The sequence below is a fragment of the Pedobacter sp. 01N310 genome (genome assembly GCF_056399805.1).
Genome location: NZ_JBFTSB010000003.1, coordinates 288358 through 346028 on the forward strand (window position 1 = coordinate 288358; position 57671 = coordinate 346028).

Annotated in this window: 39 protein-coding genes and 1 tRNA gene (2 of these 40 only partly in view); 13 read left to right on the plus strand and 27 right to left on the minus strand. The window is 40.3% G+C overall.

Going from position 1 to position 57671, the window contains the following annotated elements:
• From AC1DNH_RS09290 to AC1DNH_RS09330, 9 genes are all read right to left on the minus strand, one after another.
• On the minus strand, positions 1-648 hold the 5' end (the start) of the coding sequence (locus AC1DNH_RS09290) for a serine/threonine protein kinase (RefSeq protein ID WP_477584312.1). 741 nt of this gene lie to the left of the window's left edge; only the first 648 of its 1389 coding nucleotides appear in the window; it begins with the start codon at positions 646-648; its stop codon lies off the left edge, out of view.
• Positions 641-1441 carry an FHA domain-containing protein gene (locus AC1DNH_RS09295; protein ID WP_477611097.1) on the minus strand — a complete coding sequence of 267 codons (801 nt, stop codon included), beginning with the start codon at positions 1439-1441 and terminating at the stop codon, positions 641-643. Before AC1DNH_RS09295 ends, AC1DNH_RS09290 begins: the two co-directional genes overlap by 8 nt.
• A 126-nt stretch (positions 1442-1567) precedes the next feature.
• Positions 1568-5671: an FtsW/RodA/SpoVE family cell cycle protein gene (locus tag AC1DNH_RS09300; RefSeq protein WP_477584314.1), complete on the minus strand. Its 4104-nt coding sequence runs from the start codon at positions 5669-5671 to the stop codon at positions 1568-1570.
• Positions 5658-7103 carry a PP2C family protein-serine/threonine phosphatase gene (locus tag AC1DNH_RS09305; RefSeq protein ID WP_477610362.1) on the minus strand — a complete coding sequence of 482 codons (1446 nt, stop codon included), beginning with the start codon at positions 7101-7103 and terminating at the stop codon, positions 5658-5660. Before AC1DNH_RS09305 ends, AC1DNH_RS09300 begins: the two co-directional genes overlap by 14 nt.
• Before the next feature lie 94 nt (positions 7104-7197).
• Positions 7198-8151, minus strand: a complete 954-nt coding sequence (locus AC1DNH_RS09310) for a hypothetical protein (protein WP_477584866.1) — start codon at positions 8149-8151, stop codon at positions 7198-7200.
• 46 nt (positions 8152-8197) lie between these two features.
• The gene (locus tag AC1DNH_RS09315; protein ID WP_477625334.1) at positions 8198-9541 is read right to left on the minus strand and encodes a serine/threonine protein kinase; all 1344 of its coding nucleotides are present in this window, start codon (positions 9539-9541) and stop codon (positions 8198-8200) included.
• Between the two features lie 583 nt (positions 9542-10124).
• Positions 10125-10823 carry a LytR/AlgR family response regulator transcription factor gene (locus tag AC1DNH_RS09320; protein ID WP_477584868.1) on the minus strand — a complete coding sequence of 233 codons (699 nt, stop codon included), beginning with the start codon at positions 10821-10823 and terminating at the stop codon, positions 10125-10127.
• The gene (locus AC1DNH_RS09325) at positions 10820-11980 is read right to left on the minus strand and encodes a peroxiredoxin family protein (protein ID WP_477625335.1); all 1161 of its coding nucleotides are present in this window, start codon (positions 11978-11980) and stop codon (positions 10820-10822) included. Before AC1DNH_RS09325 ends, AC1DNH_RS09320 begins: the two co-directional genes overlap by 4 nt.
• Before the next feature lie 12 nt (positions 11981-11992).
• Positions 11993-13045 (minus strand): sensor histidine kinase, encoded by a 1053-nt coding sequence (locus AC1DNH_RS09330; RefSeq protein ID WP_477611304.1) that lies wholly within the window; start codon positions 13043-13045, stop codon positions 11993-11995.
• A gap of 768 nt (positions 13046-13813) precedes the next feature.
• On the opposite strand from AC1DNH_RS09330, the gene AC1DNH_RS09335 reads away from it, so the two are divergent.
• Positions 13814-14404 carry a GIN domain-containing protein gene (locus AC1DNH_RS09335; RefSeq protein ID WP_477611182.1) on the plus strand — a complete coding sequence of 197 codons (591 nt, stop codon included), beginning with the start codon at positions 13814-13816 and terminating at the stop codon, positions 14402-14404.
• 159 nt (positions 14405-14563) lie between these two features.
• Here AC1DNH_RS09335 and AC1DNH_RS09340 read toward each other — a convergent pair whose 3' ends face one another.
• The gene (locus AC1DNH_RS09340; protein WP_477578757.1) at positions 14564-15031 is read right to left on the minus strand and encodes an Lrp/AsnC family transcriptional regulator; all 468 of its coding nucleotides are present in this window, start codon (positions 15029-15031) and stop codon (positions 14564-14566) included.
• A gap of 199 nt (positions 15032-15230) precedes the next feature.
• Here AC1DNH_RS09340 and AC1DNH_RS09345 point away from each other — a divergent pair, with 199 nt between their 5' ends.
• The 3 genes from AC1DNH_RS09345 to AC1DNH_RS09355 are packed head-to-tail and all read left to right on the plus strand — an operon-like array spanning position 15231 to position 18424.
• Complete coding sequence (locus AC1DNH_RS09345) at positions 15231-16277, plus strand: PLP-dependent cysteine synthase family protein (protein ID WP_477578755.1); 1047 nt, start codon at positions 15231-15233, stop codon at positions 16275-16277.
• 28 nt (positions 16278-16305) lie between these two features.
• Positions 16306-16755, plus strand: coding sequence for a protein-disulfide reductase DsbD domain-containing protein (locus tag AC1DNH_RS09350; protein WP_477578753.1), 450 nt, complete (start codon positions 16306-16308; stop codon positions 16753-16755).
• Between the two features lie 13 nt (positions 16756-16768).
• Positions 16769-18424, plus strand: a complete 1656-nt coding sequence (locus AC1DNH_RS09355; RefSeq protein ID WP_477625336.1) for a protein-disulfide reductase DsbD family protein — start codon at positions 16769-16771, stop codon at positions 18422-18424.
• Between the two features lie 870 nt (positions 18425-19294).
• Here the strand turns inward: AC1DNH_RS09355 and AC1DNH_RS09360 are convergent.
• The 5 genes from AC1DNH_RS09360 to AC1DNH_RS09380 form a co-directional block, all read right to left on the minus strand.
• On the minus strand, positions 19295-19690 hold the full coding sequence (locus tag AC1DNH_RS09360) for a hypothetical protein (RefSeq protein WP_477578749.1): 396 nt from the start codon (positions 19688-19690) through the stop codon (positions 19295-19297).
• 758 nt (positions 19691-20448) lie between these two features.
• Positions 20449-20525 (minus strand) — tRNA-Ala (locus AC1DNH_RS09365).
• Between the two features lie 115 nt (positions 20526-20640).
• On the minus strand, positions 20641-20847 hold the full coding sequence (locus AC1DNH_RS09370) for a hypothetical protein (protein ID WP_477578748.1): 207 nt from the start codon (positions 20845-20847) through the stop codon (positions 20641-20643).
• 71 nt (positions 20848-20918) lie between these two features.
• Positions 20919-21563 carry a CatA-like O-acetyltransferase gene (locus AC1DNH_RS09375; protein ID WP_477578746.1) on the minus strand — a complete coding sequence of 215 codons (645 nt, stop codon included), beginning with the start codon at positions 21561-21563 and terminating at the stop codon, positions 20919-20921.
• The gene (locus AC1DNH_RS09380; protein ID WP_477578744.1) at positions 21560-22255 is read right to left on the minus strand and encodes an HAD family hydrolase; all 696 of its coding nucleotides are present in this window, start codon (positions 22253-22255) and stop codon (positions 21560-21562) included. The genes AC1DNH_RS09375 and AC1DNH_RS09380 overlap by 4 nt, the downstream gene beginning before the upstream one ends.
• Before the next feature lie 78 nt (positions 22256-22333).
• On the opposite strand from AC1DNH_RS09380, the gene AC1DNH_RS09385 reads away from it, so the two are divergent.
• The 4 genes from AC1DNH_RS09385 to AC1DNH_RS09400 all read left to right on the plus strand — a co-directional run bounded on the left by AC1DNH_RS09385 (position 22334) and on the right by AC1DNH_RS09400 (position 25484).
• Positions 22334-22975: a Crp/Fnr family transcriptional regulator gene (locus tag AC1DNH_RS09385; RefSeq protein WP_477578742.1), complete on the plus strand. Its 642-nt coding sequence runs from the start codon at positions 22334-22336 to the stop codon at positions 22973-22975.
• A gap of 321 nt (positions 22976-23296) precedes the next feature.
• Entirely contained in the window at positions 23297-23905 is a 609-nt protein-coding gene (locus AC1DNH_RS09390) for a hypothetical protein (RefSeq protein ID WP_215131634.1), read from the plus strand.
• 401 nt (positions 23906-24306) lie between these two features.
• Complete coding sequence (locus AC1DNH_RS09395) at positions 24307-24708, plus strand: hypothetical protein (protein WP_477625337.1); 402 nt, start codon at positions 24307-24309, stop codon at positions 24706-24708.
• 149 nt (positions 24709-24857) lie between these two features.
• Positions 24858-25484 (plus strand): carbonic anhydrase, encoded by a 627-nt coding sequence (locus AC1DNH_RS09400; protein WP_215131631.1) that lies wholly within the window; start codon positions 24858-24860, stop codon positions 25482-25484.
• A gap of 230 nt (positions 25485-25714) precedes the next feature.
• Here the strand turns inward: AC1DNH_RS09400 and AC1DNH_RS09405 are convergent, their stop codons facing one another.
• The 7 genes from AC1DNH_RS09405 to AC1DNH_RS09435 all read right to left on the minus strand — a co-directional run bounded on the left by AC1DNH_RS09405 (position 25715) and on the right by AC1DNH_RS09435 (position 38606).
• Complete coding sequence (locus AC1DNH_RS09405; RefSeq protein ID WP_477578737.1) at positions 25715-26479, minus strand: SDR family NAD(P)-dependent oxidoreductase; 765 nt, start codon at positions 26477-26479, stop codon at positions 25715-25717.
• Positions 26480-26563: 84 nt separating this feature from the next.
• Positions 26564-27403, minus strand: coding sequence for a 5-dehydro-4-deoxy-D-glucuronate isomerase (gene kduI / locus AC1DNH_RS09410; RefSeq protein ID WP_477578735.1), 840 nt, complete (start codon positions 27401-27403; stop codon positions 26564-26566).
• An 86-nt stretch (positions 27404-27489) separates the two neighbouring features.
• A complete protein-coding gene (locus AC1DNH_RS09415) occupies positions 27490-28713 on the minus strand; it encodes a DUF2264 domain-containing protein (protein WP_477578733.1) in 1224 nt (407 codons plus the stop codon).
• A gap of 741 nt (positions 28714-29454) precedes the next feature.
• Entirely contained in the window at positions 29455-30639 is a 1185-nt protein-coding gene (locus AC1DNH_RS09420) for a glycoside hydrolase family 88 protein (RefSeq protein ID WP_477578731.1), read from the minus strand.
• 115 nt (positions 30640-30754) lie between these two features.
• The gene (locus tag AC1DNH_RS09425) at positions 30755-32872 is read right to left on the minus strand and encodes a polysaccharide lyase family 8 super-sandwich domain-containing protein (RefSeq protein WP_477578729.1); all 2118 of its coding nucleotides are present in this window, start codon (positions 32870-32872) and stop codon (positions 30755-30757) included.
• Positions 32873-33517: 645 nt separating this feature from the next.
• A complete protein-coding gene (locus AC1DNH_RS09430) occupies positions 33518-35278 on the minus strand; it encodes a RagB/SusD family nutrient uptake outer membrane protein (protein WP_477625338.1) in 1761 nt (586 codons plus the stop codon).
• A 10-nt stretch (positions 35279-35288) separates the two neighbouring features.
• Complete coding sequence (locus AC1DNH_RS09435) at positions 35289-38606, minus strand: SusC/RagA family TonB-linked outer membrane protein (protein ID WP_477625339.1); 3318 nt, start codon at positions 38604-38606, stop codon at positions 35289-35291.
• Positions 38607-38963: 357 nt separating this feature from the next.
• On the opposite strand from AC1DNH_RS09435, the gene AC1DNH_RS09440 reads away from it, so the two are divergent.
• Entirely contained in the window at positions 38964-43010 is a 4047-nt protein-coding gene (locus AC1DNH_RS09440) for a hybrid sensor histidine kinase/response regulator transcription factor (RefSeq protein ID WP_477625340.1), read from the plus strand.
• A 674-nt stretch (positions 43011-43684) separates the two neighbouring features.
• Here the strand turns inward: AC1DNH_RS09440 and AC1DNH_RS09445 are convergent.
• Both AC1DNH_RS09445 and AC1DNH_RS09450 read right to left on the minus strand, forming a co-directional pair.
• Complete coding sequence (locus tag AC1DNH_RS09445) at positions 43685-44542, minus strand: HEPN domain-containing protein (RefSeq protein ID WP_477581976.1); 858 nt, start codon at positions 44540-44542, stop codon at positions 43685-43687.
• A complete protein-coding gene (locus AC1DNH_RS09450) occupies positions 44517-45692 on the minus strand; it encodes a hypothetical protein (RefSeq protein ID WP_477609880.1) in 1176 nt (391 codons plus the stop codon). The genes AC1DNH_RS09445 and AC1DNH_RS09450 overlap by 26 nt, the downstream gene beginning before the upstream one ends.
• 96 nt (positions 45693-45788) lie before the next feature.
• On the opposite strand from AC1DNH_RS09450, the gene AC1DNH_RS09455 reads away from it, so the two are divergent.
• The gene (locus AC1DNH_RS09455; RefSeq protein WP_477580631.1) at positions 45789-46436 is read left to right on the plus strand and encodes a LexA family transcriptional regulator; all 648 of its coding nucleotides are present in this window, start codon (positions 45789-45791) and stop codon (positions 46434-46436) included.
• Between the two features lie 669 nt (positions 46437-47105).
• Here the strand turns inward: AC1DNH_RS09455 and AC1DNH_RS09460 are convergent.
• The gene (locus AC1DNH_RS09460; RefSeq protein ID WP_477611175.1) at positions 47106-48635 is read right to left on the minus strand and encodes a RagB/SusD family nutrient uptake outer membrane protein; all 1530 of its coding nucleotides are present in this window, start codon (positions 48633-48635) and stop codon (positions 47106-47108) included.
• Positions 48636-48645: 10 nt separating this feature from the next.
• Positions 48646-51927: a SusC/RagA family TonB-linked outer membrane protein gene (locus AC1DNH_RS09465; protein ID WP_477625341.1), complete on the minus strand. Its 3282-nt coding sequence runs from the start codon at positions 51925-51927 to the stop codon at positions 48646-48648.
• A 317-nt stretch (positions 51928-52244) separates the two neighbouring features.
• Here AC1DNH_RS09465 and AC1DNH_RS09470 point away from each other — a divergent pair, with 317 nt between their 5' ends.
• The 3 genes from AC1DNH_RS09470 (at position 52245) to msrA (ending at position 56010) form a co-directional block, all read left to right on the plus strand.
• Complete coding sequence (locus AC1DNH_RS09470; RefSeq protein WP_477580637.1) at positions 52245-53492, plus strand: YdcF family protein; 1248 nt, start codon at positions 52245-52247, stop codon at positions 53490-53492.
• 3 nt (positions 53493-53495) lie between these two features.
• Positions 53496-54374: a hypothetical protein gene (locus AC1DNH_RS09475; RefSeq protein WP_477580639.1), complete on the plus strand. Its 879-nt coding sequence runs from the start codon at positions 53496-53498 to the stop codon at positions 54372-54374.
• A 1147-nt stretch (positions 54375-55521) separates the two neighbouring features.
• Positions 55522-56010: a peptide-methionine (S)-S-oxide reductase MsrA gene (msrA, locus tag AC1DNH_RS09480; RefSeq protein ID WP_057933770.1), complete on the plus strand. Its 489-nt coding sequence runs from the start codon at positions 55522-55524 to the stop codon at positions 56008-56010.
• 630 nt (positions 56011-56640) lie between these two features.
• Here msrA and AC1DNH_RS09485 read toward each other — a convergent pair.
• On the minus strand, positions 56641-57671 hold the final stretch of the coding sequence (locus tag AC1DNH_RS09485; RefSeq protein ID WP_477610307.1) for a bifunctional YncE family protein/alkaline phosphatase family protein. Its footprint extends 1411 nt past the window's final position; only the last 1031 of its 2442 coding nucleotides appear in the window; its start codon lies off the right edge, out of view — the gene reads right to left on this strand; the stop codon is at positions 56641-56643.

Sequence of the window (57671 nt, forward strand, 5' to 3'; positions counted from 1 at the left end):
AACCTGCCCGGCCAGGAGTTCATACAGGATAATACCGTAACTATAAATGTCTGTCTGTAACAGCATTTTTCCCTCATGCTGTTCGGGTGCCATAAACTCTACTGCCCCGGCATGGCGAATGCTTGTTCTGCGCTGCTCTTCACTCATAATGGCCAGGCCAAAATCCAATAGTACATAATTGGCAGTCTGCATATTGTACTTCACATTATTGCTTTTAATATCGCCATGTTTGACGCCAACCTGATGACAGTGTGCAAGTGCAGCAGCCAGTTGTTCCGCTACTTTCAAGAGTTCTTTAACGGTGAAAACTTTTTGGTGCGGAGGTAATAGCAGTTCGCTGAGTTCGGGGCCTTCGATGTATTCCATTTCTATATAAGGAAAGGATCCACTATCGGTAATCCCCGAACTGAGTATCTTCACCACATTCGGGCTTGGATGGGCGTTTACCTGCTGCAGTTTATTCACTTCATTGAGAAAATTCCTGTAGTTTTTATCGCTTTCATCTTCCACGTAAATTGGTGTGGGGATAAGTTTAATGGCAGAATAAACCGGCCCCATGCGCATCCCCTTGTAAACAGATCCCTGCCCACCGGTTTTTAATGCGCCGAGATTTTGTAGCCCTTCTGTAATTGTAAAAATTTTACTCATGATGCTGCGGCTTAAAACTAAACTCCAACACGACCGATTCGCCCAAGATAATCTGATCTCCCTCGGCCAATTCCTGCCCGATCTGGGTAGCATGGAGTTTTACTGTCTTTTCGGTAAGCGCTGAACGTAGTTTGACCTTATTGCGGGGTGGTATTCCACCTTCATCTGCGAAGATTACAAATTTGGCTATGCTCGTATCCCATTCGATATGCGCATGCTGCCGGCTGATGTACTTATTTCGTTCATCATCACTTTCCGATGGAAATGCAATGTGGTTGGTGCGGAAAAAACCTTCATCAGACTGTGCCTTTTCATCTCTGCCGATATTGTATTTCCCTCCCGAGGAAGTTATTTCGTAGATTGGCTGTAAAGTCTTGCCGCTAAGTGCTTTTAGGTAGGCTTTAGCCTGTTGCTTAACAAAATGGGTTTTGGTTTTGACCAACAGTGCTATCGGCAGATTTTGCATTTGAACCGCGTCGTCCGGAATAGCTTCGTCGAAAGCAACCGTGACTGACCAGCCTGAGGGCAGATCCAGGGAATAGTCATCACTGATGCGTTGTATTTCGTTTTTTAATTGGTCGGGATCCTCGGTAAATACGGCAGCTTCATACACATGGCGTGCTGCAGGGCTGCAGTGGATAAAAATACCCAAACCTTTGATATTTGCGCCTTCTCCACCCTCCGCTTTTTGTAACTCCTGTTTTACAAATTGCAGTAATGCGTGCCTGATTCCCTTCACATCATCGGGATGCTCCCCACTTGCGCTTTTGAAGAGGTCGAATATCATTTTCATCTGTAAGTTTTGTTAGTGCTTGCTACTGTGTTATTAAAATATCGATTAAACATCTGCTCTGTTCGCAATTGTGATGAAGCTACACAAGCTATGGATTTATGGTTTGAGTTAAAATGTTTCATTTCTTCAATTAAGTTCCGGTACAGTTGCATTGTCATCAGTTTTGGCCGAAGGCACAATGCTTTTAATATAGCCACCTTCTTTTAAGAACGGAATCACATGTTTGCCGGCCAATCGTACTGCGTCTGATGATCCTTTGGTCGCCTCAATGCGGATACAGACTACAATATGACCATTGCCAGTTGCAGTCGGCGCAAAAAATACATACCAGCCATCATTAATCTGCTGTTTCTTCCAGATCCGCTCCGGCGTACCGGTTTTACCGGCAACGGCCAGCCCAAGCGTTTGCACTTTTGGACTGCTCTGTTTGATCATGTACTCCTGCATTAACCTGGCGTATGCCGGATTGTTTACCAATTTCGTACCAGTTTTTATCGCCTGCGGCTGGTCGCTTACTTTAAGTACAAACCTGTTTGCAATCATATTTCCATTATTTGCAATCCCCGCAGCCATTCTTGCCACTGCCGCTGGGGTTGCAATAAGTGCACCCTGCCCCCAAGACATTCCGGAAATTCCCTTTGCCCTGGTCTTTCGGATATTGTTGGGATCATACTTTGGTTTGGTATTGAATTCGGTCTTGCGCCAAAGTTGTTTCCATTTTTCTTCCTGTGCCGCGTTTTCGCTGGGCTTATTGTAATAATACCCTCCGGCCCCATGCAGGAACATGCCTGTTTTTAAGTACAGCTCACCCATGTTTTCCTGCAGCTGCTCCTGGTTTGCAAGTTTGATGAAATAGACGTTGTTGGATTTCACCACCGCCCGTTCCAGATCAATCCATCCCGTTTCATCCGGCTCGATACCTTTTGTACGGATACGCTCCCAGGAGGCCACCTGGTATTTTTTTTCGGCAGCGGCCATGCCCAGTTTATTGAAGGATGCCATGGCGGTAATCAGCTTAGCGGTTGAGCCTGGCTGTGTGAAATTGGTAAAGCCAAGGTCAGCGGTCGTTGTCCACCCCGAAAGCTGGTTCTGTTCTGCATTGGTCATGGTCAGCCGTTCCCAATCATGTATGGGTGGCAGCGGATATACTGCTGAAGTAAGGACATCACCAGAACTTGCTTCCATGATCACTACAGAAACCCGGTTATCCGATAATGAAGTGTCACGGGCAATGGACTTTTGAATCTTGGTCTGCAGACCGGCATCCACGGTTAATTGTACATCGCGGTTTTTATTTTTAAAATCTTCCACCTCTTTGCTGCTGATTCCGGCAAGGAGTAACGGAGAAAGTGCGGCGTAATCTTTTTTCACGACCGTCATTTCCTTAACTCCCCGTGCCAGGAAACGGTTTTCACTGTATCTATTTGCAAGAACTGTAAAGCTCTTTAGAGGCAGTTTAAAGCCGCGGAGTTCGGCCGCGTGCTCATAATCGGCAAAATAGCCATTAACACTTCCATTAAATATGCCTGAATTTGCATCACCTGTCCAAAAAAACAATTGTTCTTCGAAAGGATAATACCGGTCTAAACGTTGATGTACCGCAGAATCGAGATTGTAATTCGGGATACCCGCACCGATGAGCTTAAAATGTTGCGCCTTCACACTGTCGACGTTGCTGGTTGCCATTAAAATTCCCTTGCGGTCGTGTATGGTTCCGGCTTTTAAACGGCTCATCAATATTGCGATCCGGGGATTGTAACTGAACATTCTCGCGCCGCTACGGTCGGCTACCAAGGCTGGCTGTACTACCCATTTCCGGTTGTTAAGTACATAGCCCGCTACATTAACGCCCAATAGCAGGATGCCCAAACAGGCGGCAATTAGGGCCGGCACCAGGTTTTTGTCCTGCGCTTTGGCGATGTACTGCATCTGTACTTCACTGCCACGGACAGCAGATACTGACATCAAAAATCCGGCGGCTAAAAAATTGAGTACGAGTGATGATCCCCCATAACTTTGAAAGGGCAGGGATACCCCAGATAGCGGTAGCGCTCCGGTAGAACCACCTGCTATGAGCAGGAACTGTACAAAGGTGGATACGCCGACCCCTGCACTTAAATAAAAGAGAAATGGTGATCCGGTCCTCCTCCCGATAATAATGGATCGATGAAGGTACAACAGGAACAGCAGGAAGATGCACAATATGCCCGTTAATCCAAATTCTTCACCTATCGAAGGTAAGATCATATCGGTATGTGCTTCAGGAATGGTTTTGGCAAAGCCCTGCCCCACGCCCTGCCCTGTCGCGCCACCTGTAGACATGGCCCACAGGCCATTGGCCACCTGGTCGCCGCCATACACTTCATTGTTCCAGGCATCCTGCCAGATGGCTTTGCGATCCCCCAGGCGTTGTACCGGACCAGGAAATACGCGGTCCAGATATGGAATCTGATCAATCGTTAAAAAGGCCGACATGATCACCAGCACCATGATGGCGGACTCACTGAGCTGCCTGCGCCCGAAAAACATCAGCGTACCGACCAAAAGCAAGGTAATCGCAGTGGATATCCATACGTTTTCAAAAATCCATGAGGCCAATACGTATAACACGATAGCGCCTGCCATGAACATAAAATCGCCCCGCGAGAATGAAAACAGTATAATAAAGGTGAAACAAACCACCATCGCCGGACCAAGGTCTCCCAATATCAGAAATAACATGAGGGTTAACAGTATCGCCAATAGGGCAAAGGAGAAAAATGACCATCTTTTTTTCCAGCTCATATATTCACTGATCAGTTTCTCGTTTACGGCAAAAAATCCTGCAAGAAAAAAAATGATCAGATACTTTACTACTTCACTGGGCTGAAATCCGAACAGGTTTACCTTTACACCACTTCCTTCTGGCCCGGTTCCGAATAAGATAGTGAGTGCCAGCAATCCAATGGCGGCCAGGGCCCAGGGCCAGCCGTTTGCGGCCGATCGGATGTTCTTAAATAAAAGCAGGCGGTAAAGCCAGGTATCGGTATTGAAACGGCGCAGTTTAATACACAGTATCAATAAAATGCCCCCGAAACCCATGAGCAGATATAAAAGGGAATCTTTAGCTAAAAAACGGTCGCGCAGCGGATCCTGCAAACTCAGCAGCATCAGGAATGATATGCCAGTAAGCATCATCACTACGGGCAATATCACCTGATCGGCAGTGCTGAATTTCCATGACAGGATCAAGTGGACAAGTAAAAATCCACCGATCAGGCTTCCGCAGATGATCATAAACCACTTGTTGAATTCGTCGGGTGTTCTGATGATCAGTGATTTTTCCTTTTTGAGGATATTGAAGTCCCTGGTAGAGAAAAGCTTTATCGTATGTGGACGCTGTTCAAATGCGAAGGCAGTATTTTCATCAAGGTTTTGTACGCCCTTGGAGGCGCCAAACTGAAAACCTGGTTTTAAAGGCAATATTTTGAATGCCTGGTTGCCGGGCAGCTTGGCAAAAGTAAATTCCCCTGCAGTACCGGTACGGGCATAGGCGGTGAGCTGGAGTAATTTCCGTTTACCGGCAATATCCAAAGTATAAACCTTTGTAATGCCATTAGCCTTTTCAGTTATATTTTTGATGGTTTCTGTCGGCTCGTCGTTGTAAATACTGTCCTGTGGCAAAATCATTTCCAACCGGACTAAAACACCAGGCGCAGCTTTTTTATTCTCTACGATTTTCCCACTGATATCATACTCGCCCATGCCGAGATTTACCTGGGAGGGGTATGGGCGGGGGTTACTTTGCTCCTGGTCGAATTTAAGCGAATCATCACCGGTATAACCAAGCAATGCCCGGGATGCCAACACCCTTGCTTTAAATGATTCCCCCCCTTTTTTATAGGCCTCATCTGCAGGTAAAAAGTACCTGCGTTTGTTCACTTCGCCAATGTTGTCGAGTTGCTCGGCATTTGGCGTTGCAGATGCAATGGTTTTTTCTATCAGATCAATGTCCCGCTGGTCTTCAAAATAGTAACCTTTTTTAAGTAGGTTACGGATATGTTCGGCAGGTTTTTCCGCATTCAGGTTAACCATGGTGCCGGCTTTTAAGCGTGGCCCAACTTCTTCAAATCTAGGCTGAATAATCGCGTATAATTGGTAGAAGAAGAGTGCGAGAACGGTTGCGGTGGCTAATATGAAGATCCGTTCCTGAGTCCGGCTCACTTTGACAGTTCCTTTATTCTGCTCCATTTTTTGAATCTGCGGTTTTAGGGGTGTTGCCTTTTAGTGTACCAATCTTCATCAGTGCTGCATTTACCGGTTTCCCGTCAGGAAAATGGATGTTATTCTGTACCGGGATTAAACAGTTGGTGAAGGTGACATTTTTGAGTAACAGTACCTGATCTGAAATGGCGATAGCGGTAGCGAAACCTTTAAACTGCAGGCTGTCCAGCTTCAATAGCCTTGATTGAGACAGCATCGCTATGGCTGCACCTTTGTATCCACTATCCGCTTGCAGCACAATGCCCTTTGCGATAACATACAAGGTATCTTTCCGCAGGCGTAAAGTATCGCTGATCAGGACCGGACTTTTAAAAATCGAGTCGGATAGTACCAGCGTGTCCCCCAGGGCATGGTCAAATGCATCTTGAAGTAACTGCTCCTGGCTGTTTCTCACTTTTCGTTTTGGTGATGGACTAAGGGTAGAGACCGTATCTGTAGTGTGCGGGTTCTGCAAATACAAAAATACGGTAGTGCCGAGAAGGATGAGGCATAAAATAACCAGCGCAGTGAACCAATAATTTCTTTTGGGCGCTGCATGAGTTTCCGGTGCTGGGCTTTCAGGCGTCCGTATCGCCTCATTATTTTCTGCTCCTGCGGCTGCATGGGGCTGTTGTGTAAAGTCTGGTCTGGTTGGTATTACCTTTTGGGGCGCTTTGTTGTTCTGCAGCAGCACAACGGTGATGTTGTCGCGCCCGCCGTTTTCATTGGCAAGCGCGATGAGATTGCCTGCTTTTTTAGCAAGTGTATCTCCTTGTAGAAGCAGGGTAGTAATATCCTGCCTGTTTACCATATCGGTCAGCCCATCACTGCATAATAAGAGGAGATCGCCCGGCAGGAAAGGAGATTGACCGGTTTCAATATAGCTCTCATCGGTAGCAATCTGATCGCTGAAACCGATCGCCTTATTAATTTCATTGCGTTTTGGATGCTGCATAGCAGCAGCCTCATCCAATCTTCCCGAATCTTCCAGAAAACCTACAAATGAATGGTCTTTAGAGATTTTAATCAGCGATCCGTCCCGTAGCAGATATAATCTGGTATCGCCAACGTGCGCATAATAAAATTGATTCTGCTCAATATCCGCAATTACCATAGTGGCCACGCAGGCCATTTCGGAAAGTTCTGCCTCTGTTTGCTTTTTGGCAATGATCATTTCATTTGTATTCCTGAATGCGCTGATCATCTGCGAGATTGGATCGGCCGGACGACCTGAGAATTGCATCGAAATCTGTTCCGTAGCAATACCCGCTGCTACTTCGCCGCCGTGATAGCCACCTACACCGTCTATTACAGCTGCCAAAATCAACTGATCGCTGGTGAGGGACTTAACAATAAAGCTGTCCTCGTTGTTGTCTCTGGATTTGCCGGTGTCTGTGAGGCCAAAAAAGTGTTTATCCATTTTTATTACGGGAATTTTTAATGTCTTTAAAATGAACGATCATCAGCGCAACGACCAGTGATAACAATAAAATTGATAGCAGCTGCGACATAAGTTAGGATTTAAATAGGTTTATACCGATTATGCCGTTGAGCAACATCCTGGAGTTCAGCGGCAAAGAAACCCATTGTGGTGAATTAATTTCGCTGCGTGGTACCAAAACCTCGTTCAAAGTAGTAAGTTCGCCGAAAGAAGCTAAATAGAAATTACCGTCTGTTTTGTTATAGCGGATGTGTAGGTGTGGTGAATTGGCCCATTCTGAGGCAATCTTGAAAATATTGGAATCTTCGCGTCCGTCATCATTTCCCGAAACGATAGTATCTTCTGTTTTAATCAGGAACTCTATTTTTTTGCCCGAAAACTGCTTGTCGGGTATGATGGCTTCCAGCCGGCCGAGAACGGCCTGGTCCTTGGACGGGGTCGTATTACCATCAACATATTCCAATTGAGCATCGTATGGGATTTCCATATAGCCTTCGCTGTAGTAAGTGAAGCCCTTTAAAATATCGTTGTTGATATCGAATGTCTGCGCAATACCGGTTTGTCGGGGAATGAATGTTACACGTAAATTTTCCGATTTCTGATTGTTGTCTGGCAGCAGTTTTCCGATAAAACCCTTATCGCCCCTTGCGTAATCCGGATGTGATACCAACCGGAATACCCATTTTGAGCCGGATGGTTCTACATTTTTCCCGGCTTGCCGGTGTTCTCTTAAAATCGCATAGAATTTTTTGACAGTTTCCTGTACGATTAAACCCAAAATCCCTTGTTTATTGTCTATAAATTCACGGTAATCTTCAGCGTTGAAGGTGATAATGAATTCATGATAAAAAACGATGCGATCGGCAAAAGATAATTCCCTGATGGACTCCTTAAATTTATCTACGATAAAGCTGTAGATGGTTTCCGGAGTGAGTTGCGGTGCTTTTTGGTCACTGCTCTTGTTTTCATCGGTTAGAAACCAATCCTGAATACCGATACGCTGCCAGAAATTTGATTTTGTTTCCATAAGTTAGGGTGCCTATGCGGCGGTTAAGGGCAATTGTTTTTAAAAATTAAAACTGTACAGGGCTAACTGAAGTATCAGGTTTAAGGTCTTCTGTGCTATCGGCAGCTTTATCTCTGGCTTTTTTGATCTCCGCGTTAATTGCACTATCCACCAGCCGCTTTGTTGCCGCTGCTTCAGCCAGCTTGCGCTGATTCGCCATTCTCCTTCTTTCCTGTGCTGTGGTATCAACTGCCGGTGGGATCGAATCTATGGTTTGGACAGCTTGCTGTGCCTGTGGCTCGCTGCGAAACTGGGAATAGCCCAGAAAAACAAGCAATCCGATAATTGAGATGATCATAAGGGCAAACGTAAAATGAGGTAACAATATACCGTTTCTTTCTGGGGCCTGCGCTGTACTTTCCAGAGCCAATACCTGTTTACGGAGGGTTTCGTTCTCCGTTTTGAGCGAATCCATAGCTGAATGGTCTATGGGTAAAACATTGCCCGATAAGCTTCCGCTAAGCACCGCTTCATGTAAGGCCATTCCCTCACTGTATCTGAGCATAGGATCTTTCTGCAGGCATTTTTCGATCAGTTTTAGAAGCCAATCCGGAACCTGCATTTCACGGGTTCTCTGTTCCTCGCTCCAGTCCGTGGGTAAGTTTGCCCTGCGCAAGTTAATCACGTCAGGCACTTCACTTTCCATATGACCAATCATTACCGCATTACGCCCTGTATCACTATTTCCAGGTAGAGGAAAGGGAACCTGACCTCCGAGTAATTCATATAAGATGATGCCATAACTGTAAACATCGGTTTGCAGAAGCATTTTGCCTTCATTTTGTTCGGGCGCCATAAACTCCACCGCACCTGCATGCCGGATGCTACTCCTACGCTGCTCCTCACTCATAATGGCAAGTCCAAAATCCAGTAACACATAATTCGCTGTGTGCAAATTGTATTTAACGTTATTACTCTTAACGTCGCCATGTTTTACCCCGAGTTTATGGCAATGCTCAAGGGCAGCAGCGAGGTGTTGTGCCACTTTTATGACTTCGCTTAGCGTAAATATCTTTTGATGTGGGGGTTGGAGCAGCTCACAAAGGTCAGGCCCTTCTATATATTCCATTTCTATAAATGGGAAGGATCCGCTTTCGGTTATGCCGAAACTGAGCATTTTTACAACATTCGGACTGGGATTCTCATTTACCTTTAGCAACTTTGCTACCTCGTTTTCAAAATTGCGGTAATTTTTATCATCGCGGTTCTCGTTGTATATTGGAGTAGGGATTAATTTCACTGCGGAGTAGATTGCACCGATGCGTTTCCCTTTATATACCGATCCTTGTCCGCCCGTTCGCAGCGCTCCTAAATTCTCCAGTCCTTCTGTAATTGTAAATACTTTACTCATATTTCTCCTAATAACAATTATAAGGATTTTTTGTTGCCTATTAATAATATAAATATGATGGAGGCTTACACAGCCTAATCCTTTTTTTGCCTGGCCAGGAGGAAATTCCTACTGTTGCCGGCAGTCCCCGATGTATAACATCGGTTGTTTGAAATAATAACTGACGTTGCTAAAATAAAGTATCCAGGTTTCATCTTATTTATGGAGCCATTATTATGCCAGAACCCAGAGTGGTAAGGCAACAAGGTCATTAGTACGATTAAAAAGTGGTGGGTCCGAACTTTCACCAACTCATCTATTGAATTATATGCGTTATTTGGTCAAAAAAAAACAACTAAACACCAAAAAGAAGCTTGCAATCAATGATTTGCAGACTTTTAGTTTTTTTCAATGATTTCTGATACTGATTCCAGTGGAGTTGAGAGGGGCATAAGTGAACCTTTTTACCTCTTTTAGAATTTTTTGATAGCTTAACTTAGAATAATTTCTGCAATTTTTGATTTAGCAACATCGCAAGGGATATGGACTTATATGTCGTAATGGTTAATTAATATCATCCTATTGATCGAGACTACAATCGTTTTCAGGGATTAAAAGTATTTAGATGCTTTAATAATTCTTCACGGTAAGATCTTGACAAAGGAATTTTAGTGCCTTTTATAACTACCTGATGGTTTTCGACCTTGATAATTTTAGGCAGTGATACCATATAGGATTTATGTATCCTCAAAAACTGATCGCTAGGCAATCTATTCTGTATTTCGCTCAGCGTCATGCGAGTGAGTGTTTTCTTGTCCTGCTCTGCGATGCATACATAATTATCCTGGCCCTGTATATAGAGTATATCCGTTAATATAATCTGCACCCAGTTATATCCGTCTTTAACAAACAGGGATTTTTCATATGTATTGTGTGGGAAGAACATCTGTTGCTTTCTGTTATGGGCTAGCTGACATGCCTGTGAAAATCTGCTAAAGTTTATCGGTTTTAGCAAATAATCGGTGGCAGCCAGATCGAAACCCTTTAAAGCATGTTCGGCATGTGCTGTGGTAAAGATTACCTGTGTCTTATATTTTGTTAGACCGGCGAACTCAAGGCCCGAAATATCTGGCATATTGATATCCAGAAAGACTAAATCTATTGGTGCTGAGTCCAAAAAATCCATAGCGTCGGTTGCACTTAAAAACATCCCGTCCAGCTGTAGGTAATGTATTTTTTGTGCATGCATACTTATGATATCAAGCGCTACGGGTTCGTCATCTATGGCGATTGCTCTGATCATTCCTTTGGCAGTATTTTATCTAGTTTGTCCTTTAATTCATCATAATTTAACCCTCTGGCTATAATAATGCCTTTTGGATCAATCAAAAAGCTTTGCGGTAGGGCATTAACGCTATATAGTTTAGCAACTTTATTATCCCAGTGTTTTAAATCGGATACCTGTGGCCAGATTAAACCATCATCTTTAATAGCTTTTATCCATGCTGCTTTTTCATCTGCAGCATCCAAAGATATACCTAAGATAGTAAAATTCCTGCTTTTAAAATCCTGATATAGCTGCCGAAGATGTGGATTCTGCTGACGGCAGGGACCGCACCATGAAGCCCAAAAATCCAGTAGTACATACTTGCCTCTGAAAGATGACAAGCTGATCGGATTTCCAGCGGTATCGTTTTGGATAAATTCCGGCGCTGTCGTTCCATTTATGAGATCTTTACGGTTCCTTAATAATTTACCGTACTCATCACCCAGCAATGTATTTCTGACCGCGGGACAGAGTTTGTTGAACATCGGATAGATGACATCAACATCGGGAAAAGCACCCGCATAATCCGATAAACTTACCAGTGCGATATAACTGTTTGGATTATTCAGGATGAATTTTTTTAGGATAGGTTTTCTGATCTCTTTCAAACTATCCAACCGCATACCCAAACGATGGGAGATAAGGGTATCACGGGTGGTTCTTAATTTAATGCTGGTTTCAATCTGCTGATCCAATATCGGTTTTAATAACCGCTGGAGTTTTTGATTGTCTGCATTGATCTTTGACCCGCTAAATTTTCCATTTTCCAATCGATCTGGGGTATTCAGTTCAATTGCTCCGGGATGAAGGTAAAGCCTTATCAGATCAACCTTAGCTGATGTCTTTGTTTTCTGAACCAGGGCAGACAGACCTATTCCGCCAGGGTCGCTAACCAGTGTTGCCGACAATGGCCTATCCGCACGCCCAATAAAGATATAGCCATGTTTGTCCTTTTGGTAATCGGCTGAATCAATTATTTTTCGTCCATCTACTTGATAGGCTAAAAATATTCTTGGGGATTTGTCGGTAGCCGTTGTTTTCACGATCAGACTGAAGGTGTTATCCGACAGGTTTTGGGCATTGGCTGCAAAGAATGACAACATTGCCGCAAAAAAAAATATGTGCTTTTTCATTGATTTTCTATACTATTTATTGAGTAGGAGCTCGAGAGAAATTCTGTAAATCGCCCCGTCAGTTGAATTTTCGAATTTATATCTTTCGGGATAAAGGAGGTTAAGGCGCTTAAGGGTGCTTTTAATTCCTGTATTGTTCCCCTTTATTTCATGATGGTCCTTGATTATTTTATTGTCGGCCTTTAGGCTTAACAATCCATTGTTAACATTTAAGCTGATATTCACGGCACTGGGTTCGTTCATGCTGATGCCGTATTTAAACGCATTTTCAATAAAGGTGAGTAACAGTAGGGGGGCGATTTTCCAATCCTTTTCTGTTACACTGATCTGCAGGTCGATTACAATATTCTCTTTTTCGGGCAGCCGTACTTTTTGCAGGGCCAGATAATTGTTTATAAACTGTATTTCTTCTTCGAGCGGAACAAAATCTGTATGCATCCCGGCTATAGTATACCTTAAAAGATCCGATATCTGGTCTATGCCATCAGCAGTTACGGAAGCTCCTTCTTTTAAGGCAGTACCATACAGATAGTTAAGGCTATTAAATAAAAAGTGTGGATTTAACTGTGATTTTAACATGTTCAGCTCATTTTGCGTTTGTTGCAGCTGAAGTTCTTTTTTATGTTTTAACTGATAGAGGTAATCGCGGATTAATGCATATACAAATGCATAGGCAGCCATCAAAAGTGTAGGCTTTACAACTGATAGGCTGCCTGACATCCTCGGCGTGTTCTGGTTGTGGAGCAAGAGCAGTGTAAACGGGATTATACTAATCAACAGACAACTACCTAAAAATAGGTGCCATCGTACTTTCGTAAAAAGATAGGTGTAATTGACTTCTACCAAGAAAAGGAATAGTAGCGCAATGAGTATATCATAGCTAAAATTGCGATGGCTAAAATATTCCCATACACTTACCGGACTTTTGTCTTCATGAAAAAGATAGTTTCCATTAGTTTTTACATAAAGGATATAGGGTAGTACGGTAAATAGATTGATCATCACCCATACCACGGTAGAGTGGGCTGTCCAATATAATAAAATTGAGCTGATACGCTTTTTCATAATTGTTCTTTTGCATAAAAGTAATCCAACTGATAGATATTGCTTAATTTATGTGGCGAACTACCTGAATCTGTGGTGAACAACGGGTTTTATGCCGGTTTATGGATGTTTATAAATTCATTGCTGATTTATTTGCCTAATGGGTGTAGGAAGCCGGGAGCTTTCCTGTAAGTGTTCTAATGGATTCCCTTCATCCCCGGTTAAAAAAAAGAAAATGAAAAGGGACATCGAAAATCAATAAATATTTTCCGGAATCATCAGCAAGGATAAAAGTTTATTGACGATTAAGTACCGGCAAGCTGCCAGGAAATGTTTGACCATAATGAATTGAAAATGAAGAAGAAAGGCTTATTTATTTACAAAAAAAAGGGGAATCTTAAGTGATTCCCCTCTAGGTGGAGCCGAAGGGTGTCGAACCCTTGTCCGGTTGCAAAGCCAGAAAGGCTTTTGGCAAAATCATTAAACAATACAGCTATTAAAGGATCACAATCACATCAGTCGACAAGCGCTTTTGCATCTTTTAATTCTTTTCGGAGTGTTCAAGACTTATCCTCAAAGTAAAAAAGAAATCCACTTCATCTCTCAGGAAAGAAAACCTGGAAAATTCACAGCGACCACCATCTTTTTGTCTCTGAATTCCTGGCGTTGGTCGATTAGCTTCCCAGGCTGGTATAATGCTGCGATTTGCGCTGAAACGTTTCCTGTGCTTGCACGTCTTAATATCAGAACAATCAATAAAAACATTATAAAAATTAAAACTCAAAGCATATGAAAACTTTATTAAAAACATTATTCGCGTCATCTTTAGCATTAGTATTATCTACTTCAGCAGTGTTATCAGCTAACGCATCTGAAACCATCAAACCTGTTCACGCTTCAAAAGCATTGAGCTTCAAACGCATCAAAGTAAAAGGAAATGTAGAACTGACCATTATACAGGGAAAACGTACCGGCATCAGCTATGCAGATGAAAACACTGGTAAAGTTAAGGTTGTGCAGAGCGGAGATGGTTTAGAGATTACCTCTTTGGATAACAGCACCGCAAAACTTACCATTTACGTAAATGATATCTATCGCATCCATGCAATGGACAACGCTAAAGTAAAAACACAGGGTAAAATCAATACGCAATATTTGCAGGTTTTCTTAAGCGGAAATGCATCACTAGACTTAAACTCACAAACTGACGGATTGTATACTGTGATCGAAGATCATGCTGATTTAACCTTAAGTGGTTCAACCGGCGACCATATGCTCGTAATGGGCAAAGGACAAAAGCTGACCATGGATAAATTCGTTGCAGCTAATACAAAAACCAGCATAAATACTGAAAATGCACTAGCTTCCCTTAGCAAGTAAAAAAAGAATTATATTTTGGTTCAGGCGGTCTGTTTACGGACCGCCTTTTTTGTTTGATCGATACAGGTCTGTTCTGGATCAATCTGGAAAAAAGAAAAATGCAGAATGAAAAGTACTTCACCTGCTTTCAGCACAACGTTTTTTTTCTCCTCAATTACATCAGATAGGGTATGCCGTTTCGCTTTTAGGTTCTGAGAGTACAAAATAACTTTGAACGGTTGTGATATTGGGCAGTGTAGCGAGTTTGTTCCGCAGAAATTCGTGGTAATCATCCATATCCCTGGTAGCAATACGGAGAATAAAATCGTGCGCACCGGTCATCTGCAAACATTCCATTACCTCGCCAAACTTAGAAACTTCGGTTTCGAATTCGATCAGGGTTTTAGCCGTATGTTCTTTCAACAATACATGCGAAAAAGCGATCAGGTTTCTGTCGATCTTTTTCCGGTCGAGAATGGCCACAATCCTTTTAATATAGCCTTGTTCCTTTAATCGTCTTATCCGTTCATGGATAGTGGCTATAGACTTGTGCAGCTTCAAGGATACTTCTTTATTGGTTAAAGAGGCATCGTGTTGCAACAATTTTAGTATTTCTACATCAACCTGATCTAAATCTCCGTGGGTCATAAACGTTAATAAATTGAAAAAAAATATAATGAAAGTTAAAAAATCAAGCCAAAACTGAAATAAAGACTAAATAATAATCAAAAAAGCAGAAATTTTCTGTAAAAAACAACATGTATTGACGTAAAAAATTATAATACTGAATTTTACCGAAATAAAAATCAATCAAAACAGCTATTGCTATCTGATGTAATCAACAGTTATGACCACAATAACAGCAAATAAAATGACTTCTGCCATGGAGGGAAAATTCGAACATTTATCGCTTCTGGTTGGTAACACACCAATGCTTGAGCTCACCTATACCTACCAGGGGAGTGTGGGCAAAATTTATGTTAAATGCGAGCATTACAACTTAACTGGCAGCATTAAAGACCGGATGGCACTTTACACGCTAAAAAAAGCATACGCCGAAGGTAAGATCAAAGCTGGTGATCGGATTATTGAAGCCACCAGCGGCAATACCGGGATTGCATTTGCGGCCATAGGTAAAGCTTTGGGCCATCCGGTTACCATCATTATGCCAAATTGGTTGAGCAAAGAGCGCATGGATATTATTAAAAGTTTAGGTGCAGAGATTATTCTGGTGAGCAAAGAAGAAGGCGGTTTTATCGGCAGCATTAAACTTGCAGAACAGATGGCCGCAAGCGATCCAAATATTTTCTTGCCTCAGCAGTTCGAGAATATCGCCAATCCGGAAGCACATGAACATACCACAGGTAAAGAAATCTGGGGGCAGTTGCGTTTAAAAAATCTTTCACCTGACGCTTTTGTAGCCGGAGTAGGAACCGGGGGAACTATTATGGGGGTAGGAAATTTCTTAAGAAAGCAAAATCCGGGTATTAAAATACATCCATTGGAGCCTGCAGAATCGCCGACCTTAACTACTGGTTATAAAGTGGGCAGTCATAGGATACAGGGTATTTCTGATGAATTTATCCCCGAAATCGTTAAACTGAACGAGCTGGATGAAGTGCTACAGGTAAACGATGGCGATGCCATACTCATGGCGCAAAAACTGGCCGAAAAACTTGGTTTAGCGGTAGGCATATCATCGGGCGCAAATGTAATCGGCGCCATAAAACAACAGCAAAAAATGGGTACAGAAAGCTGCGTAGTGACCATCTTTTCTGATAGCAACAAGAAATATTTAAGTACCGATTTAATGAAGGTAGAACCTGTTAAAACCGGATACATTAGCCCTGAAGTAGACTTTATCGACTACCAGGCCTTTAGCAGATTACATTAATTAGAACAATCAACAAATAAACCACAACATGAAAAAAATCACCATTTTATGCTGTGCCATATGCCTGATCAGCCTCAGCGCATACAGCCAGATTTTAAAACCTGTAACCTGGAGTTACGCAGCAAAAAAAACCGGGCCGAATACGGCTACTGTTTTCATTAAGGCCACCGTAGATCAGGGCTGGCACCTTTATTCGCAATTTGTTAAAGATGGCGGTCCGGTTAAAACAACCTTTAGTTTTCCATCATCAGGTGCTTATACCCTGGTTGGAAAAACCATCGAACCAAAAGCCATAACCAAATTCGAATCTACTTTTAAAATGGATGTAAGCTACTTCGAAAAATCAGTAGTATTTCAACAAAAAGTGAAGCTAAAAGGCAAAACCGCAACCATTAAAGGCAATGTAGAGTTTATGGTATGCGACGATAGGCAATGTTTACCACCAGAACAGGTAGATTTTAGCATTCCTGTAAAATAAGCGCAAAGAGCATATGATATCCTTAAAAAAAATCTGTCTCGGTTTGCTGTTCTGTTGCGCAATATCCTCAAATGGATATGCACAGGACAGCACAAATACCGAAGAACTGACTTTTACAGAGATTAAGCCAGAAGCAGCTGACAGCACAATTAAAGCAACTGATACTGTTGCTAAAATAGCTACTCCTGTTCCTGCTGCTACTCAAAAAAGCATTGCCCAACCAAAAGAAGAACACAAAACATTGTGGGGAATTTTTATTGCAGGTTTTGTTGGCGGTTTAGCAGCTTTGCTGATGCCTTGTATTTTCCCCATGCTGCCCCTTACGGTAAGTTTTTTTACTAAAGGATCAGAAAAAGGAAGGGCCTTTCGGCGCGCGGCACTCTATGGCTTTTTCATTATCCTCATTTATGTGGTGCTTGGGCTTTTGGTAACGGTAATTTTTGGTGCCGATGCCCTGAACAGCCTGTCTACTAATGGTATCTTTAACTTTTTCTTCTTCTTATTGCTGGTTGTTTTTGCAGCTTCGTTTTTAGGGGCATTCGAAATTACCCTGCCCTCTTCCTGGGTAAATAAAATGGATGCCAATTCAGACAAGGGCGGAATTGCGGGATTGTTTTTCATGGCCGGAACATTGGCCCTGGTATCTTTCTCCTGCACAGGCCCGATAATCGGTACACTACTGGTACAGGCAGCAACAACAGGGGCTTTACTAGGGCCCGCAATAGGCATGTTCGGTTTTTCCCTCGCCCTGGCCATTCCTTTTGCACTGTTTGCACTCTTTCCATCGGCAATGAACAAACTGCCGAAATCCGGCGGTTGGTTAAACAGTGTTAAAGTAGTATTGGGCTTTCTTGAACTTGCATTCGCATTAAAGTTTTTGAGCAATGTAGATCTAACCTACCACTGGGAGTGGTTTGACAGGGAAATATTCTTAAGCCTGTGGATTGTTATTTTCGGGATGATGGGCATCTATCTTTTGGGTAAACTGAAGTTTTCGCATGATAGTCCGCTGGCCTTCATCTCCGTACCAAGGCTTTTTTTGGCAATAATAGTTCTTGCCTTTACCGTTTACTTAATCCCTGGCATGTGGGGCGCACCGTTACGCAGTGTATCGGCTTTTCTTCCACCACAGGAAACACAAGATTTTGACCTGTACACTGCTGGATTACTGGCAGGAAAACAAACTTCAGCAAATGATGGTCCACATAAATATGCGGATAAGTTCCATGCACCGTTAAAGCTGAATGCTTATTTCGATTATAACGAAGGTTTAGCTGTAGCCAAAAAACAGAACAAACCTGTACTGATTGATTTTACCGGCCATGCCTGCGTAAACTGTAGAAAAATGGAAGCCAATGTTTGGCCTGACAAGGATGTGTACAAAATGATCAATGATGATTATGTACTGATCCAGTTATATGTAGATGATAAATCGGAACTGGCACCAGCTGATGTAGTAATTACACCAGAGGGAAGAAAACTCAATACCATTGGTAAAAAATGGAGTGATCTGCAAGCCAGGAAATTCCAGTCTAACTCACAGCCTTTTTATGTACTGCTCGATCCCAAAACAGAGACACTACTGGCACAACCACAGGGTGCAGATTATGAAGTAACAAACTATAAAAAATTCTTGACAAGCGGATTAAATGCTTTTCATAATAAATAAAAACATACTGGTCATTGTAGAAGTGTGGCCAGCAGTTAGTGATAGTTAAGACGACGATCTGGGCATTGCCGGATGGCATGCCCATTTTCACCACCAGATGTGTTAAGACACACCTAAGCCCACCTTAATACCTAACCATGAAACTTAAAATTTTTGTTGCCGCTATATTACTTTTACATCCTTTTTTCCTGTCTTCATTCTTAATCCCATCTTAAAACCTAGCTCTAGAAAGCCGCGAGCTCCTGCTTATACAATGCAAAAGGCGCATGTAACTAGCGAACCGATTAAACACATGCTACACCAGCGGGGGGATTATTTGAATAGGCCGTAGCAAAACGCTACGACCAGATGTATTCGGAAACTATCCTCTTAAGTAAAGTGTCAAAAAGAAGAAAACTAAGGGAAATACAACCACACATAATGTTATAAAAATACTTTTTCTTCTCTCCTTTTCAGATTCATTTTCAAATTCATTCATGATCGAATCATGTAGTCTTTCTTTTTGCATCAAATATTTGTTCTGAATGCCATTATAATAATCTGAAATCCTTTTTTCAACATGAATCTGATCCCAGACAGCCAATCGCTCTAATCCTATGCACGCTTGGAATTCTACTCTTTTACTTTAAGACCGGTAAATCAATAATATTAACAATATTTAACAAGTAATTGTGTTTTCTATTTACAACTTTTATATTTTATTTTCAAGTTTAAAATAATTGGAGCAAATCGCTAGAAAAGATCTTAATAAAAAAGCCACACATTTCTGTATGACTTTATCCAGTGCACTACCTTTCATTCATGCATTTGCCTCCACGAACAGGCGACCTTCTTTCTTTTAACGAACTGGGAGTTACAATAAGTAAATCTTTAATTATAAGAATAAGTTCCAGAAGGAATAGTAAAAGATCCATTCGTGTTCCCAAAATACATAATGGTAACATCGGAAAATGTAACTGAATGCTGACCTAAAGCTATCATTCCATCATACATACAAGCGTAACCTGGATCACCATTTACTGAAACCTGCATACTCGAACCGATTGAACCAGTATATATGCTGGTGTAAACCCGCATATACAACATTTCAAAATTCGAAGAAATGTATGTAAAAGAACCAACATAAATTACCCCATCCGTGTCTTTCAGCAATGGTGCTGGAGTATATTTCTCAACGTTTGTTTTTTCATTTCTTATGTTTGCAAACGTGGTAGAAGTTGCGAACAAGCCCAAAAATAATAAGGCAAAAAAAGTAATTTTTTTCATAAGTTTAATTTTTTTTAATTTCTAAAACTAAGTTAATAGCAAATAATATGAATGGCAATACTCATAAATGTGTATTGCAAATACACTAATTTATTTAATTCATATATCTGATCATAATTGGGGATTATTCCAAAAGTGGCCACTCGGCTCATTTTAAGCGGTTTTTAAGTCTTGTTTGACGTAGTCTGGATCAATGATTGTTTTCAGGCCCAAGGCGGCTTCAGTGGAGCGCTAAAGCGCTTAAAAAGGTTTTTTTTTTAGAAAGGGTGTTGCTGGAGTTTTTTATTTGTCGGTTTTTGGATGTAATCTTGCCCTAGAACAGCTTTATTGGCTGGATAATCATATCCGGGATGCAGTGGAGCGAAGTTTTGTGCGGATGGGAGGTGGAGCGTTGACAAAATTTCTTTTGCGGTGGTTCTGTAGGAATGGATATATTCGGGACTCTTCTCAAGATGTCCTGCTCAAAGCCGGGCTAATCTACGGGTGTACAGTTTGGAACGGAATCCGCTGTCTACTATTGCCGAAATCCCCACTTTAACCAGGAATATGGTAGTATCGATATATCGAACAAGCCTGTTGTGTGTTACCCTGATCTTAACATTCCAGGTATTGTCCTTATTTCTTATGATGTTCGAAAACTACCGCCTTGAAAGTTGCCATTGAAAAAACATTTGTAAAACAATTATGTGAAATTATACAATAATCATTGTTTTTTTGGAAATAAAAAAGCCGATCTAACTTAATAAATCGGCTTTTAATGGTGGAGAATATCGGATTCGAACCGATCACCTCTTCACTGCCAGCGAAGCGCTCTAGCCAAATGAGCTAATCCCCCAATTTTAACATTACTAAATAATTAAATCATCATTCGGTAATTGAAACAAGCTTCCTGCCTGAGCAGCAAAAATAGCAAATACTTTCTCGAATGCAAATCATAATTCATTTTTTAATTAATCTTTAGGTTTAAAAGCAAACAGTGCCATTAAACAGATTACAGCAAAAACCGATTGCATAGGATAATTAATGAACAGAAAAAGCACAAATGTGGCAATAAGTAAAAGCACAAAAAACATAAAGGCTTTAAAAACGGTATCCATATAACACATGGCTACAATAGCCAAAAGATAAAAAGGAATAATAACGGCAGCTATAAACATCGCCGAAAATAAATTCCTAATATTAACCGAATATTAAATATCCTTTAGGTTTAATTCCTTAAAGTTTTGAATTAAATATATTCGTTAACCTCTTTTTTGTTTAATAGGTCCTGGTAGGCATCTACAAACAGCGCAAGGTTATAACCATCCATCAAAGCATGGTTTACATGTATAGAAACCGACATTATTTTTCTTCCGTTTTCATCCCTAACCTTGCCAAAAGATATTTTAGGGCAGCTATCCTGATAAGCAAAATTGCGGGCATGTGATAAGGAACTGAAGTTTAACCAGGGCAATGCCGAATAGTGGATCACATTTTCGCCTGATGAGGAAGGGATTAAACCCGTGCTGGCCTGCACCTTTTCGATCTCCTTATCGGCTGCTGTTCTAAAATCTTCAAAATCCATGTAGAAATCCAAGTAGCCAAATCCGAATGTGCCATTTGGTCTGTTGATGGTAGCCGCAGCATTCACGTTATCGTATTTCCAAACTTCGCCATCAATAATGCGGTAACGAAAAGGTTCTACCTGATTTGCAGCAACCAGCGATTTGTGCAGATAAAGCAGGAAAAAAGAAACGTTATTTTCTTTTGCTTCTTCGTAGGTAGTAGTACAGTCTACCTCTACGGTTACGCCAAAGAAAGGTTCATCAAAGGCGCTAAAAAATTTAAAATGATCTTTTCTGATCCAGGTGTTTATATCTATTTTTTCTTTCATTCAATTAATTTTGGTAAAATCTCAGATAGGCTTTCCATCTGATAAAAATTTACATGTTCAATGGTATGATCGATACTTTCATGTACCCATGTGGTATGGAAGGGGATGTGAACGGCATGTCCGCCAATATTCAGTACTGGTAAAACATCCGATTTTAAGGAGTTGCCCAACATCAAAAACTCCTCAGGTTTACAATCCAGGTGTTTGATCAGTTTTTGATAATCTTTTTCCTGTTTATCGCTCATAATTTCAATATGGTGAAAATAGTGATCGAGTCCTGATTTGGTGAGTTTACGCTGTTGATCGAGCAGATCGCCTTTCGTCGCAACCACTAATCTGTATTTTCCGTGCAGGGCTTTAAGTACCTCCTCTACCCCATCAAGCAATTCGACTGGTTTATTGAGCATTTCCTGTCCAAGTGTGATCGCTTTACTAATCACAATAGGGTCTATTTTACCTTCAGTTATCCTCAAAACTGTTTCGATCATGCTCAAAACAAAACCTTTAATCCCGTAGCCGTAAAGTGGCAAATTGGCAATCTCAGTTTTGTAAAGTTCTGACAGAATGCTATGATGAGGCATAAAATCTTCTAAAAGACCTGCAAACTGCTCTTCCGTTTCGCGGAAATAAGGTTCGTTTACCCAAAGGGTATCATCAGCATCAAAAGCAATTACGGTAATTTGATTTTTCATTGTTATGCTTACTTTTAATGCGACAAAAGTAACGCAACTAAGACTGCTAAAAAAGGACATTTGTCCTGACTGAAAAATATGCTACGGACCAATCTTACTTTCTTATCCTTTATCGAACGTTTCTGTACCGAAAGTGAAGGAGGAACCATTACACTTAAAAACTTTAAAGCGGGTTATAGATTTATTGAACAGGGAGAAAAAATCAGCAATATCTACATTATTAAAGACGGAATAAGCAAGTGTTTCATCTCTGAGGAAAACGGCAAGGATTTTATTATCGAATTTTTAGGCAAGGGCGAAGTGGTTGGCGAATTAGAAGCTTTAAAAAAGATTGATTGTTTGTGCAACGTAGCCGCAATAAGTGATGTTACAGCCTATGTTATTCCTGACCATTTATTCTTTTCCCTGATTAATAAAAGTAGTGAATTTACTACAATCTTACTCCAGGAACTGTCTACCAGAATTATACAAACCAGTACACGGGCATCCTTCCAACAGCTATATACCTTAGAATATGCACTTTTAAAATTGCTCAAACTACAGGCCGATGAGCATATCTCCATCTCAAAAGAAGACATGGCTGCCTACCTTGGAATCTCCGTAAGAAGCTTTAACAGAAGCTTAAAGCAGGTGATAGATAAAGGTGGTTTTGATACGCCCGAATTTAAAAACATCCTACAGCTAACCAACATGAAAACGCTGCTGGAAAGATTAAAATAATCAACGTATTTGTGGTATAATTATTGCTTAAGGGCTATTAAAAAAAATTAATTGTAACGTTTCAGCGTTTTGATTCGTTTAAGTAATTGAAATTAAAAAAAACGCATCCACCGAAAATAATGCCACACAAAAAAACACATATACAAATGAAAAACTACAACCGCCAATTCACCTTAAGATTTCCAAGTTAATCGAATATTGAAGAGCCGTATCTATTTAAAATGGATCACTCTACAATATAATGATATCCTTACTGTCATTTAATAAAGCCTATGGCAATTGCCCATTTGCGATAATTGATTCAGCTAATCTTAATTAAACATGAGTGCTTATATAAACATCTACACCAATTCATTAACAGACGATCTTATCCCAACAATTTTAAAACGTTTAAATGAACATGAAAATGTTCTGGATATTAACTCCTCTTTTTCATTTAGAAACCCGAATGGAAACTTGCCAATCGTTTTTAAATGGGACAAACCCAGTTTGGAAATATTTAACGAGAATAACCTAAAACTAAATTTTGGCGTATCCCTTAAATCATTCGACCTTAAGGAGTACAAGAAAAAGCTCTTTAAAGACAAAATCATCAAGCAGAGTTTTGTACAAAAGATATTGGGATTATTTAAAAAGAAAAAAAGAAAGGTTGCAAAACCTATAAAACTGAGCGCAGAGGTTGAGGCTCAGCTTCAAAATTATAACAAAGTATTTTCTTTAAAATATCATTCTGGCGATGTTTTCGAAAATCATTTTGCAACCTTAATTGGTGCAATTATTACCGAGCTAACCAATGGCGTTTGTCATTTTACCCAAGAAAACATGTGGTATGATGCTAAAAATGTATTAAGAGAATCGTTGGTTAACTTATACACACTTGAAGAACTGCCTAACCACATTAACAAGAATGCGGTAGCTGTTGCCAGTTAAAAATATTTTTAAAGTCAATATTAATCCCAGTTAAACAATAACGGTGATTGATATTGACTTTTATTTTTCTTCATATATAAATTTAATCAAGACTAAAAAATCAGATTAAATGGAATATATTCGAACAGATTAATTGCTCGATAAATGAATACATTTGAAGAAACCGGTGGCGTTAGAATAGGGGGCTTTAAGGCAACCTGGCCTTTTGCCACTTTAAATTAAGCGAATTTAAACTCGAACTTAATGCATCCATCAGGGGTAATTTTGTTTTTAAACGCTCAGATATTATCGCCATTACCCCCCACACTTCTATATTAGGTAGTTCAATCAGGATTACCCATCGTGTTGAAAAATACAATAAAGACATCTTCTTTACCTTTTTGGGAAATGCAGAGGAGCGGATGGCAGAGATCATACAAACTGGTTTTCTTAATTATACCGAGCCTATCCCAAATTACATTGAGCAGGAGATCAGCCAGCTTCAGGCTCAAACTGGTTTCCCGATTAAAATTCCAGTTGCCGTAGGTATCGTGGTGATCTGGAACTTACTTTTCCTATCAGATTTTTTCAACATATTCTATACCAGAAAAGAGACAGAAATATTTGGAATTGGTGTTGGCTTAGCGCTTGCTTTCGTATTTTTAATCTGCGTATCATTGCTCACTTCAGACATAGCCAGACAACTGATATTAAAGAATGGTGGTAGTACCGCTGGCCTTAAACCTTTTTTATTTTTCACAGCCTTTATTACATTTATACTATTTATAGCTGGTTTCCTTCCACAATACCTTTCAAACCACTAAACATTTAACAGAAAAAGTTGTTAGTTAAGCTAACAAAAGAGAAGAAGAAGAACCTACCGAAATGAGAGAATCTTTTTTTAGTTTTATGGCGCAATAAATGCCAATTTACCAATATAAACATATCCCAAAATTCTATTTATAGCAAAAGCATGAATGTAGAAGAAGTTTTTAAGAACAACGAAAAATGGATCGCCGAAAAACTGGCCATCAACCCTGATTATTTTACTGAATTATCGAAAGGCCAAAGCCCTGAGTTTTTGTACATCGGCTGTTCAGATAGTCGCGTTACTGCAGAAGATTTAATGGGTATACAACCAGGGCAGGCTTTTGTTCACCGGAATGTAGCCAACCTGGTAAACAACGTGGATCTGAGCGTGATGACGGTTTTAAATTACGCCGTGCGCCATTTAAAAGTTAACCATATTGTGGTTTGCGGCCATTACAATTGTGGAGGCGTTAAAGCAGCCATGCAGCCTGCAGATTTGGGCATATTAAACCCCTGGTTAAGAAACATCCGCGATGTATACCGCATCCATAAAGACGAACTGAATGCCATTGAAGATGAAAGTCTTCGTTATAACAGATTGGTAGAGCTTAATGTTCAGGAGCAATGTGTAAACCTGTTAAAAACAGCAGCAGTTCAGGAAGCTATTTCTAATCGCGGATTAACCGTTCACGGTTGGGTATTTGATATCCACACTGGCCGGTTAATTGACCTGAAGATCGATTTCGAAAAGATTTTGAAAGATATTAAGGAGATTTATAACCTGTATTAACAGCCAGGCGCTTGGCGCTGAGCGTTTAGAGCCCAAAGTGAATAAAAAAACCAGTAGGTTTTAAAAAGTTTGGCGTTAAGCGTTTGGAGTCTAAGGCGCATAAAAACTAGCAGGTTATTTAAAATAAAGAAGTCAAGTTTTGAAAACTTGACTTCTTAGGTATAACCCTCACAGGTTTTATCGTCTTAAATCATTGACTCAGGACTATGGACTCCAGACTAAGGACTAACCTATCGTCCCATCCAACCGCCATCAACGGTTAAAATTGTTCCGTGAACATAATCACTGGCTGGTGATGCCAAAAACAATGTAGGTCCTTTAAAATCTTCTGGTGTTCCCCATCTTCCGGCCGGGATACGCGATAAAATAGAAGTGCTTCTATCCTGATCTTCACGTAAAGCTGAAGTATTATCGGTTGCAATATAACCAGGTGCAATGGCATTGACGTTTACGCCTTTTGATGCCCACTCGTTTGCAAAAGCTTTAGTTAAAGACGCAATTGCACCTTTACTTGCTGCATAACCGGGAACAGTAATTCCACCCTGGAACGACAGTAAGGATGCCGTAAAAATTACTTTTCCGCTACCTCTGGCAATCATTTCCCTCCCGATTTCGCGGGTTAAAATAAAGGGTGCAGTTTGGTTTACCGCAATTACTTCGTCCCAATATTCATCCGAATGCTCAGCAATTGGCTGACGTAAAATCGTTCCGGCATTATTGACCAAAATGTCGATAACGGGATGATCGGCCTTTACCTGCGCAGCAAAAACCAGGGTATTTTCGCGTTTACCAAAATCGCACTGGTAAGCATAAAACTTTCTACCCAGTGCTAAAATTTCTTTTTCTATAGTGCTACCTTGTAATTCAAGACTTGCAGAAACACCAATAATATCGGCACCTGCTTCGGCCAAAGCTAAAGCCATTGCTTTTCCTATCCCTCTTTTACAACCGGTAACTAATGCAGTTTTACCTGCTAAATTAAATATGTTAGACATGTTCTTTATTCTATGATGCATTTAAGACCGCTCCATTCCACTACCGATGAAAAATCAGTAATGTAGTTGCGATGACGATGTAATTTATTTCAATTCGGTGATGGCACAGTGATCCATATCGCCATAATCTAAGTTTTCGCCAGCCATACCCCAAATAAAGGTATAGTTGCTTGTACCCGCACCTGAGTGGATAGACCAGTTTGGCGAGATTACCGCCTGATCACTTTGCATCCAGATGTGTCGGGTTTCTTGTGGCTGGCCCATCAAATGGCAAACACTCTGCCCTTTTGGAACTTCGAAATAGAAATAAGCTTCCATCCTCCTATCGTGTGTATGTGCCGGCATGGTATTCCAAACACTGCCCGATTTTAACTCGGTCATACCCATCTGCAACTGGCAAGTTGGCAAAAGACTGTTCACTAACAACTTATTTATTATTCTATGGTTTGCGGTTTCAGGCGTGCCCAATTCTACAATCTCTGCTTCCGCTTTGCTTACTTTTTTGTTAGGATAAGTGTGGTGGGCAGGAGCAGAATTGATGTATAATTTAGCCGCCTCACCTGGTGTAGCAGATTCAAAAAACACTTCTTTTGTGCCCTTACCAATGTATAAAGCCTCTTTATAATCCAATTCGTATTTTTCGCCGTCAGCAGTAACGATTGCTTTTCCACCAACATTGATAATCCCCAGTTCCCTACGCTCTAAAAAGTAGGTCGCTTTTAAATCATCAGGGTTTGGGAGTGCTATTTTCTGATCAACAGGCATTGCACCCCCAACAATATATCTGTCAAAATGAGATAAGGTTAGGTTTACCTGGTTGGCCTCAAATACGTTTTCGATCAGGAAATTATCCCGCAAAGCTGCGGTATCCATTTGTTTAACTTCTTTAGGGCTTTGCGCGTAACGGCTTTCGAATTTGTTCATTGGTTAAAAATTGAGTTTTGCGATGGGACCTGAACCGATATCAGATCCTATCCGCAAATATATTTATACGATACTTATTATTTGTATTAATACTCAACTTTATAATCCTTTTTTATGGTTTCTCCGCTCCAGGCTTTTAAACTGGTCCATGGTGCGGGTGCATCTGTCCAAAATTTATTATCGGCAGGTAAACCCAAGGTTAAAAAGCCTAAGGTGGCCATGTATAAACTTCCGGTAGAAGTATAGGTATCAGCCACTTCTGGTTGATGACCGTTAAAGCCAAGCACCAACCATCCTTTATCATCAAAATTCTGGTTTCCATCGTATAGTTTATGCATTACCGCGGTTAAGCCGCCACGAACTTGCGATGGTTTTACATATTCTGGCAGTTTTTCCATTAGCGCTGTTTGCGCCAGGGCCTGAAAGGCTGCTGTACGGTAAGTAATCGAACGGCCATAGGCAGGATAAGTACCTTCTGGTGAAATAATTCTTTCCAGATATTCAGCATAACGTACCATTCTTTTCAAGGCGATATCATAGTCGGCCTGAGATGCTCTTTTCTTATCGACCAATACCTTTAAAAGATCAACCAGCATGGGATGGATCACATAAGAATTGTAATAATCCATACTAAATTTTTCGCCATCACTGTACCAGCTATCGCCTACATACCATTCCTTCATTTTATTAATCGAGAATTGAACACGGGCAGGATCGTACTGCTCGTCAATGCTCAATAAAAACCCCTCAGTTAAGCCCGAAAACAATAACCAGTTATTGTAGGCACCACTTCTGGTGCGTAGCGATTTAAATTCTTCTATAAATCTTTTTTTGGTGATTTCATCAAGCGGCTCCCAGAGTGCTTTTGGTGCTCGAAGAAAGGCATGTGCTACATAAGCGGCATCAACAATAGGCTGATTTTCGGAGCGGTAACTGATATAATCAGGACTTGCAGGATTTACTGAATTGGCCAGCGCTTTTAAAAGCTCGGTGCGCATGGTTTTTCTGAGTTTACCTTCTGCAGAGTTGTCATCCGGCAAAGCCAACCATGGCGCAACTCCTGCAATGGTGCGTCCTAATGCTTCGAGATACGTAACTTTGGCTACGTTTAAGCCATAGCCAGGGGCTTTTTCTAATGGCATGTTCTTTTTTAAAGTTTCATTGGCCAGGTTATGGATCACTGGGTAGGCAATGCGGTTTAAGGTTTTAACCCAAAAAGCACGGTCTTCGGCACCTGTTGTGGGTTTCTTTTGTGCGTTTGCCAACTGAGAAAAAATCAGCAGGGCAGAAAAAATCAGTTTATATTTCATTTTCATTATATATGTGAGTGTGATGGCTCACTCTGGTTATTTTTAATTATTTGGAGAGCAGGCTTCTGTGCTACGATTCAGGTTTCTTCCCGCTTTACGTTTTATCCTGATGAAGGATCAGGATGTCCACTCCAATCGGGTCTAAGTGGCAAAGCAGGCATTACTATTATTGGCAGTCCTTGTACAAGCCCCTGTTCATAAACCCGGTAGTAGCGTGCATCCCGATTTAAGCACCGGTTTATGTTATATTTTGGTGTGCTTGCTTGTTTCACAGGTTTTCTATCGGGATAAAGCGAATAACGGGACTACCGCATCCGAAGCATTACTGAACGTTCATTTCCAGAATAAACAATAGGTTTATATTTCATTTTCTTTATTATGCGAGTTTAACACCAAAGCTCAAGTTATTTTTAATTATTTGGAGAGCAGGTTTCTGCACTTCGATTCAGGTTTCTTCCCGCTTTCCGTTTTACTTCTCCCGATGAAAAATCGGGCTCGTGTTCACTTTAATCGGGTCTAGATGGCACGGCAAGCATTACTATTATTGGCAGTCCTTGCACAAGCCCCTGTTCATAAACCCGGTAGTAGCGAGCATCCCGATTATTCTCTATCGGGATGCTCGCTACTACCGGGGCTGTTGCCTCAGAAGCACTAAGAACTTTCATTTCCAAATAAAAAACTAAGATTTAATGTAAGTTTTGGCTAATCTAAACAGCATTTAAATCTCATGTTTAATATTTTCTATAAATACCATTTTTTATACCTGGCCAATGCTTCCAAATAATAATAATCGGCATAAATTAAAGGTACATCTATTTCGCTGTTTAATGGGTAAGCGCCTGTGCTGTGCATCAACAAAAAACCACCGTTTTCACCTAATTTAGCATGATAAGTGCTGCTCGAAAGCGAATAGATCATGGTTTCGGCCGCAGATTTGAATTCAGTTTTTTCGCTCCCTGAAGTGTACTGACCAAGCTCTAACAATGCCGAAGCCATCAGTGCGCCTGCAGAAGCATCGCGTTTGGCAAATGGAATCCCCTGCGCATCGAAATCCCAGAAAGGAATTTTATCGGCAGGTAAATTTGGATGGTTCAATATAAAGTGTGCAATGCCTTTGGCCTGTTTTAAATAGACCGGATCTTTGGTAAATCGGTACATCATCGTATAGCCATACAAAGCCCAACCCTGTCCACGCGACCATGCCGAACAGTTTGCGGCACCCTGCCATGTTGCTTTCCTGATTACTGCTCCGGTTTCGGGATTATAATCGACCACGTGAAAAGAACTGAAATCTGGGCGGAAATGATTTTTTAAAGCGGTATTGGCATGGATAACCGAAATTTCTTTATACTTTTTATCACCACCATTATCGCTTACCCAGTTCATCATTTCCAGGTTCATCATGTTATCGATAATTACAGGGCATTCCCAAATTTTGCTTTTATTCCACGATTGGATAGATTTTACAACAGGGCGGTAACGCGTAGCCAAAGATTCTGCCGAACGCTGAATCACAGCCTTATATTCGGCTTTGCCGGTTAAACGGTACGCATTGCCAAAACTGCAGTACATCATAAAGCCCAAATCGTGGTTTCCGGTATAAGTTTGGTTCGGCGCTATTACTTTTAAGGCGGCCTCTGCTTCCCGTTTAATGTTCTGATCTTTAGTTTGTTCATATATGTACCACAAACTGCCAGAATAAAACCCACTGCACCACCACTTAATATCGTAGTTGATAGATTTACCTTTATCGAAACTTTGAGGTGTTTTACCTTCGGGTATATTTTTAGCAAGTACTTTATATTGGTCAGCGGCGAACTTAAATTCATCGTTAATTAGCTGGGCCATTGGCTTCTTGGTGGTTTGGGCAAATGAACTACCCCCCGTAAGCAGGAGTAATGCGGCAATTAAATTGATTTTTTTCATCTGTATATTTGTGTTTTAAAGGTAATGAAGCTCTCCTAGCAGCGGAAATATCATATCCTGTTTATTATTTTTTGTATTGCTGAGGATATGATGGTTTCATCTTTTATAATTTGTTTTATTCTTTTATTTTAAACCTTGCTGTAGCACCTGCAAAAGCACCATTTGGCAGATTACAAGTTATACGTTTTGATTTCGATAATCCTGGCAACTTTAACAACACGCTTATAGTTGCATTTTCCTGTGCTGGATCTGCGATATATAACGTAGGGTTTTTACCGTTTAAATCTTTAATGTAAACCGTACACGGCTGGTCTACCTGAAGGGAAAGGCCATTGTCAGCCAGTGTTCCCGCTTTATAAAAAACGGCCTGCAACATGTCCAGTCTGGTATGTTTTACAGCCTGCAGTTCATTGATATTTTTTAATACCTGTATCATCGACCGGTTGTATTTTTTTAAACCCGCAGCGTCAATTCCTGGCACAACAATATACTGATAGCTGGCGTTCTGAGGATTTTTGCCATGATTTAACCAGATTTTAAATACATTATGTTTGAGTTCGGTTTTACCTTGAAAATGATTGATGCGGTACCAGTTTCCGGTTTGCGCTTTACTGCTGATTTCTAAATTCCCACCCTGAGGAAAAATATACCCAATACTGTCATGAACTGCCCAGCGCTCGCTTTTAGCATTGGCCTGCACTCCATTGGAAGAAAATACGTCGCCTCTTAACCAGGCCTGGTTGATTGTTGTGGTAATATTTTCTTTCGAATCGCTCCTAATCCCAGCACCTAAACAAACCACTTCCTGATCGAAAAAGAACCATGCTTTTTTTGCCTGAACACTATCATAGTCTAAATCGTAACATGAAACGCCATAAATACCATCACTAACTCCACCCACAAATTTGGTGGTACCTGGAATTCCCCATTCCTTTAATATTGTTGCGCCATTATCATCAGGGTAATCTCTGCTGGTGGTTCCAGGGATTTTATCCCATTCCCAAACGGGCATCAGGTTGGCGTATTCAGATCCACTGCGCTGAATATTGGTTGCCCCATCGGGGAGAAATTTCCCCAATATGTTTTCATTGTTACCGCGTTCTGTCCGTAAAGTTCTCGTTGATGCCGTTTGCACACTAAAGGTATAAGCGGGGCGAAGGTGCAGGGTGTAACCACTTTTCCAGTATTGGTTATGTGAAGCAGTTATCCCATAATCAACAGTTTTTTTGCCTGATGTTCTTAATGTTGAAGCGTCCCAGTAAGCCGCATTTTCGGGATCAAATAGTTTAATTTTTCCTATCATTCCTCCCATCCCACTATTTAACGAATCTTTACGGCTAATGCCGCGACCGCGTACATTAAAATCGTAAAACGAGCCTCTCACCGTTTTCAGAAAAGTATTTTTAAGATAATTGACCAAAATAGCCAACTGATCTTTCGGCAAAGCATATTCTGTTTCCCTTAAATAGAAAGCCGCATTAACCGAATTTCCGGCAAACACCCTTCCATAACTGGCAATGGCCTGCTGTTTTCCATGCTGATAATAACTCCCATCAGCCTGAACGCCTTCCCTGCCATCAGTTATGGCAATCGGTTCGAACAGGTATTTTGCAGCAGAGTCGAGGGTTGCCTTATTCTGTGTTAAACAGGCCCGATATAAATAATGTAATGCTTCATCAGAGGTGTTGGCACCGTCGCCAGTCTTTAATTTTCTGATCATCCTTTTGATCAACGCATTTTCCAGCGTTGCAGGAAGCCCGGTTTTGGCATTGCGCATCAAAATCAAGGTTTGCCCGATAGCCTGAGGATAAAAAATATCATTGTACCACCAATTCTTGTTCTTCGGGTTTTTATCCAGCCAGTTCTGTAAAGATTTAACAATAGCAGCGTGTAGTTCGCTATCGTTATAAAGTTTATTCGATGGGCGGATATAAGCGGTCGCCATATCTTTGATCCGTTTTAAAGGATCGTACTGCACATCGGCATAATTGATATCTGCCCAGCTTCCATCTGCATTTAGATTTTTAAGATGATTGCCCACCTCTTCGGCCAATGGTTTATCTTTAACAAAAGTCTGCAAATCGTTATTAATACGTTGCAGAATGATATCAAAAGGTTTTTTTTGGGCATTTGCCGATATACCCATCAGCATTAGGCCTCCAACCAGGAATCCAAACCTAATCTTTCGGTGAGCCTTTATTTTGTTGTTCGTTTTTTCACTTATGGCAAACATGTTTATTTTTTTATTTAAGCAAACCGGTTTAGGTATTCGCAATAAAGAATTGGCAAAAGGCAATTCAATTTCATTTTTCGCTTCATTTCATTTAAAAAAGCCACCAAGCTAGGCAAGGCGGCCCCAAATTAACGATACTAACCATTTTTTTATCAGATCGAACTGATTTTTCTTTATTTTCCTATCAGCCTGGATTATGGATCAATGCGCTATTTTGCATTGAACAAAGTAAGGGCTTATAGAAATTCAGCAGTTAAAAGAGCCTGTATCATAAGTTGTATTCAATTCGAACTTGTCACGTTGTCCAAAGGACTCCTACGGAGAACTTGTCGAAACGCTTTATGGGGCATTAACAGGTCTTTCGACAGGCTATCATTGACAGAATCCAGTAGAAAGTCGTCATCTCGACCGAAGCACTGCGGAGTGGAGAGATCTTTGAATTGTGTGTTATTGAAATCAAATTTAAAGATTTCTCCTCTTAAGGAGTTCCTTTGGAACACTACGGTCGAAATGACGATACTTCTAAGGGACTCAACTCTTTAAAATTCCCCTGTCATTAATATTGATTTTTATACAATAAATTACCATTAAGGATAACAATTCTATATTTATGATACAGCCTCTAAAACTAATCCTTTCAAATATCTAATTTATCCAACCTGCATTTTGAGTCAGGTTGGGATTTCGCTCTATCTCTACCGCCGGGATTGCCCAGTTGTAAAGATAATCACCCTTAAATGAGTAAGCATATACAATCTTGCCCCAAGCCTGTTTTACGCCGTTACCGGCATAAAAAACTTTGTCTTTCCAGCTTTTCCATCTCATTTCATCAAAGAAGTTAATACCCTCATTAGGAAACTCTACTCTTCTTTCGTTACGGATTCTTTCTCTTAAATCAGTTTGACTGGATACAAATGTTGGCAGCGCGGCATTTGTATTTTGAAGTAAAGCTACACCAGCACGGGTTCTTACTTCATTTACTTTAGCAATGGCTTCAGCAGTTAAACCTTGTTCATTTAGCGCCTCAGCCCACATCAACAGTACATCAGCATATCTGATTAATACAAAATCAGTTGGTCCGTAATCTCTTCCTGGTGTTTCAGCAGATCCTTCGTAAACGTATTTTCTATATAAATAATAGAACAAACTTTGCGTATCGGTACGTAAATCACCATTTGTTGCGGCTTCGGAACGATAAGGCCATCTTGAAGTTACTGTAGCATTTGCACCACTAAAAACGCCTAAATAAGTAGAATATGGGGTAATTACATTGGCAGCTAATCTCGGATCGCGGTTAGCATAAGCCTGAATAATTCTTGCTTCATTACCAGTTGGCAAATATAAGCTCATTTTTGCACCTCTTGTTGTTGCTGCGGTAATTTCTGCGGTAGTTAAGTTGTTTCTTAGAAAGTAGACCTCTCTCTCTGCTACAGAAAGTGCTGAATATCCAGGTATAACAGTATCCCAGTTAAATTTTGAGCCATCAGCGTTTTCATATAAATCTACCAGGTTTGGCGAAACATGATAGGTGTTCCAGCAAGAACCGAAAGAAGAACGGGTACCACAATAGAATTGTGTAGCAGAACCAAAACCCGGAACACCTATGTTCTGGATAGAAAAAATCATTTCATTAGATTGCTCGTTAGCCGTTTTAAATAATGCGCTGTAATTGGCAAACAAACCATAACCGGCATCTTTCACTTTTTGAAAATCGGCTACTGCCAAGTCCCATTTCTGAGTGTACATATAGGCTTTACCACGCAGGGCATAAGCTGCACCTTTGGTGATGTGCCCGTAATTTGCATTTCCACCGGCATAACGATCAGGAAGATTTGGCTCTGCAATAACCGCAGTTAAATCACTGATTACCAAGGCCCAAACTTCGGCTTCTGTAGAACGTGGTTTATTTGCTTCTTCAGGAAGAAATGGCTCTAAATAAATAGGTACACCTTTATATAACTGATTAAGTCTTAGATAAAAATAAGCCCTTAAAAACTTGGCTTCTGCAATATACCTGGCTTTTTTTTCAGGCGATGAAGGCGATTGTAATGGAATGAATTTAATGGCTCCATTTGCACGCTGAATACCTTCATAAAGGTTTCTCCAATGATCACTAAAATAAGAATTACCTGGCGTTATCGTTCCAGACAGTAAGGATTCAGCTCCAGAAGTTTGCCCGGTAAAACCTAAACAATCCATTTGGTAAAGATCTAAACCAGATGCACCACCTGTAGACCATCCATATCTTAGTTGTGAATAAACTCCTGCTATGCCCTGATCAGTTAAGTTATCAGTAGTCCACATCATTTCTGATGCCACTTGCGATGGAGGTGTAGTGTTTAAAAAATCCTTTTTACAACCTGTAGATACAGCTATTGCGAATATTATTGTTAAAATCTTTTTCATTTTGTGTCCGTTAAAAAGTAACATTTAAGCCTAAAGAATACTGGCGCATAGTTGGATAAGATACACCTGCACCAATTTCAGGATCTAAGCCCGGATAATTTGTAATGGTAAACAGGTTTTCTCCCGATAGGAAAATTCTTGCTCTGCTCATGGCTGCCTTTTTAGAAATTTTTTCCGGCAGCGTATAGCCGATCTGTAAGTTTTTTAATTTCAGGTATGAGGCATTGTACAAATAAAAATCACTGGCTACCGCTGCATTCTGCGCATCCGTAGTGTTTTTAAGTCTTGGATATTTTGCCGTAATGTTATTGGCGGGATCGTTTGGATTTGCATCGTTGTAATAATAATGATCGTTTGCAATTAAGGTGCTTACTGCATTACCAAGAGATACAACAGAGTTGTTATAACCTGTAGCATTCCAGTAATACCACATACCTGCGCTACCCGACCATAGCATAGAAAGATCTATGTTTTTATATGATAAATTCATATTAAAGCCATAATTAAACCTTGGCGTAGATGATTTATTCATAAACTGATTATCAAAGCTATTACCGTAAATTCCATCACCATTATTATCGGCATAAATTAAATCGCCATAATAAATTTTGGTTTTACTTACGCCACCGGTTGGCTGGAAAGAATATCCGGCAGCAATCATTGCATTTAACCAATCCATATCAGACGGTGTACGGATCATACCGTCTTTGGGTCCGCCATTTACATTTACCTTACCATCAGTAAAATAATTTCCATTGCCTTTATAAACGGTTTGCAGGTAGTATTCATTAAATTCATGACCATCTAAAATACGGTTAGTTCCACCGCTGGAAATTTTACCGATGTTTGAAGTATATACGCTATTACCTAACGCATCTGTTATGTAGCCAGCTTGGAATGGGCCCAAGTATGTTTTAATCCGGTTAAAGTTATAGGCAAAGTTACCCGATACACCGTATTTAAAATCGCCGATTTTATCATTATAACCTAATGTAATCTCTAACCCTTTGTTAGACATTTCTGCAATATTTTTAGTTGCCGCAGTAGCAGTTCCTGATGCTAACGGAATAGTTGGTGTAAATAAAATTTTGGATGTTTGTTTACTATACAAGTCTATCTCAAAATTCATTTTACCATGCAACAAATTACCATCTAAACCAATATTACTGGTTGTGGTGGCTTCCCAAACCAAAAACGGATTGGCAAACTTACCTGCTATTAATCCACTGGCTTGTGCACCATTAAATGAATAGTTGGTACCATTGTAAAGTGCCTGATAATCGTAATTACCCTGAGAAGCTACAGTACTCATTACATTATTACCGGTTTTACCCCACGATGCACGAAGTTTCAGGTTGCCAACATAATCGTTCAAGCTGCTCATAAAAGATTCCTGAGAAATGCGCCATCCGGCAGAGAAAGCCGGGAAGAATCCCCAACGATAATCTGGAGCAAATTTTGAAGAACCATCATACCTGAACACGCCTTCAAAAAGATATTTGCTTTTGTAGGCATAATTTAAACGCCCATAAACCGAACGTATAGCATAATCGTACTCGCCACCTGATGCCGATGTTACTGCAGTAGCAGAACCTAATGTGGTAATCGATTCATCATATAAGCCTTTTGACGATGCGCCAATATTATAATAGTTATAGTAGTTTTGGTTGTAACCTGCTAATGCACTAATATCATGGCTTTTAGCAATGGTAGTGTTGTATTTTAAAATATTATCTACGGTTATTCCATAGTTTTTATTAAAACCATAAGTTGTAGTTAGCTGATCGGCCGTAGTTTTTGCTACTTTTAATGTGTTGCTTGCAAAATTCCATTTTTCGAAAGTAATAGCATGGTTATTAAACTCTTCCTGACGGGTTTGATAGTTAAAACGGGTTTCAAAATCTAAACCTTTTAAAATATCAAATCGTGCAAAAACGGTTGTGTTAATGCGGGTTTCGTTATCGGCACCGCCTGTACCATATAAATATTGGGTAATGTTATTTGCGGTTGACGATTCTTCAGCAGCAGCAGGAAAACCATATTTCCCATCCCAAACTGGAAATACACCCGGTGTAGTTTGACGCAAAAAGTTAAACGCATTATCGGTATTAGCTAAACCATAGGTTTGATAAGAAGCAAAAGTTTGTGTACCTAATGTTAAAAATTTAGCCACTTTCGATTCTAAGTTGATACGCAAATTGTATTTATCAGAACCGGTATTTGCCATTGTACCCGGGTTATTAAGATATAGCGCCGATAATAAAAACTTAGTATTTTCAGATCCTCCGTTTAATGAAAGACTGTGTTGTTGTGTAATATTGTTTTCGAAAATAGCATCGCCCCAGTTTGTATTTGGGTAAGCAATATAATTTGGTACGCCCTGTGGGGTAAGTCCGTCAGGATTGGCATTTGCAGCTGTCCATTGTGCTATAGTTGCATCTGTATAAATGGGTGTTTGGCCTAAATTACGATAACCTTCATTAACCAAATTCATGTGGGCAACATAATCAGAAATAAAAGTTGGCAAATTTGCAGGCCTTGCAATTGATGCTAAACCAGCATAGCTTATTACTGTTTTTCCGCTTGTGCCTCTTTTTGTGGTAATTAAAATAACGCCGTTTGCAGCTAATGAACCATAAATAGATGAGGCAGCGGCATCTTTCAATACCGAAACACTTTCAACATCGTTCGGATTTACGGCATCAATACTGCCAATAACTCCATCAATTACTACTAATGGATTATTACTATTAATAGTTCCAGTACCACGAATTCTAAGCGTTGCGCCATCAGAACCCGGCTTTCCAGACGATTGACGAACAAATACACCCGAACTTAAACCACCAAGAGAAGATGATAAATTGGTTACAGGCCTGTTTTCGATTGATTTGGCACTGATGGTCGATACAGAACCAATTACATTAACCTTTTTCTGCACACCGTAAGCTACTACAACTACATCATTTAGGCTGTTGTTTTGCTCTTGCAGCGTAATATTTAAGGTTGTAGCCTTACCTACCAATACTTCTTTGCTATCGTAACCAATAAAGCTAAATACCAAAGTGTTTTGGGCCGATGGTACAGTAATAGTGTATTTACCATCACCTCCGGTTACCGTTGTTGTAGAAGTACCTTTTACAGTAACACTTACTCCGGGCATTGTTCCCCCTTGAGCATCTTTTACTGTTCCTGAAATTTTTATAGACTGAGCAAAGGCTGTAAATGCCGTAAAACTCAAAAGCATAATAAGTGAGCATAGTTTTACCGGATAGTAAAAACGGCTCAGTTTTGCTTCTCCAGTTTTGAGATGTTTGTAAAGTTTATCCATTTTTTGTTTAGTTGATTAACATTCGTTTTTCTTAATCGCAAAAAATTATGGGCATAACCTGTGGCTAACACCAGATAGAACTATTCTGGCTACAATGAAAAGGATATCGGCTTAAACGGTTTGGTTTTGCTTTAATATTTGGTTATTCAAAATTGTTGCTTTGGAGGCAAACTGAGGGGATAAAATCCTAAACAAATGGGTGTAAAATTCTAAACAAAAGCAGAAAAAAGCATTAAATAGGGCAAATGAGCGGATAAAGTATTAAAATTGCCTCACCAAACGTATTTGATTTTTATAATAGAAACATTTTGTACTTTTAATCAGGTAAAAGCTAACCATCCCTCACTTTGTGCCAACATGAAATACCTGCTAACAATTAATTTAGTATTTTTTATTATTGTAAGTAACGCCCAAAACAAATATGCTTTTAAACACCTCAATGTAGAAAACGGTCTCACACAAAGTTCGGTATTGTCTATCGCCCAAGATGGCAGAGGTTTCATGTGGTTTGGCACCCGGTTCGGGTTAAACAAATACGACTCTCAATCTTTTAAAGTATATAATCACGACAATAACAATGAGAAAAGCCTGAGCAGTGCAGCTTATCTTTCTTCTCTTTTAGCCTTAAAGGATGGAACATTATTAATTGGTACCCAGGAGGGGCTAAATAAATATAATGAAGATGCTGATAACTTCGATCGATATGCGCGCAATAGCAAAGATCCGAACAGCATTAGCAACTCCAAAATAAGTTGCATTTATCAGGATAAAAAGGGCCGTGTGTGGATCGGTACTGAAAACGGCTTAAACCTGCTCAACACTAATGGAAACTATAAATTTAAACGCTTTCTATATGGGCAAAAGCAACGCCAACAAATTTATGCCATAACGGAAGACCATAATGGAACATTGTGGCTAAGTACAACGTATGGTTTAATGAACATGCGCTTTAAAGAAGGAAAAATACACTTTAAGTATTTTAAAGACTTTAGCGAAGAACTTAACAAGGCTATCGACAACCACATTACTTCGATGGTTGAAGACCGTGAAAATAATTTATGGATTGGCACCAAACAAACTGGGGTAAGCAAGTTAAACCTCAGTACAGAAGCCATTACCACTTACCGATATTCCAGTCTTAACAAAGAGGGCATTAGCAGTAATAATGTCCGCAAAATTATCTTGGATCAAGAAGGCAAATTATGGATTGGAACACTGCATGGAATTAACATTTATAATCCTGCTACCAAAAATTTCAGTTCCTTACATAATATTCCCGAAGATCCCGCTAGCCTAAGTCAAAACTCTGTTTACGATATTTATCAGGATCGACAAGGTATCATTTGGGTGGGTACTTATTACGGCGCCATCAACATGGTTTACCCCAATTATACGCCTTTTAAGGTTTATCGAAGCACTACCGCAGCAAATGGCTTAAGTAGTAACGTGGTCAGCTCGATCATGGAAGATCAGCACCAAAACCTTTGGATCGGTACTGAAGGAGAAGGGCTAAATTATTACGACAGGAAAAACAATACTTTTACCCGATATAAAAATAACCCCAACGATCCTAAAAGCTTAAGTGCAAACCTGGTAAAATCGATTATACGGGATAGAAAAAACAGAGTTTGGATTGGAACCCATTATGGTGGATTAAATCTTTTTCAGCCAGAAACCAAAAATTTTGTCAGATACACCAGTCGAAAAAACGATACCTTATCTATTAGTAATGATGAAATTACAGCCGTTTTTGAAGATAGTTATGGACGCTTTTGGGTAGGCACCAACGGCGGCTTAAATAGATTTAATAGCACCACCGGTAAATTTATCCGCAACCGGGTAAACGGCTCAACCGACGCAGTAATGTACATCTTTGAAGATGCCAAACGAAACCTGTGGGTAGCTACTAACTCGGGGCTTTACGAGCTGAAAAAAGGTAGCCAACAATTTGTAAGCCGTGTTGCTGCCGATCCGGGAATTTTAACGTATAACGAAATCACTTGTTTAACTGCCGATAAAGAAGGGCATTTGCTCGTGGGTACCTCGCGTAATGGCTTATTTAAGCTCAATCCCGACCGCCACAGCTATACCAGAATAACCACTTTAGATGGTTTAACCAGCAATAACATCATGGGCATACTGGAAGATGATTTTTACAACCTATGGATAACTACAAACAAAGGTTTATGCAAATACAACCCCAGGCAGAAAACTTTTAAAACCTACAACATTAAAGATGGACTGCCAGGCAACGAATTTAATTACAAATCGTTTTTAAAAGACAGTAATGGTGCCTTTTTCTTCGGTGGATTAAGTGGAATGGTGAGCTTTTTCCCCAACGAAATAAAAGAGAACAAAAACACCCCTCCAGTTATTTTTACAGGATTAAAACTATTTAATAAACCAATAGCACTGAATGCCGATGATGGTTTACTTAAACAAAACATCAGCACCATTAAATCAATTACCTTCGAGTCTGACCAGAATGTATTTTCGATTGATTTTACCTTGCTTAACTTTATAAAATCTGATAAAAACCGTTATGCCTATAAGCTGGGAGGTTTTGAAAAAAACTGGAACTATGTAGATATCCCATCGGCAAGCTATACTAACCTATCGCCCGGAAACTACACCCTTATGGTAAAGGGAAGTAATAACGATGGCCTTTGGACCAACAAAACCAGCACATTAGCTATTAAGATTTTGCCACCATTTTACAGAACCTGGTGGGCCTATCTGTTTTATTTTTGTGCCTTTGCAGCCATTTCTATTGTATTTATACGCTATTTGTTAATAAAAGCTGTACTTAAAAAAGAAAAAGAGATTAATGAGCACAAGCTCGAGTTTTTCACCAATATTTCTCACGAGATCCGCACACCTTTAACCCTCATTGTTGGTCCGTTAGATAAATTGATCGAAAACGCAAAAGATAACCCTGCCCTGAACCGGGATCTGCAACCTATAAAAAATAATGCCGACCGTTTAATGAACCTGGTTACCGAACTGCTCGATTTTAGAAAGGCAGAAAGCGGAAAAATGGCACTACATATAAGTCCTGGCGATGTGGTAAAATTCTGTAGGGAAATATTTCTGGCTTTTCAGAACATGGCCATTGCTAAAAATATCGATTACCAGTTTGAAACCGCACAAACAGAAATTGAGCTTTATTTTGATAAGGTCCAGATGGAAAAAGTGATGTTTAATCTACTCTCAAATGCCTTTAAGTTTACACCCGTAAACGGAAAAATCAGCTTAAAAATAGAGGTTGAAAAACAAATGGTTAATATTAAGATCTGCGACAACGGTAAGGGCATTCCATTAGAAAACCAGGCCAATTTATTCACCAATTTTTATCAGGCCAATGCCACTACAACTATTGGTACGGGTTTGGGCTTATCATTCTCTAAAAGTATTGTAGAACTGCATCATGGACAGATCAGCTTCGAAAGCATACCTAAAAACGACAAGGCCTTTGGCAATACCGCTTTCACAGTAAGTTTAAAAATAGGGAAAGCACATTTTAATCCATCCGATTTTATAGCTGATTATGTTTATTATGATGATGCGGCAAATTATAATATCCCCACTTTGCAAGAAACAGAATCATTAATAGAAGAACTTGCCGAAGCAGCACCAACAATAGAAAAAGAGAAACGCAGCATCTTACTCGTAGAAGATAATGAAGATGTAAGAACCTTTATTAAACAGGCTTTAAGCCCCTCATACCTGATTTACGAGCGCGAAAATGGAGCTACCGGGCTAGACTGTGCATTAGAACTGATTCCTGATTTGATTATCAGTGATGTAATGATGCCCATAATGGATGGCTTAGAATTATGCCGGAAACTTAAAACCGATGAACGAACCAGCCACATACCTGTTGTTTTATTAACGGCAAGATCGGCTTATGTTCACCAGGTAAACGGTTTCGAAAACGGTGCCGATGCTTATATCATGAAGCCATTTAACCTAAAAATATTGGAGCTGAACATCCAGAACCTGTTAAACGCCAGGGAAACCATTAAACAAAAGTTTGCACAGGTAATTACGCTCGAGCCTAAAAACATGGTGATTAACACCACAGAGCAAAACTTTTTGAATAAAATTATCCAGATTATCGAAGACCGGATTGCTGATCCCGATTTTGATGTACCCACCCTATCTTCAGAAATTGGCATGAGCCAACCTGTACTGTACAAAAAAATAAGGTCACTTACCGACCTTTCAGTAAACGATTTTATTAAATCGCTGCGGATAAAAAGAGCAGCCCAATTACTCAAGCAAGGTACCGGAAATATTGCCGAAATTGCTTATGCAGTAGGTTTTAATGATCGGAAATATTTTAGTTCGGAGTTTAAAAAGCACTTCGGCAAAACCCCGAGTGAGTTTATGAGCAATGATTAGTTTGCAAACGCTTTGCGAAGCATTTGAACAATGCCTTTGGCAGGCTATTGTTGATGGTATTTATCGATCTTTGTTTTTAGGCATTTTGCTAGCCTACTTTAATAAAATACTGGTTTTTCCGAAGAACGCCGTCAATCCCAAGGGCCGGAATAATCAAAAAAACAGTAGCAGAATAGCCCAAACGGCACTATCAAACCTGAAACGCAGTGGTTTTGTGTTCATTAAGCGTTAATTCAAAATTTTATAGGAATTGAACACAAAACGAAGTGCCGCTGTTTTTTTGATGTGTGTAGGATTGTGCAAAAAGGCCCATTGCTGGATTGACAAAGCGCTTTGGGTACTTTGGCGCTCCAAAGTACCATGCCCCCGCGGCATAGAGCGGACAAAAACATCAATATTTTTCTTTAAACATTAGTTTTCCAGAATCAAGCTTTTTTAATAACCCGATAAGATGCTGAAATAAATTCAGCATGACGATCGCCTTAAGCAAAAAAGCCAAACGCCCTTAAAGAGATATATCTTAATGTTAACCAACTCTTCATCCGCTGAAATGAATAACAGACTATTACATCCTATGAAATATAGACATTCATTTCTAAATCCTAAAAGCTAAAAATTCATTTATGTTGATTTTATATTCTTTCGCTCCCAATGACAGATCTACAGATGGCCCATTATGGAGAGACCAACTTAGGGTTTAAATACATTCTGGCAACCTGCTGATCGAAATGGTTGTTCATAATGCCCTGATAAACCTGTTCTGCAACACAGTACAATAAACCTATTTTTTCAAACAGTCGCATCACATCCGGCTCACTGATCGTATAATCGTTTTCGTAGCGAACGGCCAGGTAGGCTTCATCGAGTAAATGCAACAAGCAAAGTTCCTCTTCATCATTAAACAGCTCAGAAAGCGGTTTAACATAGGGTTTGACATACAATTGATGGGCACTAATGCGGTGCGTTTTTTTATCCTTTCCCATTACCAGAATTTCAATGGCCCGATACATTAAATCGAAAACCTGGTGCAGCATAAAAGCACAATGCTCGAAATTTCGCCGTTTAAAATAGAAATTGGCTCCAGATAAAAATTTGTTGGCCTTTTTAGTTTCCTGTTGATAGGCGCTGCTAACCCGATCTGCGATGAACTCAGGTGCCCCACATTCAAGAAAACTTCCAGATTTACTAAATAAACGATTTTGAGCTGCAGTGGCATAGTAAAAAAACAAACTGCCCGCTAGCAAGGCCCGCTCAACTTCGTGCACATGAAAAACCCGATAACTGAATTCCGTTTGCCCATTGAATACAATATTTAATACCGGCGTTAATTCGTTTAAAACACGTACATGTTTGAACTGAACCATAATCAGCATTTCTCGCACCGCCTTACCTGTAAAAAAATTATTGTGGAGATAAATATATTGAATGGGCACCGCAGCGGTAATGCGCTTCAATAAACACATTACGGTTTCTTCTTTTATGGCACTATGGCTAAGGTTTAAGAATTTATTCCGCATAATACCGCCTTTCATCTTTAATATCATCACTTAGTGAAGGATTACCGATCATCAGAAAGAAAGCTTCCATGATCATCAGCATGGCTTCATACTGCTCAAATAAAAATTCTTTATCCATCAGTTTAATGCTGCCTCCGGCACTAAATGCGGCATACAACCACTCTAAAAGGCCTAAGCGCAATTGTTTAATTTTTTCAGGAACGAAAAAAGACGCTACAAAGCGATAAGGATTTTCGATGTGTTCGGCTGGTAATGTATTTACTTCACAGAGGCCTTTGTTATACACTTCGTTTGTAATAAAACGATCTTCAGTAATTAAGCCTTCAGGCAAGGCTTCCTGGTAAATCAGTTTTTTGTTGGCAATTAAATAACCTGCGTTAAGCAATTTCGTAAACTGGTTATAGAGGAAAAAATAATCGGCAACATCACTTAAACGGTGCGCTTCTGATAAGGCTATTTTATACCATTTTTTCAGGTATGTTTTATGCCCTGCAAGGTTATCCAAACTAAAGAAAAATTCAATTGCCTTAAATGGATCATCAAATAATTCCTGATCGAAAGCCAAAGGCGATGTGCTTTCGAACATGGCCATATGGTAATAGCGATCGATACTTTTAAAACTATTTTTAGTGATGAGCCTTTCGTGGATGAGCCAACAGGCCTCCAGCATTTTCATGGTATTCTCGTAAAACGCCGCAACATACTGATCCCAATCCAGATCGAGCTTATTTTCCAATCCGGCCAGTAACCATTCCCTGTAAACCATCTTATAGCTATCTGATTCAAAGAAGATAAAAATATCTAAAAAAGTAAACTTCGGATTTTTCATTTCGCCCTTGCTTAACAACTTCGGGCAATAATCAAGCACAACCGATTCGCGTTCCAAATTACATTCATCAAGCTCAATCGCTTTTACAAAAGCAGAATCAGCTTCAATCCGGTTAAAAATTAAATCCGAATAATCAAACAGCGGCACAAGTTTTTCATAAAAACCCAATAGCTTTGCAGGGTGCTTTTGCGGCGAATAATCGAATTCGTTTTGAGATGGGTTTACCCAGTTTTTTAAAAAATTTAAATGATGGCCTACACCATCTGATAAAAAAAAGTTTTCAATGGCATCAATAAAAGCCATAGTTTCTTTTTTAAAATTTGAGTTCCCTTCCATAGCGTATAGTTTTAAATTATTATCTTAGCTAACGAATTTAGCAAAAAAAAATAAGTTTAACTATATTTTGTACATAAAACTTATTAACATACTACTATGAATGAGAATCAGCGCTTAAAGTCATTAATGGATTTATTGTATTTTAAAACTCAAAAAGATTTTGCTACCGCATTGAATATCAAACAGGGCTCTTTATCGGATATTTTACGAGAAAGGGTTAATGTATCTAACGCCATTAAAGATAAACTCGAACTTAAATTCGACGTAAATTTAACATGGCTTGAAAACGGAACCGGCGAACCGTTTTTTAAAAAGAAGCCAGGCGTTAGCGAAAGTAAAGAGGGTGTTCCTTATTTCGATATGAGCTTATCAGATGCTAAAGATCTCCTGGTAGAAGAACAACGGGCAGAATACCTGGTAAATTACCTTCCTTTTAACGATTGTACGGCTTATTTACCCGTTTATGGCGATAGCATGTACCCCAAATATGCCGCAGGCGAAATTATTGCCATAAAAGAAATTACCAATTACGAAATTTTACAGTGGGGCGAAGCTTATGTGGTGATGACGGATGCAGATAGCAACAGTTTACGCACCATAAAACTAATTTTTCAGCACGCCGATAATACCAAACTAATCCTCCGTTCTTCAAATCCAAATTTTAAAGGCGATACCGTAATCCGCAAGAAAAACATCCAGGCACTTTACATTATCAAAGGAAAAATTACACGGAATATTATTTAGGCAAAGTAGTTTTCAGTTCAAGTTTGTATTAAAAAATGTCATCCTGAGCTTGTAGAAGGACCTGATTAAATATCTTACAAGGCGTTTCGACGGGCTCAACGTGACAAATTCGGAGTGAATTACAAATATGAATGAGATTCGCAAACTGGATTCTGCATTTTTCATCTTAAATCAGCGGGAGTTTAAAAAGGGTTCCGGCAGGAATCGTAATGCCTTAGTAGGGTTTTTATGTTGCATTAAGATTCCCGCATGCGCGGGAATGACGACTTTCTTTAGAATCTGCGTGATCACCTTTAATCAGCAGGAATAAATAAAAAAAGCTCCCGCAGATCAGCAGATTTTCGCAGATTGTAATAAGCTATATAGGAGTCAGTATTACAGGTTGTCATCCTGAGCTCGTCGAAGGACATGATTAAATATATTACAAGGTATCTCGATATATAAAAATTAATATTAGTGAGATTAGATTTAAGGAGATAATAGTCTCGAAGTATCGTCATTTCGACCGTAGCGGAGAAATCTTTTAATTTCAATATTTGTTTCAAAGATCTCTCCCTTCCGTTGCACTTCAGTCGAGATGACGATCCTTAGATTGGAATCTGTCAATGAAAACTAAAAAAGCGGTCCGATCAATGATCAGCCCGCTTTGCTTAAATATTACCAATCCGTTTAGTAACCCGGATTCTGATACATTTTAACCGGATCTAATTTCACTTCATCAAAAGGAATAGGAAAATACCTGTCTTTTGTAGTTACGTTAGCCAGTTTAGCAATTCCATACGACGACTGTGGTTTCACTTTTAAGTAAGTAACCAATTCCGCAGCAGTAAAATTCCTGATTAAATCGAACCATCTTTGGTGTTCGAAAGCAAACTCTACCCTACGCTCGTGCAAAATAGCCAATTTTAAAGTCGGGAATTTAGCCGCATAGGTGGCATCTGTTTTGGCTACAGCGTATAATGGCATTCCAGCCCTTGCCCTAACCATATCCAGATATTGAATGGCCACCGCATCGTTGCCCTGCAACATATTTACCTCCGCAAGCATTAAAATTACATCAGCATAGCGCATCAAAATCCAGTCGTTGCCTCCATAACCGTTTTTAGTGGCCAATTCACTCGCATCGCGGAATTTGGTAATAAACCAATCCTTTACCGTGGCATCGTTAGCGTATTTTACCGAGAAATCTTTCCTTAAATCGCTTGGTTCATACTCATTGATCAGGTCTAGCTTCACATTACCACCAATACCGGTTGATACTTTTAAAGAATTAATCAATTCGCCTTTTGCCTGGTTGTTTGCAGCAATACTCGAACTGTAATTCACATCACCTTGTTTATAGGATATCTGGAAAATCAACTCTTTACAACTCATTTTCTTCGCTACATCAAAAACATCAACATAAGGGATTTCAGATAAATTTCCAAAAGTTTTCATGTTGTAAGCTGCCAATAGATAAGTATTGGCATTAGTTAGGTTTTCGGCTTTATTTGCCGGTAACGTTGCCGCCATCGTTAAGTAAACCTTGCCCAAATAAGCATTAATTGCAGCTTTCGAAGTCCTCCCGATGTTTGCCGAGTTCTGAAAATTCGGCAGCGTACTGTTTAAACCGTCTTTTAAATCGGCAACAATCTGGTTGTACACATCAGCCTCAGGTACACGGAAGGTTGCTGCGGTAACCTCATCAGTATTGTTCAATTGTTTAGTAACTAAGGGAACAGGACCCCATTTCCTTACCAGTTCAAAATACATAATGGCCCTTATAAATTTGGCTTCGGCAATGTAATTAATCTTGTTTGCAGGTGTTACAAAAGTTACCTTATCAATGTTCGATAAAATTACATTGCTCCGGGTAATCGCGTTGAAAAGCGCCAGCCAGTGTGCTTTTAAATAAGAGTTACTGGGTAATAAAGAGAAATCGTTAAACTGGAAGGGCTCACCAGCATTACTCTGGTTGTCATTTCTTCCCGCATCGTCCGAGCGTTCATCGGTAAACAGTCCACTGTTCTCACCCAGGGTATTACTACTCCTTAACGACTGGTAAGCGCCATTTACTGCCAATAGCACATCGTTTTCTGTTTTAAAATAGTCTTCAACAGTAACCGCGTTTGGGTTGTTTTGTGCTAAAAAATCTTTTTTACAGGCACTTAGGGTTAAAACTGCTCCGAGGGCCAGAATTGTATAAATATTGTTCTTCATTTTCTTAATGCTAAAAAGTAAGTTTAATACCCAGGTTATAGGCTCTTGCCAATGGATAGTTACCATAATCTACACCTGGAGTTAAATTAGAACCTCCACTATAATCTACCTCTGGGTTATAACCCTTGTAATCGGTAATCGTAAAAGCATTATCAACACTGGCATAAATGCGGATGTTGCTCACTTTTATCGCATTGGCGAGCATTTTAGGGAAGGTATAACCTAAAGTAATGTTGGTACATCTAAAGTAAGATCCATCCTGAATATAGAAAGACGATAAACGGGTACTGTTACTTTGTGTACCTGCCCGAGATGCGCGATAATTTAAACCACTGCCAGGGTTAGCTTCGTTTCTGTAACGGTCGGCAACCTCTGCATATTGATTTCCCGAACCTTCAAAGTTATACAGGTAGTAATCCTGCCCATCTAAAACCTGGTTCCCGTACGATCCATTGAAAGATGCCCTTAAATCGAACGTTTTGTAAGAGGTGTTTAAAGCAAAACCATAGGTGAATTTAGGGTACGGGGTACCGATTACCGTTTTATCCGCGTCATTTACAATGCCGTTACCATCCGTATCCTGAAAATATAAATCACCGATTTTAGCCGGGTTCGTAGCAGATGCCGATGGGGCAACCTTACCTAAATTATCGGCAGTAATTCTACCCAAAGCCTTAAATCCGTAGAACATCCCTACAGGCTGACCTTCTTGTGTAATGTGTGTTAAATACGAACGTTCTGCACCATTGGTTAAAATGGTACTCGCACCACCCATATTTAATACTTTGTTGCGGTTAACGGCAATGTTTCCGCTGAGGCCCAAGGTAAAATCCTGTTTTTGGATAATTCTTCCATCCAGTTGGATATCAAAACCTTTGTTGCTGATTTTACTGTCGGTCAGATTGGTCAGGATAGAAGAAGTTCCTGATACAGCAGAAATTGGTTGGTTGAACAACAAATTATACGAATAACTCAGGTAATAATTGGCAATGATATTTAAGCGGTTTTTGAACAGGCTGATATCGGTACCAAAATTATACTGGGAAGTAGATTCCCATCCCAGCTTCGGGTCCTGGATGGCATTTGGCCAGATCGCCGTCGAAATCGCATTTCCAAAAACCACACCGCCCGGCGCACTCATTTCCTGTGCGGTTCTGTAATTCGGAATGTTGTTGTTGCCGCTCAATCCCCAACTTGCCCTTAACTTAACAGTTGATTGTTCGCCAAGAAAACTGTTATAGAAATCTTCTTCCGAAAGGTTCCATCCTGCGGCTACCGAAGGAAAATTGCCATATTTATTCAGCGGACCAAACCTTGATGACCCATCACGGCGGAATGAACCGGTTAAAAAGTATTTACCAGCATAGTTATAGCTGAAACGGCCGAAATAAGAAAGTAAGGTATTGGTAGCTTTAGCCGTTTTGTTTGCTCCATCGGTTATTAAAGTCAAAAATCCTGCATCAGCACCTTTATCCGTAATTTCGCCTATTTTATCGTTCTGGAAACCACTGGCAGAAATACGGATCAGATCGCTGGTTGTTTTTTGCGCAGAATATCCTCCAAGCACATCAATTTTATGTTTGCCAAAGGTTTTATTGTAGTTTAGGGTAAATTCGCCAAGCTGATCAACCTGGCTAAGGGTTTGCGCAATTGCATTCGCCGCCGTTATTGCAGCTGTAGAATAAGGTGGGTTGTTACCATTACTTAAGCTGGTTGGCAAATAAAAATCATATTTTTCATTGTAAGTCTGTGTACCCAAATTGGCTTTAAAATCCAGTCCATCCAATATGTTATAAGTGGCGTTAGCATTATAGGTACTTCTAGCCCCTTTTCTGGTAATTTTTACCTGTTCAACTGTAGCTAAAGGATTCTCAGGATTCTGTATCCCATACTGAGAAGCTAAAGCCCCCATGCCAAACTGGATCGGGTTTCCATTGGCATCCCTCGCAGGCAGATAAGGCAGGTAAATTAAAGCCGACATCATCGGGCTTAAATCGTAACGGCCTTCCCTCACCTCGCGGTTATCGTTCTGCGTATACGAAATATTTGCGCCTACACGTAAACGCTCACTCACCTTACCATCAATATTCCCCCTGAAGTTGGTTACTTTTTGGTTGGTGTTGGTAACAATACCATCGTTGTTCTGGTAGCCACCGCTTAAAAAGTATTTTACATCTTTAGTACCGCCAGAAAATGAAAGGTTATGGCGTTGGAAAGCTGCATTGCGATAGAGTTCATCCTGCCAGTCGGTATTATAAGCTGCAGGGATAGCCTGTTGTGTGCTGAAATTATAAAGATCGGCAGGAATGCTTACACTACTTCCATTGCCTACATTGGCAATACGGGTAGTATTATTATCACCGAACATCGCATCGTTCCAGGTTTTGCCCGAGTTTACCCACAAATCTTTATAGGCATTGTTGCGTCCGTCGATTAAAAGTTGGATAAACTGGTTGGCATCCAATAATTTTACTTTTTTGGCCAACTGGGAAATACCGCCCTGAACATCGTACTCAAACTTCCCTTTTCCATCTGCACCTCTTTTGGTGGTGATTAACACTACCCCACCCGATGCCCTTGAGCCATAAATGGCAGCAGAAGCCGCATCCTTCAAAATGTCGATGGTTTCGATATCCTCTGGATTGATGGATACGTTGTTTCCTGCCGGATAACCATCAATTACATATAAGGGATCGGAACTGGCGTTAATCGAACCGATGCCCCTCACCCTGATTTTAGTACCCGAATATGGCGCACCGCTGGTTTGCGATACCTGCACACCGGCAACCTTACCAACCAATGCCTGGCCAACAGTAGGAGAAGTTAAATTCATTTCGCTGGCTTTAACACTGCTGATGGCACCTGTTACATCCGATTTTCTGATTTTCTGGTAACCAATGGCCACAACCTCATTTAGGGTATTGCTGCTTTCTTTTAAAGTAACATTAATATTCTGGCGGCCGTTAACCGTAACTTCCTGATTATCGTAACCGATATAAGAGAATACTAAAATTGCACMTTCTTCTACATTAATGGAGTATTTACCATTGGGATCGGTAACGGTTGTTTTTTTTGTTTTCTTTTCGAAAACACTTACACCCGGTAAGGGTTGGTTATTTTGATCGGTAACTGTTCCGCTTACCGTGGCAAATACTTTATGTTGTAAGCCCGACGCAGTTACTTCATGATTAATCGCTGTTGCACTGGAATTACAGATGGCCAATAGGCCTAAAGGCAAAAGCAATTTCCGGCAAGCACTTTTTATACTTGCGGTTAAAAAAAATGATGTCATCTTTTTGTTCTTAGTAATGGTTTTGAAATATAATTGGGGGTTCGTTTTAAGTAGAAGCGTAGATTTTCACATTTACATAGGCTTATCCTTTAAGGTTAACAAGTAATTTTTGGAGCGTTCTACAGCGGCAAAAGTAGTGGTCTACTTTTAACACGATGTATCTATTATGTTAACTCTATACACCAATTTGAACTGGCACTTTAAATTAATATTAACACCAATACATATATAATAAATCGTTTTAACAACCATCAAAGAATAACATCTTGTTAATGTTTCTTTAATGGCCAATCTTTAAATTTGCTTCCAAAACTTTGATGAAACCCCTTTATACCTTCTTTGTGTTCTGCCTTTTTTGGCAAGGCTTATCTGCACAAGATTTAACCAGCCAGTCTTATCAGTTAATTAAGACCAGGAACGAAGTACAATACAAAAATTATTACCTGCTTTCCCTTTTTCAGCAATTGCCCGAGCTGCGCAAAATGCTGAGTACAGATACGGCGTTCAGCAACATCTATAAATCGAAAACCACACAGGTAAATGAAGCGGTAAAAACCTGCAAAACAGATATTAGCTGTTACGCAAAAGCCTTAAAATTCAACAATGAAGAAATAGCCCATATCGGCAACCGTTTGGCGCTGCTTTATACAGAAAACAATGCATTGGGAAATTTGGTAAAAAATCATCTTATCCCCTCAGGTTGTTATGCCATGTTTGCCAAAGAACCACACAAAACCCTTTTAATAAAAGCATGGGAACAAGATGCCAATGCCATTAATTATGCAATTGGCGTTTACGTAGAAGGAAACAAGCCCAATTACCCGAAAATAGATTCGATCAGTTTTAGTCTAACTGACAAAACGTTTGCAGAACTCACATCGGCCAGTGCATTATTAGCCTTGCAGGGCAATAATAAGCTCTTTTTCGAACCTGCCATGTTATTTGCATTGGAAGCTTTAGAACTGAACGAACGCAATGAGGCCGCCGATTACGAGCCGATGGCTAAAGGCGTAAACCTTGCCGCCATTAACCAGATCAAAAAAATAGATTGGAAAAAATATCCTTACAGCGTAATCCTGGTTCCGGGAGCAGGTCCGGAAGAAAAAGACGTTGCGCTAAGTGCTGGCGGAATGATCCGCTGCCGCTTAGCAGCTATACAGTATAAAAAAGGTGTAGCCCCTTTTATTGTAGTATCGGGTGGCCGCGTTCACCCTTATAAAACCAAATTCAGCGAAGCCTACGAAATGAAGAAATTCCTGATGGAAGTGCTTCAGATACCCGAAAGTGCCCTTATTATGGAGCCACATGCCCGCCATACCACCACTAACATGCGTAACTGTGCAAGGCTAATGTTCAGGTACGGGATGCCGGTAGATAAACCCGGTTTAGCCTGCACCGTAAAATCGCAGAGCTATAACATCACCAATCTACTCCCCGAGCGTTGCAAAAAAGAACTCGGCTACTATCCTTATAAAAACGGAAAACGTTTAAGTGATACCGAATCCGAATTCTACTTTAATACAGCTTCCTTACAAATTGATTTTGATGAACCTTTAGATCCTTAGTTTATGAAAACATTAAATCCTATTTTAGTACTGATCATGATGTTTTTTGTAGCCCGGTACAATAAAACCGATGGAAAGATTACAAAAACGATTACAATTGATTCGTTGGGTGCCTGTCAGGGTATTTCTTATCAAAACGGAAGGTATTTCCTCTACGGAGATAGAGAAGTGGGCATCATGCGCGAATATCAGCTCCAGAAAGACTCGTTGATTGATCAGCATAAGGAATACAAGTTCACCGTTAAAGGCGAAAATATCATCAAACATCCCACTGGCATTGCCTATCACAAAGGCTTACCAACTTTTGTGGGCAACTCAGTAAAGCAAAATGCAGCAGGCACCGTTTGGAAAGCGATAATTAACTGCATCAACTGGGAAGGCTTTTTAAAGACGAAAACATTGGACGGAAATTTTGTAAAATCTATTGAAGATGATGCCTGTATCCAGGGTACACGGCCTGAGTATGTAAATTATAAAGGCAAATGGTTTGTGACAACAGCCGATTATGGCAATAAAGCAAATGAAGTACGATTGTATAACCCAATAGCTTTATCAAAAGCCAGCAAAACAAGTGAAAAAGGAATCCTCTTTAAAAAATTCACATGCTCGCCATGGGTACAGAACTTACATTATATTGCGGCTAAAGGTATACTCGTTTTAATCCAAAACCAAATTGAAGGGCGTAAATGGAGACTGACCTTTCTTGATCTGGAAAAATCGCTTGCCAGCGGTCAGGAATCTGTTATCAAAGTTATAGACACCGATAAACCGGATGAGCTGGAAGGTTTTACCTTTGCCGATAAGGCCGATCAAGGGATCGCCGTAAGTTCTTCCAAAAAAAACAATGTAAGTTTTATGGATTTTAGCTGGAGCAATCAATAGTTCTCCAAAAGATATTCATTAATCACGTCGTCATTCCCAACTTGATTGGGAATCTTAATGCATTTGGCTTTAAGATTAGCTTCGCTGAGTACTGCGTGGTTCCCGCCTGCGCGAGAATGACGATTTCTCACAAGATATCTTGCCTTCCAGAAGCCCTTATCGTCCTATCGGTTGGTGTCTCACCGACCGACATTGTATATTCAAAATCAGGAAACGAATGGCTTGTAGTTCTTGGCGGTTTGCAGTCCCGCCATTCGCTATAGCTCCGATAGAAAAAAATCGGAGGCTGCCGCTACTGTCGGGTTTATAAGCTACGGGTTGTGCACCCTGCAACCTCAAAAATAAAAAACTGAGTTAGCCATTAGCCCCGGTTGAAGCGTTACCCTGCAGCGACGAGGCATCCCGAACTTTCGGGAAAGCGTAAAAGCGAAAGACGGGAAGAAATTTAGTGTGTTTGCAGAAACCTTGCGCTCCAAAACATAAGAGCTTGCAGTTGCCAAAATTTGTCAGTCTGAACGTAGTCGAAGACCCCTGGATGCGTTCAATCATGTGAGGAATATAAGATCATATAAGTTTATATCGTAAAATGATCCTTCAACTACGCTGCCATTGACGTTATTTTGTAATTATTTAAATATGAATGGTTTATGCCGATTGTGTATTCCGCCCAACTAGGCCGTAGCACCGTATCCCGTTCTAATAAATCCGGCCTAACAAATTTTTCGGGCTGCACTGCCCAAGCCAACGTACTCGCTTCGAAAGAAAACGGCGAAGCCCTCATGAATACAGCTGAAAACCATAATACAAATGAATAAATTTTTCAGCCGGCATTTTTTGTTTTTTCATGGGCTTTTATGTTTTCAAACGGCATTCAAGCTAGCTATGCTGGTCTTTTTGATGCCAAAAAGAAAGAGCCCTTCGGCGGCGGTGAGCCGAGGCAAGACCGCGCCGTAGGCCAAGAGAAAACAATTGTACGTCACTCATATTGATTTTAAACAATTAATTAACCCTCAGGATAACACTAAACGGTTTATCCTATCTTTTGTCATTTCACCGACTATACCATACAATTAAATAGCGCCCCCCTTCTTTACTTTCCCTTTACACATCTTCGTCGTATCTTTATTAATCAAAAAAAGGAAGATATATGAATACTGAAAAAGCCATTCTTGCAGGCGGCTGCTTTTGGGGAGTAGAAGAACTGCTCCGTCATTACCCAGGGGTTACCTCTACCGTAGTAGGATACACTGGCGGTGATGTTCCCAATGCCACCTACAGAAACCATGGTACACATGCCGAAGCCATTGAAGTTACTTTTGATCCAACCGTTTTAACCTACCGCAAATTATTAGAATACTTCTTCCAGATCCATGATCCGAGCACACGCAACAGACAGGGAAATGATGTGGGCACCTCATACCGCTCAGCTATTTTTTACAATAGTGAAGAACAGAAAAATACCGCAAATGCATTAATTGCCGAACTGGATGCTTCTGGTAAATGGCCTGGCAAAATTGTAACAGAGGTGGTACCTGAAACCGATTTCTGGAATGCTGAAGAAGAACACCAGGATTATTTACAGAAAAACCCTTACGGTTATACCTGCCATTTCGAAAGACCAGACTGGAAGTTATAAATAAGGTCGCTATTAAAAGGCACAAAGCAATTTGACAGAAAGCTGGAGAATCAGTTTTGTTTTCTGAAAATCAGATACAGTAGCATTTCGGTTCATGCTGCCCTGCTGTTTGCTATAGCCCTCATACTTCGGGGCTGTCGCTGCCATCAGGTTTAAGTGGCTCGGCAAGCAATACTATTTGGGGCTGCACAATGCTGGAATACGATCCATCGATCAGCATCATGCTAACCAACCTTAAATAGTAGCAAATATTACCAATCTAAACTTGATTGCCGTGGTAACTCTCGATTTCCTTCTAATGGGGCAATGTTATTAAGTTAAGGAGAAAACAAAAAACCTTGTCATCCTGAGCCTGTCGAAGAAAAATGTTTTTTTGTTTTCGACTATTAAAGGTCTTCGACAGGCTCAGACTGACATCACTTATACTGAACTTTAACGACATGGCTAATCAGGACTACAAGCGGGACAAACGTTAATTGAGTACAGCAATTGCTTTCCAAATTAAAATAATGAAAGTTAAGCATCTTTATTGTTCTAGAAATCAATTCTTAAAACAATGATGGGGCTAAACAAAAAGGCAATTTCTAATCGAAATTGCCTTTTTGTTTAGAATGAGATCATAACTGAGCCCTAATCATCATCGTCTTTTTTCTTCTTCTCCAAAATCACAAAAGCACTCCGTTTTGGCGCTGGCATTATCGATTGCTCGCCTTTAACCGATTTCCATACCACTTCGTTTAAATCTAAATCTGGTGCCGAATCTTCTTTGGCAAAATTGAACAGTTCGGAACGTCTGCTGCTTTCATTCACCGCCACATTCCGTGTATCTAAATCAATAAGCGGCTGAATCACATTATAAGGTGTAAAATCAGGCGTAGCCGTAAAACATTCATACAGTGGCATAGCTGCAGCATCGTACTGGCTCATTGGCGGCAAACCTAAAATAAGTTCCATTGTTCTTAAAAATCCGGAAGTAGAATACATCGTATGAACAGGCGTATTCCGCTTAACATAAGGGCCAACCACATATGCTGGCGAACGGTGCGCATCAACATGATCGGGGCCATTCTGTGCATCATCTTCCAAAATAAAAACAACCGATTCTTTCCAGATTGAGCTATGCGATAAATGCTCCAAAATACGGCCCACAGCTAAATCGTTATCGGCAACTGCTGCCTGTGGCGAGTATTTACCTTTCTTTTGTCCGCTGGTGTGGTCGTTAGATATTCTTAAAGTATTAAATTGTGGCACAACACCAGCCACCAATAACGAATCGAAATCATGCTGCCATGCATCAACCCGCACCTGATCTTTAATATCCATATCAAACCCGGGCGAAGCCGTGCACATATGGCCCTGTAGCGATTTAATATTTGCTTTTCCATAATCGCCAAACTCACCATAACTGCGGTAGCTTACCCCTGCCCTTTGGCAGTAATCCCAAATAAAACCACCTTTTGGGTAAGTAACCGGCCTGCCGCCTTCGAAGGTGGTACTTCCGCCGCGTGCACCATAACTGGTAGGCCATGTTTTCTCGACTACATCTGTAGCATAAGCGGCCATGCTCCAGTTGTGTCCATCGGCACTTACCTCTGCATCAACATAGAAATTATCAAGCAGCACATAGTTTTCGGCAAAGGCATGCTGGTTAGGTGTAATTT

Bases quoted from the DNA above. Each gene is read 5' to 3' on its own strand.
- AC1DNH_RS09435 (WP_477625339.1), bottom strand. From the start codon at position 38,606: ATGGATAAACTTTACAAACATCTCAAAACTGGAGAAGCAAAACTGAGC.
- AC1DNH_RS09295 (WP_477611097.1), bottom strand. From the start codon at position 1,441: ATGAAAATGATATTCGACCTCTTCAAAAGCGCAAGTGGGGAGCATCCC.
- AC1DNH_RS09330 (WP_477611304.1), bottom strand. From the start codon at position 13,045: ATGAAAAAGCGTATCAGCTCAATTTTATTATATTGGACAGCCCACTCT.
- AC1DNH_RS09385 (WP_477578742.1), top strand. From the start codon at position 22,334: ATGCTACGGACCAATCTTACTTTCTTATCCTTTATCGAACGTTTCTGT.
- AC1DNH_RS09440 (WP_477625340.1), top strand. From the start codon at position 38,964: ATGAAATACCTGCTAACAATTAATTTAGTATTTTTTATTATTGTAAGT.
- AC1DNH_RS09395 (WP_477625337.1), top strand. From the start codon at position 24,307: ATGGCAGAGATCATACAAACTGGTTTTCTTAATTATACCGAGCCTATC.
- AC1DNH_RS09380 (WP_477578744.1), bottom strand. From the start codon at position 22,255: ATGAAAAATCAAATTACCGTAATTGCTTTTGATGCTGATGATACCCTT.
- AC1DNH_RS09325 (WP_477625335.1), bottom strand. From the start codon at position 11,980: ATGAAAAAGCACATATTTTTTTTTGCGGCAATGTTGTCATTCTTTGCA.
- kduI (WP_477578735.1), bottom strand. From the start codon at position 27,403: ATGAACAAATTCGAAAGCCGTTACGCGCAAAGCCCTAAAGAAGTTAAA.
- AC1DNH_RS09390 (WP_215131634.1), top strand. From the start codon at position 23,297: ATGAGTGCTTATATAAACATCTACACCAATTCATTAACAGACGATCTT.
- AC1DNH_RS09420 (WP_477578731.1), bottom strand. From the start codon at position 30,639: ATGAAAAAAATCAATTTAATTGCCGCATTACTCCTGCTTACGGGGGGT.
- AC1DNH_RS09375 (WP_477578746.1), bottom strand. From the start codon at position 21,563: ATGAAAGAAAAAATAGATATAAACACCTGGATCAGAAAAGATCATTTT.
- AC1DNH_RS09340 (WP_477578757.1), bottom strand. From the start codon at position 15,031: ATGACCCACGGAGATTTAGATCAGGTTGATGTAGAAATACTAAAATTG.
- AC1DNH_RS09405 (WP_477578737.1), bottom strand. From the start codon at position 26,479: ATGTCTAACATATTTAATTTAGCAGGTAAAACTGCATTAGTTACCGGT.
- AC1DNH_RS09360 (WP_477578749.1), bottom strand. From the start codon at position 19,690: ATGAAAAAAATTACTTTTTTTGCCTTATTATTTTTGGGCTTGTTCGCA.
- AC1DNH_RS09470 (WP_477580637.1), top strand. From the start codon at position 52,245: ATGAAACCCCTTTATACCTTCTTTGTGTTCTGCCTTTTTTGGCAAGGC.
- AC1DNH_RS09425 (WP_477578729.1), bottom strand. From the start codon at position 32,872: ATGTTTGCCATAAGTGAAAAAACGAACAACAAAATAAAGGCTCACCGA.
- AC1DNH_RS09445 (WP_477581976.1), bottom strand. From the start codon at position 44,542: ATGAAAGGCGGTATTATGCGGAATAAATTCTTAAACCTTAGCCATAGT.
- AC1DNH_RS09415 (WP_477578733.1), bottom strand. From the start codon at position 28,713: ATGAAATATAAACTGATTTTTTCTGCCCTGCTGATTTTTTCTCAGTTG.
- AC1DNH_RS09310 (WP_477584866.1), bottom strand. From the start codon at position 8,151: ATGGAAACAAAATCAAATTTCTGGCAGCGTATCGGTATTCAGGATTGG.
- AC1DNH_RS09460 (WP_477611175.1), bottom strand. From the start codon at position 48,635: ATGAAGAACAATATTTATACAATTCTGGCCCTCGGAGCAGTTTTAACC.
- AC1DNH_RS09300 (WP_477584314.1), bottom strand. From the start codon at position 5,671: ATGGAGCAGAATAAAGGAACTGTCAAAGTGAGCCGGACTCAGGAACGG.
- AC1DNH_RS09350 (WP_477578753.1), top strand. From the start codon at position 16,306: ATGAAAAAAATCACCATTTTATGCTGTGCCATATGCCTGATCAGCCTC.
- AC1DNH_RS09430 (WP_477625338.1), bottom strand. From the start codon at position 35,278: ATGAAAAAGATTTTAACAATAATATTCGCAATAGCTGTATCTACAGGT.
- msrA (WP_057933770.1), top strand. From the start codon at position 55,522: ATGAATACTGAAAAAGCCATTCTTGCAGGCGGCTGCTTTTGGGGAGTA.
- AC1DNH_RS09315 (WP_477625334.1), bottom strand. From the start codon at position 9,541: ATGAGTAAAGTATTTACAATTACAGAAGGACTGGAGAATTTAGGAGCG.
- AC1DNH_RS09370 (WP_477578748.1), bottom strand. From the start codon at position 20,847: ATGTTTATAGCTGCCGTTATTATTCCTTTTTATCTTTTGGCTATTGTA.
- AC1DNH_RS09455 (WP_477580631.1), top strand. From the start codon at position 45,789: ATGAATGAGAATCAGCGCTTAAAGTCATTAATGGATTTATTGTATTTT.
- AC1DNH_RS09475 (WP_477580639.1), top strand. From the start codon at position 53,496: ATGAAAACATTAAATCCTATTTTAGTACTGATCATGATGTTTTTTGTA.
- AC1DNH_RS09450 (WP_477609880.1), bottom strand. From the start codon at position 45,692: ATGGAAGGGAACTCAAATTTTAAAAAAGAAACTATGGCTTTTATTGAT.
- AC1DNH_RS09355 (WP_477625336.1), top strand. From the start codon at position 16,769: ATGATATCCTTAAAAAAAATCTGTCTCGGTTTGCTGTTCTGTTGCGCA.
- AC1DNH_RS09345 (WP_477578755.1), top strand. From the start codon at position 15,231: ATGACCACAATAACAGCAAATAAAATGACTTCTGCCATGGAGGGAAAA.
- AC1DNH_RS09305 (WP_477610362.1), bottom strand. From the start codon at position 7,103: ATGGATAAACACTTTTTTGGCCTCACAGACACCGGCAAATCCAGAGAC.
- AC1DNH_RS09335 (WP_477611182.1), top strand. From the start codon at position 13,814: ATGAAAACTTTATTAAAAACATTATTCGCGTCATCTTTAGCATTAGTA.
- AC1DNH_RS09400 (WP_215131631.1), top strand. From the start codon at position 24,858: ATGAATGTAGAAGAAGTTTTTAAGAACAACGAAAAATGGATCGCCGAA.
- AC1DNH_RS09320 (WP_477584868.1), bottom strand. From the start codon at position 10,823: ATGATCAGAGCAATCGCCATAGATGACGAACCCGTAGCGCTTGATATC.